Consider the following 56,336-nt stretch of genomic DNA (forward strand, 5'->3'; position numbering starts at 1 on the left):
GTTTGCCTGCTTTGGGGTTGTGCATGTCACCTGAAGGGCTAGCCGTGAGTCAGTCATCGCAGGCAAGCCAGCTCCCACAGTTGGATCTGTGTACATCTGCTGCTAACGAGGCAATTTCCGACAATATTTGGGGTTGTCCCGCGATTTCGTTTTTGGTCTGGAAAGGTCACAACGAGAAGGCGCGCCGGGTATTGCGCAGTTGATTGAGGTCGGACGGTTAAGGGCCGAGCGCGTGCTGGACTGCACTGCTCGCGCCTGCGCTCTTGCGCAGGCGCGAGCAATAAACTGCCTAGAGAACTTCGACCTTTTCGGCCTGTGGCCCTTTCGCGCCCTGAGCGACGTCGAACTTTACTTTTTTACCTTCTTCAAGCGTCTTGAACCCTTCACTGACGATGGCTGAAAAGTGAACGAACACGTCAGACCCGCCCCCATCCTGAGTAATGAAACCAAACCCCTTCTCCGCGTTAAACCACTTCACTGTGCCTGTTGCCATTGCCGCTCTCCTTACATCGGGTTCCATGACCCGCACGGGTCGCTAGATAATCTTGATATGCGACGCGAAGATGCCCTTGGGCCGATGGATCCTCGCGAATTGCACGCGCAGGCCCGCTTTCAACCAAACCCCGCACGAACTTTTGAGATCCACCTGCACAGGCTCATCGCCGCCATCCAGTGCAATCAAGCCTTCCCCGGTTTTCCGGCTATAAGATTTGATCGTGCCCGTTACCGCTTCCATTACCGCTCCCTCTGCATCTCTACGACGACCTGTGTGCAGTGTGCTGCCATGGAACCGCGAGCAGGCGGCGCTGGCTACTGTCAGAGTTGACAGGTAGACAGGGGTTAACGACGAGTGGTAGCGGAAGGCGCGACGAACGTACCGTGGCGAGCAGAAGATTTTGTGGCGAGCGGGCTTGCCCCGCGCTGGGCTGCGAAGCGGCCCTAAAACCGAACGCTGCGGTGTGTCAGAGGGAACGCAGTGGGCCTATTGGGGCTGCTGCGCAGCCCAACGCGGGGCAAGCCCGCTCGCCACGAGAACCAGCTCGCGACCAATTCAGAATCAGGAATCGCGGCGCAAATCCGGCGGGATCGGCAGATCCTTGAGCGGCTCGGGCCGCTTGCCCTTGCCCGCGCGGTATTGGCGGATCTGGTAGACATAGGCCAACACCTGCGCCACGGCCAGGTACAAGCCCGCCGGGATTTCCTGGTCGAGGTCGGTGGAGTAGAAGATCGACCGCGCCAACTCCGGCGACTCCAGCAACAGAATGTCGTTGGCCACGGCGATTTCGCGGATTTTCAGCGCGGTAAAGTCGCTGCCCTTGGCCAACAGCATCGGCGCGCCGCCCTTCTCGGGGTCGTACTTGAGGGCCACGGCGTAGTGAGTCGGGTTGGTGATGACCACGTCGGCATCCGGCACCGCCGCCATCATCTTGCGCTGGGACATTTCGCGCTGCAGCTGGCGAATGCGCTGCTTGACCTCAGGGCGACCTTCCTGGTCCTTGTGCTCGTCGCGCACTTCCTGCTTGGTCATCAGCAGCTTCTTGTGGCTTTCCCACAGCTGGATCGGCGCATCCACGGCGGCGATGATGATCAACCCGCAGGCCATCCACAGCGCGCTCCAGCCCACCACCTGCACGCTGTGGATGATCGCCGACTCCAGCGGCTCATGGGCGATGCGCAGCAAGTCGTCGATGTCGGACGACAACACCGTCAGCGCCACAAACAGGATCAGGATGAACTTCGCCAACGCCTTGAGCAGTTCCACCAGCGCCTTGCTGGAAAACATGCGCTTGAGCCCAGCCGCGGGGTTCATCCGGCTGAACTTGGGCGCCATGCTGCCAGCGGCAAATAGCCAGCCGCCCAGGGACACCGGCCCGATCAACGCGGCCAGCAACAAGGTGATGAGCACCGGCTGCACCGCCAGGATCGCGATTTTGCCCGAGTGCAGCAGGTACTGGCCCATGGCGCCGGGGCTGAGCAGCACTTCGCGCGGCAGCGAGAAGTTGAGTTTCATCAACTCCATCATGTCCAGCGCCAGACCGCCGCCGTAAATCAGCAGGCCACCGGCGCCGGCCAGCATGACGGCGAGGGTATTGAGCTCTTTGGAGCGGGCAATCTCACCCTTTTCCCTGGAGTCCTTTTTGCGTTTGTCCGTGGGGTCTTCTGTTTTGTCCTGACCACTCTCGCTCTCGGCCATGGCTCAACGCGCCCGCGCCAGATCACGTAAGAACTGCAAGGCGTCGGTCGCCAGCGGTTGATACTGATTGAGAATGTCGGCCATGCCGATCCAGAAAATCCCCATGCCCAACACCAGGGTCAGCGGGAAACCAATCGAGAAAATGTTCAGTTGCGGCGCCGCGCGCGTCATCACGCCGAACGCGATGTTGACCACCAGCAGCGCGGTGATCGCCGGCAACACCAGCAACAGCGACGCGCCCAACACCCAGCTCAGGCGCCCCACCAGTTCCCAGAAGTGACTGACCACCAACCCCGAGCCCACCGGCAAGGTGGTGAAGCTTTCGGTCATGACCTCAAACACCACCAGGTGGCCGTTCATGGCCAGAAACAGCAAGGTCACCAGCATGGTCAGGAATTGCCCGATCACCGCCACCGACACGCCGTTGGTGGGGTCGACCATGGACGCAAAGCCCATGCCCATCTGGATCGAGATGATTTGCCCGGCGATCACAAACGCCTGGAAGAACAATGTCAGCGAAAAGCCCAGCAGCGCGCCAATCAATATCTGCTCGGCGATCAGCAGCAAGGCACTCAGGTCCAGCGCGTTCACCGGCGGCATCGGTGGCAGGCCGGGCACGATCACGACGGTAATGGCGAAGGCGAAATACAGGCGGATACGCCGCGGAACCAGGGTGGTGCCGAACACCGGCATGGTCATCAGCACCGCCGTGACGCGGAACATCGGCAAGATGAAAGACGCCACCCAGGTGCTGATCTGGGTGTCGGTCAGTGCCAGCACAGATTGCATGGGGTCAGCCGATCAACTGCGGAATACTGCCGTACAGCTGCAGGATGTATTCCATGAAGGTTTGCACCAGCCACGGGCCGGCGACGATCAAGGTGATCAGCATCACCAGCAACCGCGGGAGGAAGCTCAAGGTCTGTTCGTTGATCTGCGTCGCCGCCTGGAACATCGCCACCAGCAGGCCGACCAACAGGCTCGGCACCACCAGCACGGCAACCATCATGGTGGTCAGCCACAGCGCTTCACGGAACAGGTCGACCGCTACTTCTGGGGTCATGGCGCTACACTCCGCCGAAACTGCTGGCCAGCGTGCCGATAATCAGCGCCCAGCCGTCCACCAGCACAAACAGCATGATCTTGAACGGCAACGAAATAATCAGTGGCGAGAGCATCATCATGCCCATGGCCATCAGCACGCTCGCCACCACCAGGTCGATGATCAGGAACGGGATGAAGATCATGAAGCCGATCTGGAACGCGGTCTTCAGCTCGGAAGTGACAAACGCCGGCACCAGAATGGTCAGCGGCGCCTGATCCGGCGTGGCGATATCGGTGCGCTTGGACAAGCGCATGAACAGCTCAAGGTCGCTGGAGCGGGTTTGCGACAGCATGAAGTCCTTGATCGGGCCCTGGGCCTTGTCGATCGCATCCTGGGCGCTGAGTTTTTCCGCCAGATAGGGTTGCAGGGCTTGCTGGTTCACCTTGTCGAACACCGGCGCCATGATGAACAGCGTCAAAAACAAGGCCATGCCGGTGAGGATCTGGTTCGACGGCGTCTGCTGCAGGCCCAGGGCCTGACGCAAAATCGAAAAGACGATGATGATCCGCGTAAAGCTGGTCATCAGCATGACAAACGCCGGGATAAAACTCAGCGCGGTCATGATCAGCAGGATCTGCAGGCTGACCGAGTATTCCTGGGCGCCGGCGGCGTTGGTGCCCAGCGTGATCGCCGGGATCGACAACGGGTCGGCCGCAAACGCCAGCGGCGCGGCCAGCAACAGCATGAGCGTCAATAAAACGCGCATTACTTCTTATCCTTCTGATCCTTGCCCAGCAACTCCATCAGGCGCTGGGCGAATTCTGGCGTGGCGGCCTCGGTCCTGGCCACTTCCACCGGCGACTTGAGCACATGCAGCGGGGTGATACGGCCGGGCGTGATGCCGAGCAGAATCTGCTCTTCGCCGACTTGCACCAGCACCAGACGATCACGCGGGCCGAGGGCGCGCGAGCCGATCATCTCGATGACCTGGCCATTGCCCGGGCCGATGCGCTGCACGCGGCGCATCAACCAGGCCAGCACGAAAATCAGACCGACCACCAGCAACAGGCCCAGCACCAGTTGGGTCAATTGCCCGCCGATGCCGCTGCTGACCACGGGCGCCGCAGCCGCCGCTTGCGCAACCGGCTCAGCCGCCAGGGCGCTCAATGGCAGCGCCAGAAACAGTCCCGCCATCGAATACTTCATATCAGCGCAACTTCTTGATGCGTTCGCTTGGGCTGATCACGTCCGTCAGGCGGATGCCGAACTTTTCGTTGACCACCACCACCTCGCCATGGGCGATCAGGGTGCCGTTGACCAGCACGTCCAGCGGCTCGCCGGCCAGGCGGTCGAGTTCGATCACCGAACCCTGGTTGAGCTGTAACAGGTTGCGGATGTTGATTTCGGTGCTGCCCACTTCCATGGAAATCGACACCGGGATGTCGAGGATCACATCCAGGTTCGGGCCGTCGAGGGTCACCGGGTCGTTGTTCTTCGGCACGCTGCCGAATTCTTCCATTGGCAGGCGCTTGCCGGCCGGCGCGGTGGCGGCGTCGGCGGCCAGCAGCGCGTCGATGTCGTCCTGGCCGACATCGCCGGTTTCTTCCAGCGCTGCAGCCCACTCGTCAGCCAGGGCCTGGTCTTCGGCGGAAGTGTTTTCGTGTTCGGTAGCCATTACATGTCCTCGGCGAAGCAAAAATAATTGGTGATCAGCGGCGGTTGATCGGTTCGATCACTTGCAACGCCAGGTTGCCTTTGTGCGAACCCAGCTTGACCTTGAACGACGGCACGCCGTTGGCACGCATGATCAGTTCTTCCGGCAATTCCACGGGAATCACGTCCCCCGGCTGCATGTGCAAAATATCGCGCAGACGCAGCTGGCGACGGGCCACGGTGGCGCTCAGCGGTACGTCGACGTCCAGTAGGTCTTCGCGCAGGGCCTTGACCCAGCGCTCGTCCTGGTCGTCCAGGTCGGACTGGAAACCGGCGTCGAGCATTTCGCGCACCGGCTCGATCATCGAGTACGGCATGGTCACGTGCAGGTCGCCGCCACCGCCATCGAGTTCGATGTGGAAGGTGGAGACCACAATGGCTTCGCTGGGGCCGACGATGTTGGCCATGGCCGGGTTCACTTCCGAGTTGATGTACTCGAAGTTGACTTCCATGATCGCCTGCCAGGCTTCCTTCAAGTCGATGAAGGCCTGCTCAAGCACCATGCGCACCACGCGCAGTTCGGTCGGGGTGAATTCACGGCCTTCGATCTTGGCGTGACGGCCGTCGCCGCCGAAGAAGTTGTCCACCAGCTTGAACACCAGCTTGGCGTCGAGGATGAACAGCGCGGTGCCGCGCAATGGCTTGATCTTGACCAGGTTGAGGCTGGTGGGCACGTACAGCGAGTGCACGTACTCGCCGAACTTCATCACCTGCACGCCGCCCACCGCCACGTCCGCCGAACGGCGCAGCATGTTGAACATGCTGATACGGGTGTAGCGGGCGAAACGTTCGTTGATCATTTCCAGCGTCGGCATGCGTCCACGGACGATGCGATCTTGGCTGGTGAGGTCATAACTTTTGACGCTGCCGGGTTCGGCAGCCATTTCGGTCTGTACCAGACCATCGTCGACGCCATGCAACAGCGCGTCGATTTCATCCTGGGACAGCAGGTCTTGCACGGCCATGTCGTGATCCTACTGCAATACGAAGTTAGTGAAGAGCGCCTGCTCGACCACGACTTTGCCAAGCTCTTTCTGGGCCACTTCCTGCACGCTGGCAGTGACCTTCTGGCGCAGCATTTCCTGGCCTACCGGCGTGGCCAGGCTGTCGAAGCTCTGCCCGGAGAACAGCATCACCAGGTTGTTGCGGATCACCGGCATGTGCACTTTGAGCGCATCCAGGTCCGCCTGGTTACGCGCCAGCAAGGTGATGCTCACCTGCAGGTAGCGTTGACGGCCGTTCTGATTGAAGTTGGCCACAAAGGCCGGCAGCATCGGTTCGAAGATTGCCGGTTGCTTGACGTTACTGGCGGTTTCGGCGGCGGGTGCCGGTTTGCTCGCACTGCTGTGCATGATGAACCAGGTGCCGCCAATCGAGGCGCCGATGGCCAGGAGCAGGCCCAGCACGATCAGCAGGATAAGCTTGAGCTTGCCTTTGCCTTTGCCTGCGGGTGGAGTTGCTGCGTCGTCGCTCTTCGCCATGCCAATAATCCGTCACTATTCTGGAATTCATAGATCTACGGAAAGGCAAGAGCAAGTGTTATGCCAGAGTTGTCTGGTAACCCGGTAAGCGCGAACACCACATATCAAATGTGGGAGCTGGCTTGCCTGCGATGGCGGTGGCTCAGCTCACATCTGTGTGACTGATACACCGCCATCGCAGGCAAGCCAGCTCCCACATTGACCGGGTTTCAACAGGTGTCAGGCGTAGTAATCAACGGCGCTGGAGCCGATCACTGTTTGGGTCACGGGCGCGACGGCGGCTGCCACTTCGGCGTGATCACCGGCATCCCCGCCATCACCCCGCCCGCCGCTGCCACTCACGCCGCGCGCCTGGTTCTGCTGCTGTTGATCCTGGCCCTGGCCCTGCCACCCACGCGACTGGTCGGAGACGTTGACGTCGACCTGCCCCATGCCTTGCTGGGCAAACATTTCGCGCAGACGGCCGGACTGGGTTTCCAGTGCTTCACGCACCACGGCGTGACCGCTCATGAACGTGACTTGGGCCTGCTGGTCCGCGGTCATGTTGACCTTGATGTCCAGGCGCCCCAACTCTGCCGGCTGCAATTGAATTTCTGCCGACTTGAGGTTGGCACTGGACAGGTACATCACGCGGTTGACCACTTCCTCGGTCCAGCCGCTCTGGTGCATGGCCAGCGGCGCATTCGCAACCGGTGGCAAGGCATTCGCGGTTTTCGGCGTGGCGGCCTGGGTCAATGCGGCGAGGCGGTTGGCGAAATCATCCACACGGGTGTCGCTGCTGGCGTCTTTCAAATCCTTGAGGCCACCTTCGATCAGCCCGCTGAAGGCTTTGTCGCCGCCCTGGTCGGTGCTGTCCTTGGTGGCTTGCTGATCGACCATAGTCGCCAGGCCCGCAGCAAAGCTTTGCGCAGCGGTCGGCTGATCCTGCGTGGTGGTCGGTGCGGCTTTCTGCGGCGTCTGGCTACTGGCCGAAACGTGACCGCCCTGCTCCATCGCCAGACGCACGGCGGGCATCGAGTCCAGCGGATCCGCCTCCGGGTCGAACGCCGGCTGCTTGGCGTCATCGGTGGCAGCCACAGCGGGCGCGACGACTGGCTGGGCCTTGTCGTCTTTGGCGGCTACAGGTGCCGGCGTTTCTACCGGGACGGGCACGGGGACCGGTGTGACCGCGGCAACCACTGCCGGGTCAACCACGGGATCAACCGGAGGCTGCTGCGCCACCGCCGGGTCGGCGGTTTTGTCGTCGTCATTGCTGGCGCTGTCGTCGGATTTGGCCGGCGGCTTGGCAGGCAAGGGATTGCCGCTATCGGCAACGGCCGGCTTGCTGGCGGCAGGCTTATCGTCGCCTGCAGCCGGCTTGGACGGGGTGTCCGAGGGCTTGTCACGCGTGACTTTGGCCGGGGCGTCGTCGCTCTTGAGCGTCGGTTTCGGGCTTTGGTTTGCAAACACTTGCGCGAAGCCAGGGCCCTTGCCTCGTGGGTCCGCAGCCGCTACCGAGGGGGTGGCGGCCGACGCTTGAGGCTTGGCCGCAGCGGCAGCCTGAAGAAGCGAATTGGGGGCGACTGGCATAGGTAAGGGTCTCCACTGCACTGGGATCGGGGATGCAGTATCCAGAGGTAGAGCAAGAGTTGGGCCAGGTTTACCTCGAGCCCTCAATCACAGCTGAAAACGCTGACGCTCGTGTTCGTACAACGGACGAACCAGCGCGAATTCCTGGTCGATTTCGTCGACCAGTTCATCCAGGTCCACGCGTGTCAGCTGCGCAGAGCCGTCTTCGAGCCGGCGGCAAAGTTCTGCCAACCGCACCGCCCCCAGGTTACCGCTGCTGCCCTTGAAGCTATGCGCGATGCGTCCCAGCGCCTTGGCATCGTCGCGAGCCTTGCGCAACGCTTCGACGCGCTTCTGCGAATCGTCAAGGAAGGTATCCAGCAGTTTCGGGTACTCGCCTTCCATCACTTCCTGCAAACCCGACAACACATCGGGGTCCAGATGAATCTCAGCCACTTGTTCGCTCCTTGATCAAGAATCGGCGGATTATGCCAGAGCCCCCCAGCAAAACTCCACGCACACACTGCGCCCGCCATCGGACCAGCGTACATCGCTGCTCAACTGGCGCACCAGGCTCAGGCCGCGGCCAGACAGACGGTCGACATCCATCGGCCGCGCCAGCACCTGCTCCACGTCAAACCCCGGGCCGCTGTCCTCAATGCGCAGCGTCATTTTGCCGCCCGTGGCGGTCGGCACCACCTGCACATGCACCCGCACGTAACCGCTGTTCAACTGCCCCAGCCGCTCATTGCGCTGGCGGTAATAGTCGGCGAACCCCTGGGCATCACGCTTGAGGCGCGAATCCAACCCCAGCACACCATGCTCCAGCGCGTTGGAATACAACTCGGCCATCACACTGTAAAGCGCCCCGCTCTGCCCCCGCAGACCCTGAATCTCCAGCAGCAACTGCAGCAGATACGGTAACGGGTTGTAGCTTTTGAGGGTCTGCGCACGGAATTCGAAACTCACCGACCAATCCAGAGGGCACGACTGCCCGCTGTCGGCGTAAACGGGCTCGGCCGCGCGCAACGGCTGGCCGGCCTGCAAGGTGATTTCCACCATGCTGACGTCATCGCGCGCCTGGCCACGAAACGCCGCCAGCGCCCGCTCGATGTCTTCGAATAACCGGTCGGGCTCGCGGTTGGCCGCGAACACCTGCTGCAAGCGCTCGGCGCCGAACAGCTGGTCATTGGCGTCAGCCGTGTCGAGCACGCCGTCGGAGAGCAAAAACACCCGGTCGCCCAGCGCCATGGGCCAGACCTCGGTGCCGTCATCGAACGCCTGCGCCGACAACACACCCAGCGGCAGGTGCCGCGACACCAATGGCGTGCGCTTGCCCGTGGCGACTTCATGCACATAGCCTTCGGGCATCCCGCCGTTCCACACCTCCACCACGCGCCGCTGAGCGCTCAGGCACATCAGCGTGGCGCAGCAGAACATGTCCACCGGCAGGATGCGTTTGAGCTTGGCGTTCATCTCGCGCAGGGTCTGCGCCAGGCCGTAGCCCTTGGCGGTCATGCCGTAGAACACTTCCGCCAGGGGCATGGCCCCCACGGCGGCCGGCAGGCCATGGCCGGTGAAGTCGCCGAGCAAAACATGCATGTCGCCGGAGGGTGTGTACGCCGCCAGCAGCAGGTCGCCATTGAACAGGGCGTAGGGCGATTGCAGGTAACGAATGTTCGGCGCCGCATTGATACAGCCCGAATGCGCCACCTTATCGAACACTGCCTTGGCCGCGCGTTGCTCGTGCAGCAGGTAGTCGTGGTGCCTGGCGATCAGGTCACGCTGCTGCAAGACCGTTGCCTGCAGCCGGCGCAGGCGGTCCATGGCGTTGATTTTCGCTGCCAGGATCAACTGGTTGTAGGGCTTGGGCAGGAAGTCATCGCCGCCCGCGTCCAGGCACTGGGCCAGCGCCTCGCTTTCGCGCAGCGAGGTCAGGAAGATGATCGGAACTAGCGCCTCACCGGCGAGCTGCTTGATGCGCCGCGCGGCTTCAAAGCCGTCCATCACCGGCATCAACGCGTCCATCAACACCAGTTGCGGGCGCTCGCGGGTAAACACCTCGACCGCTTGCGCGCCGTTGGTGGCGGTGAGTACTTGATGCCCCTGACGCCGAATGATGGTCGACAGCAACAGCAAATCGGCGGCGCTGTCTTCGGCGATCAGGATCGTCAGCGGTTCAAGGACCGGGGCCAGGCTGCTCAACTGAGATCGAACAGTTTGTCAAAGTTGGAAATGGCGAGGATCTTGCGCACATCGGAGTTGCTGTTGATCACCTGGACTTCGGCATTGTCGCCACCGGCATGGTCACGCAACAGCAGCAACATGCCCAGGGCCGAGCTGTCCATGTAGGTGGTGTCTTTGAGGTCCACCACGTAGACCTCGGGCACCTTGTAGAACCGCTCGTAGGCGTCACGAAAGGCTTGATGGCTACCGAAATCGAATCGCCCTTTGACGGTAATCGTCAATTTTTTCCCATCCAGGGATACTTCTGACACGACTGACATGCGACTGCTTCCTTGTCATTGGCAATGTGCAACAAGGTTTAGCAGGTGATCGAGGTATGGGCAACACAGCAAATCAAATGTGGGGGGCTGGCTTGCCCGCGATAGCATGATCCACCTCGGTGCCTGCATCGCGGGCAAGCCCTGCTCCCACAGTGGGCCGGTGGTGGCCGTTAGTACTGTGATTGGCGGGGAAGTCGCTGTGACAGCTCGTCGAGCAGCTTCTGCTCGCGCTTGTCTTCAATCGCCCGCGCTTCGTCGATGTAGCGCTGCACCAGTTTGCGCAAACCTTCGACCCGAGCGAACGCCGCCTGCCATGCCTCGCGGGCTTTATCGAGGTTGTTCTGGTGCCAGGCCAGGCTCTGGCGCTGCTGGCCTACGGCGGTTTCCAGCTGATTGAGGAAGCCCTGGTAGCCCATCAGCCACTGGCCGGAAACACCCTTGCTGCCGCGCTCGATCCATTGCTGCTGGTATTCGCCGCGAAAGCGCTCCAGGTCGCCGAGCTTGCTTTCTGCCAGGCGCACCTGCCCCTGAAAGTAGCCCAGGCGTTGCGCGGCGGTTTTTTCGGCCTTCTCCGCCATGTCCACCACTGGGGCCAGGCGCGAGGAACGGGTGCTGGCCATGGCTTAACCGCCTGGCGCCGGGGCGAAGATCGAACCCAGATGCGCTTCGCTTTCGCCCATGCTGATCTTGTCGTTGAGGCCCTGGCGCAGGTAGGTCACCAGCTGCGGTTGCAGGGCAATCGCCAGGTCGGTTTCGCGATCACCGCCGGCCACGTAGGCACCCACGCTGATCAAGTCGCGGCTCTGCTGATAGCGCGACCACAGTTGCTTGAAATGCTGGGCGCGGGCCATGTGCTCCGGCGTGACCACCGCCGGCATCACCCGGCTGATCGACGCTTCGATATCGATGGCCGGGTAGTGCCCTTCTTCGGCCAAACGCCGCGACAGCACGATGTGGCCGTCGAGCACGCCACGCGCCGAGTCGGCAATCGGGTCTTGCTGGTCATCGCCTTCGGACAGCACGGTGTAGAACGCCGTGATCGAACCGCCGCCGGCCTCGGCATTACCGGCACGCTCAACCAGCTTGGGCAGCTTGGCGAACACTGAAGGCGGGTAGCCTTTGGTGGCCGGCGGTTCGCCGATGGCCAGGGCGATTTCCCGCTGGGCCTGGGCGAAACGCGTGAGCGAGTCCATCAGCAACAGGACGTTCTTGCCCTTGTCACGAAAATATTCGGCGATGCGCGTGCAGTACATGGCCGCGCGCAAACGCATCAGCGGCGCATCATCGGCCGGGGATGCGACGACGACGGAACGCTTGAGGCCTTCTTCACCGAGGCTGTGCTCGATGAATTCCTTTACTTCACGGCCCCGCTCACCGATCAGCCCGACCACGATGATGTCGGCCTCGGTAAAGCGCGTCATCATGCCAAGCAACACCGACTTACCCACGCCGGTACCGGCAAACAGGCCCAGACGCTGGCCGCGGCCGACCGTCAATAAACCGTTGATGCTGCGAATGCCCACGTCCAGCGGCACGCTGATCGGGTTGCGGTTGAGCGGGTTGATGGTCGGGCCGTCCATCGGCACCCAGTCTTCGGCCTTCATACCGCCTTTGCCGTCCAACGCACGACCGGCGCCGTCCAGCACGCGGCCGAGCATGCTCATGCCCATCGGCAGGCGACCGGTATCGGCCAGCGGCACCACGCGCGCACCGGGGGCGATGCCCGCCAGGCTGCCGACCGGCATCAGGAAAATCTTGCTGCCGGAAAAGCCCATCACTTCGGCTTCGACCTGCACCGGGTGGTAACTGTCGTCGTTGATCACCAGGCAGCGGCTGCCCATGGCGGCACGCAAGCCTTCGGCTTCGAGGGTCAGGCCGACCATGCGCAGCAGGCGCCCTTCGAGGATCGGCTGGCCGGGCAACTCAGTGGCTTCGGCGTAGCCGCTCAGGCGCTTGGCGAAGCTGGTGCGTTCAAGGCGCATCGGCGGCGTCCAGGTCCACGCTCATATCAGGCTCGGCCGGGTGCAGGGACTGTTCATGCAATTGATCGAACATTTTCGCCATGATCTGGCTGATGCGGGTTTCCACCGTGGCATCAATGCGGCTGTGCTCGGTTTCGACGCGGCAGCCACCGGGCAGCAGCGCCGCGTCCTCGACGATGCGCCAGGTTTCTTCATGGCGCTCGCGCAGGGCTTTGACCTGTTCGAAATCCTGCGGGTTGATGTACAGCCGCACATTGCCGACGCCCAATGGCAGCAGCTTGAGGGCTTCGCGCATCACGCTTTCGATGTGGCTGGAATCGAGCACCAGCTCGCGCTGGATCACTTGGCGCGCGATGTGCTCGACCAGCCCGACCATGGATTTTTCCAGCTGCGAATCCTGTTCGGCGATCGGGTCGAACAGGTTGCCCATCAAGCGCTCAAGGCTGGCCAGCTTGACGCTCAGCGCCTCCTCGGCCTCTTGGCGAACTTTGAGGGTGGTGCTGCGAAAACCGTCTTTTTCACCCGCCGCGAAACCCTCGTTGTAGGCCTCCTGGCGGATGGCTTCCAATTCTTCAAGGGTCAGTGGCTGGACTTCATCGAGCGGCACTTCTTCCATTTCGGCCGGCGTTTCAACCACCGGCTCCGGTTCAGGTTCCGGCACATGCGGATCGAAACTGGGCAACGACCAGATATCGAACCCGCCGACATCCCGCGCGCGAATCAGATCGCTGGGCGTCTCATCTTTGTTCGACATGGGCAGCGCCTTAGATCATTTCTTCGCCGCCCTTCCCGCCGAGAACGATTTCTCCGGCTTCGGCCATACGGCGGGCAATGGTGAGGATTTCCTTCTGGGCGGTTTCCACGTCGCTGACACGCACCGGGCCTTTGGCTTCCAGGTCGTCACGCAACAGCTCGGAGGCACGCTTGGACATGTTCTTGAAGATCTTCTCTTTGACGTTTTCGTCCGAGCCCTTGAGGGCCAGCACCAGCACGTCCGAAGACACTTCGCGCAGCAACGCCTGGATGCCACGGTCGTCAACATCGGAGAGGTTGTTGAACACGAACATGAGGTCTTCGATCTGGCCGGACAGGGTGTCGTCGATCTCGCGGATCGAGTCCATCAACTGACCTTCGACCGAGCTGTCGAGGAAGTTCATGATATCGGCCGCGCGCTTGATGCCACCCAAGGTGGTACGCGAGGCGTTGGAGTTGCCCGAGAACTGCTTCTCGAGAATCGTGTTGAGTTCTTTCAATGCCGCTGGCTGCACGGTGTTCAGCGACGACACGCGCAGGATGATGTCCAGGCGCACTTTATGGTCGAAGTGGCCAAGCACTTCACCGGCCTGGTCCGGGTCCAGGTAGGCGACGACGATGGCCTGGATCTGCGGGTGCTCGTAGCGGATCACGTCGGCAACGGCGCGCGGCTCCATCCATTTCAGGCTGTCCAGGCCACTGGTGTTGCCGCCCAGCAGGATGCGGTCGATCAGGCCGTTGGCCTTGTCTTCGCCCAGCGCCGAGGTGAGCATCTTGCGGATGTAGCTGTCGGAGCCGACGCCCAGGCTGGTCTGGTCGCCGACGATCTCGACGAACTCGCTCATCACCTGCTCGACTTGCTCACGGTGCACATTGCGCATTTGCGCCATGGCCACGCCTACGCGCTGAACCTCTTTGGGGCCCATGTGGCGCAGCACTTGTGCGGCGTCGGTTTCACCCAAAGACAGCAGCAACACGGCGGCTTTGTCGACTTTGGTGAGCTTGGCAACAGCGGCTCGATCATTCATCTGCGTTAATCCACTCTTTCACGACCTGAGCCACACGGCCCGGGTCTTCTGCTACCAGACTCTTGATTGCGTTCAACTGAGCGTCATAGCCTTCGCTCGGGCTTGGCAACAGGATGCTTTGCGGGCCACCGAGGCTGACGCGGTCGTTGGCCAGTTCGCCGTCCAGGCCGCCCATGCCACCCAACTCAACGTCACTGCCAGCCAATGCCAGCTGCTTCTTGCCATGGCCGGTGATGTTGTTGAGCACCGGGCGCAGCACGCCGAACACCAGCACCAGGATGAACAACACACCCAGCACTTGCTTGACGATGTCCCAGAACCACGGCTGCGTGTAGAACGCCGGGTCGGCGATCACTTCGCCGCGCTCGGCGGAGAACGGCATGTTGATCACACTGACGCTGTCGCCACGGCTGGCGTCGAAACCGACGGCGTCCTGCACCAGGCGGGTGAAGCGCGCCAATTCGTCGGCGCTCCACGGCGCACGGGTGACGGCGCCGTCAGCGGCATTGACCTTGACCTGATCATCGACCACCACCGACACCGACAGGCGATTGATTTTGCCCTGCTGCTGCTTGGTGTGGCTGATGGAACGGTCGAGCTCGAAGTTCTTGGTGGACTGGTTACGCTTGTCCGCCGGGTACGGTGCGAGCATCGGCTGGCCGGTGGCCGGGTCCATGATCTGCTGGCCGTTGGCGTCCAACAGTGGCTGACCAGGCTGAATCGCACCCGCCGTCGCGGCAGCGCCACCGGTGGTTTGCGGTGCAGTGGCCGGGGCCGGTGGCTGGTTGCTCAGGGCACCCGGCACACCTTGCGGGCCATTGCTGGCGGTGCGTTGTTCGCTGGTCGATTGCTCGCTGCGCAGCGCCGGCTGGTCCGGGTTGAACTGCTCGGAGGTCGATTCGACAGCGCTGAAGTCCACGTCGGCAGACACTTCAGCTTTATAGCGGTCGTTGCCCAGCACCGGCTGCAGAATGTTGTGCACACGCTGAGTGAGCATGCTTTCCATGCGACGGCTGTAGTCGAACTGCTTGCCGGCCTGGGTCAGCGCGGAGTTCTCGGCCTGGTCGGACAGCAGGTTGCCCTTCTGGTCCACCACGGTGATTTGCGACTTGCTCAATTCAGGAACGCTGGTGGCCACCAGGTTGATGATCGCCAGGACCTGGCCAGGCTCCAGGGAGCGGCCGGAAAACAGTTCGACCAATACCGAGGCGCTTGGCTTGCGCTCGTCGCGCACGAACACCGAGCTTTTCGGAATCGCCAGGTGCACGCGGGCGCCCTTGACGTTATTCAGGCTTGAGATGGTGCGTGCCAGTTCGCCTTCCAGGCCACGACGGTAACGCGTGGCCTCCATGAACTGGCTGGTGCCCAGACCCTGGTCCTTGTCGAGAATTTCAAAACCGATATTGCTGTCGGACGGCGTGACGCCGGCGGCCGCCAGCTTCATGCGCGCACGCGCCACGTCATCGGCCTTGACCAGCAAGGCGCCGGAATTGGGCTCCACGGTGTAGGCGATGTCGGCGGCGGCCAGGGTTTCCATGATCTGCTTGGAATCCATCCCGGCCAGGCTGCCGTACAGCGGGCGGTAATCAGGTTGCTGCGACCACAGCACCACGGCAAAACCAATCGCCACGCTGGCAGCCAGGCCGACCATCAGGCCCACCTGACGCAACATGGTCATTTCGGAAAGGTTTTCCAGGAACGACAGGCCAAACAGCGGCGGCTTGCCGTCTGCCTTGGCGGGTACGTTGTCCACGACTGCTTCTGCCATGACTTAAATCTCGTCCTTAAACCGGCATCTGCATGATGTCTTGATAAGCCTGAACCAACTTGTTACGCACTTGGGTCAAGGCCTGAAAGGAAACGCTGGCCTTTTGCGAAGCGACCATCACATCGGTGAGGTCCACGCCGCTTTTGCCGATCTCGAAGGCGGTAGCCAACTGATTAGAGGCTTGCTGGGTATCACTGACTTTGTTGATTGCCTGACCGAGCATGTCGGCAAAACTGCTTTGGCCCAATTCCGGCGCAGGCGCGACGGATTTCGGTTGAGCCATGGCATCCATTTGCATGGAGCGCATATCCAACATCAACCGATTGAACTCAATACCCTGGCTCATGACCTTCTCTCTCCGACGACCCGCAATTTTTTGACACTACGCAGCGGTTACTAGGGGTGGTAGCAACAAGGGTGCCAGCTCCGTGGCTATTCGTAAGAAAAGGCGACAAACCCTGTCAGCCTGAGTATTTCCAAGACGGCGATTTGTCAGGTCGCGAACAGGTAGGCTTCGACATCCATCCCCGCGTCGCGCATCTGCGCCAGCTTGTAGCGCAAGGTGCGCGGGCTGATGCCCAGGCGCTCGGCGGCTTCCTTGCGGCGGCCGCGCTCGGCACGCAGGGTGTCGATGATCATCTGGAATTCGCGGCGACGCAGGTCGTCGCCCAGGGCGCCGCCAGACTCGGCGTCGGCCACGACCACCGGTGCCGGCGCCAGGCTCGGCAACGGCGCCGCGCCACTGCCCATGGCCAGGCAGAAGTCCTGCGGCTGGATCAACCCGCCCTGCTGCAAAATCAGCGCGCGCTGGATGGCATTGTCCAGTTCCCGCACATTGCCGGGCCATGGGTAGCTGATCAGGCAGGCCTGGGCCTCGGCCGACAGCCGCGCCTGGGCATGCTTCATTTTTTTGACGTGGTTGTTCAACAGGCGCTCGGCCAGCGGAATGATGTCCGCCGGGCGCTCACGCAGCGGGCGCCAGGCCAGCGGGAACACCGAGAGCCGGTAGAACAAGTCTTCACGAAAGCGCCCCGCCGCCACTTCGCCCGCCAGGTCGCGGTTGGTGGTGGCGACCACGCGAATGTCCAGCTGGATGGGCTTGCGCGCGCCGACGCGCTCCACCTCCCGCTCCTGCAGCACCCGCAGCAGCTTGGCTTGCAGGCCCAGGGGCATTTCCGAAATTTCGTCGAGCAGGATGGTGCCGCCGTCGGCCTGTTCGAACTTGCCGGCCTGCGCGGCAATGGCGCCGGTGAACGAGCCCTTTTCATGGCCGAACAGCGTGGCTTCGAGCATGTTGTCGGGAATCGCCGCGCAGTTGATCGCAATAAACGGTTGTTTGGCGCGGCCCGACTGCTGGTGAATGTAACGCGCCAACACCTCTTTACCGGTGCCGGACTCGCCGGAAATCAACACGGTTGAATCGCTGCGCGCCACCCGGGCTGCCAGCTCCAGCAACTGAGCGCTGGCCGGCTCGAAGGCAATCGGGCCTTCACCCTCGGCATTCGACACCACGCCCAGCGCATGCCGGGCGACCAGCTCGATCAGCGCCTTGGGCTCGAAGGGTTTGACCAGGTAATCCGCCGCCCCCTGGCGCATGGCGTCCACCGCCCGCTCGACAGCGCCATGGGCTGTCATCAGCAACACCGGCAGTTGCGGCTGGCGCGCGCGCAACAGGCCGAGCAACTGGTGGCCGTCCATGCCGGGCATGTTTACGTCACTGACCACCAGGCTGAAGGACTCTTGCTCAACGGCCTCCAAGGCATCCTCGGCAGAACCGACCGCCCGGTAGTCATGGCCCGCCAACAGCAGCGTGTCAGCCAATGCTTCACGCAGGGCGCGATCGTCTTCGACCAATAAAACCTTGATAGCCATAGTCCTTTTACTCCGCGCTTGCCGCGCTGGAAAACAGCGGCAAGGTCATCAATGCACAGGTGCCACGCCCCAACCGGGAGTGCAGCTGCAATTCTCCCTGATGTGCACGCGCCACTGCCTTGACCACGGTCAGGCCCAGGCCCGTGCCGTTGGTCTTGGTGGTAAAAAACGGTTCGCCCAGGCGCTGCAGCACGACCGGGTCGATGCCGCTGCCGCTGTCGCTGATGCACAGGCGCAGGGTTTGGTCGCGGGTGTAGAGGTGCACTTTGAGCCGCGCACCCGGGCCGCTGGCCTGGGTGGCGTTTTCGATCAGGTTGAGCAACGCGCCGACCAGGGTGTCACGGTTGCACAGCAACTCGCCCAAGTGGCTGTCGCACTGCCAGCGCACGTTGACGTCCTGGATATGCGTGGCGGCTGCCGCTTGCAGCGACTGCATCAGCGCGGATGGCGTGACGCGGTCGGTCAGCGGCAATTCGCCGCGGGCAAACACCAGCATGTCGCGCACCTGGTGCTCCAATTCATGCAGGCGCTCCTTGAGGCGACCGGCAAATCGCTGGTGGGTGGCGGCTGGCAATTGCTCATCAGTCAAATGACTGGCGTAGATCAACGCGGCCGACAACGGCGTGCGGATCTGATGCGCCAACGAAGCGACCATCCGCCCCAGCGACGACAAACGCTCATGGCGCGCCAACTGGTCTTGCAAGTGACGGGTTTCAGTCAGGTCGTTAAGCAGCACCAGCTGGCCGGGCTCGGCGTCCAGGGAACGGGTGGCGATGGACAGACGCCGGCCGTCTTTGAGGGAGATTTCATGGCCGTCGTCTTCGCGCGGCGCAAAGCAGCGTGTAATCACCTGGCGCCACAGCTCGCCTTCCAGCGGCTCGCCCAGCAAGTCACGCGCGGCCGGGTTGGCTTCGCGGACACGGCCCATTTCATCGATGACGATTACGCCGCCGGGCAACAGGTCGAGGAGGTTTTGCAGACGGTTGGCCAGACGCTCTTTTTCGGCCAGCTCTTGCATGCGCTGGGCGCTGACCACTGCCAGTTCGCCTTTAAGCTCGGAAACCCGCGCTTCCAGCAGACTGTAGGAGTCGGTCAGTTGGCTCGACATCTGGTTGAACTGCGAGAACGCCTGTTCAAGACCCTGCCGGGTCAGCGGCTCTGCGCACGGAACCAGCCCAGGAATAGCAGGGGCTGAAGAAAGTTTGGCGGCGTGGGGCATCATGCTCTCTCGCTGGCTGACCGTCAGTTAAACGGAACGTTGCGAGGGCTGTAGCAATACCCGTGCCGAAAAAAATAGACCTATCTATCAGTCAGTTAAAAAACAGGCGTCAATCATCCGCCTGTTCGTCACCTTCGCGACGGCTCATGCCGTACTTGCGCATCTTCTCCACCAAGGTGGTGCGACGGATGCGCAGGCGCTCGGCGGCGCGCGCGACAATGCCATTGGCATCGTCCAGCGCCTGCTGGATCAGGCCTTGTTCGAGGCTACCGAGGTAGTCCTTCAAGTCCAGGCCTTCGGGCGGCAGCATGGCGGTGGAACCGAAGTCCGGCGTATGGCCGTTGATGGCCACGCGCTCTTCCAGGTCACTGCGCAGGCTGTTTACCAGCTGCTCGTCTTCGTCGTCGACGTAGCGGAATTTCTTCGGCAACTCGACCACGCCGATCACACCGTACGGGTGCATGATGGCCATGCGCTCGACCAGGTTGGCCAGCTCGCGGACGTTGCCCGGCCAGCCGTGACGGCACAGCGACATGATCGCGGCGGAGTTGAAGCGAATCGAGCCGCGCTTTTCGTGCTCCATGCGCGAGATCAGTTCGTTCATCAGCAGCGGGATGTCTTCCACGCGCTCACGCAGCGGGGCCATCTCGATAGGGAATACGTTGAGGCGGTAGTACAGGTCTTCGCGGAAGCTGCCGACCTCGATCATGCTTTCGAGGTTTTTGTGCGTGGCCGCGATGATGCGCACGTCGACGCTCTGGGTCTTGTTGCTGCCCACGCGCTCGAAGGTGCGCTCCTGCAACACGCGCAACAGCTTGACCTGCATCGGCAGCGGCATGTCGCCGATTTCGTCAAGAAACAGGGTGCCGCCATTGGCCAATTCGAAACGCCCGGCACGGCTGGTGATCGCCCCGGTAAAGGCGCCCTTCTCGTGGCCGAACAGTTCGCTTTCGAGCAACTCTGCCGGGATCGCCCCGCAGTTGACCGGCACGAACGGCCCGTCGCGGCGCTTGGAGTGATAGTGCAGGTTGCGTGCGACCACTTCCTTGCCGGTACCGGACTCGCCGAGGATCAATACGCTGGCGTCGGTATCGGCCACTTGCTGCATCATCTGGCGCACGTGCTGGATCGCACGGCTGGTGCCGACGAGGCTGCGAAACAGGTTGGGTTCGCGATGACGACCGCGCTCGCGGGCCTGGTCATACATCTCGCGGTAGACCTGGGCACGGTGCAGGGAGTCGAGCAATTTGCTGTAGCTGGGCGGCATTTCCAGGGTGGAAAGCACGCGGCGGCGCTGGTCTTCCGGAAGGTCCACGGAAGAAATATCGCCCATCAGCAACACCGGAAGGAACTCATCCCAGGTAGACAGTGTCTTTAACAAGCCCAGAACTGCGCCAGGAGCGTTGACCGTCCCGATCAACACACAGATGACTTCACGGCTCGATGACAAAGAGCTGACCGCCTGCTGCCAGTCATGGCTACCGCAGGGCAAATTTTCTTCACCAAGAAAATTCAAAATTACCGCTAAATCGCGGCGGCGGACGCTATCGTCATCAATCAGCAGAATTTTGGTTTCACGCCACATGCAATAGCAACTTCCCTAGTAAAACGCTCTGCCCCAGAGTGAGGGCAATCTAGACGTTTGTAAGATTTCTTACCCTACTAGACGTCTGAAATCTGAAAACAGCACTAGTTAAGTCAAAAATGCTGGCACAGTCAAATATATGACGCGCCGTTCGGATTAACTGAGCCCATTCAGCCGAACAGATGGTAAACCTTTGACGCGCTTTCCGCTCGGTTGATCTGCGACATCTCTTCGAAAATCGCCTGGCGTTCGCCAGTCGTCACCTCAAGCAACTGCTGATACACCGCCAGCAAGCTTTGCAGCTTTTCCCGCAGGGCATCCTCGTCCACCGGCGCATTGTTGAGCGCCTCATCGATCACCGCACGACACCCCATATCCAGTTCGCCGATAGCGTCCCAGTTACGGTGGGCCAGTGCGTCAACCAAGGCTTCGCGGGTCTCGTCAATCCGTTGCAGGGCGTGGCTCATGACATCATCCTCAGGCCAACAGGCCTACAGTGTTGCAATACCGTCCCAGCCTTCCTTGAGCGTAATCATCAGGCCGGCTACTTCGTCGATCATGGCGACATCGCTCTTGCTGTTGGCTTCCAGCAGGCGCGTGGTCATGTAGGCATACAGATTGTCCAACTGCTGCAACGCGGCCGGATCATCGGTTTTTTCCGGATTAAGGCCATCACGCAAGCCGATCAGGATGTCGATCGCCTTGCCCAGCAGCAAACCTTTTTGCGCGATATCACCACGAGCCATGGCGCCTTTGGCCTGAGCCATGCGATCCAACGCGCCTTCCATCAGCATCTGGACCAGACGGTGCGGGCTGGCTTCGGAGATCTGGGCATGGGAATTGACCTTCTGGTATTGGCGAAGGGCTCTCATGGGATTCATGTTTCTACCTCGTGACAGGCAACAGCTAAATAGGATGGGCTCTGACTAATATGTCGACTGGGTCGCAAAAAACTTTAACCGCAAGTCGGCTGAAGGCGGCGCCCGATGGCGGTAATCACCAGCGGGCGGCTTCATCGGGATCAACTGTCCGAAGACGTCTTGTTCAGCGCGTTGAGCGTGCTCATGACACTGGAACGCTGACTGGTGAGCTGGGCCACCAGGTTGTTCATCGTCGTGTACTTGGCGGTCAGGCTGGTCTTCAGGGCAGCCATACGCGCGGTCAGGGTGTCCTGCTGGTTCTGCAGGTCCTTGAGATCGTCCGACAGCGTCGACGAACGCGTGGCCAGCACGCCGGTGTTGCTCAGCGCATAGCTGTCGGTCGCGCTTTTCATGCGCGCCAGCAAGCCATTGTCACCGTTGAAAATGCCGCCGATGTCGGTGGGGTTGGTGGCAATCGCTGCACCGAACACCTTGTCGTCGATACTCAACTTGCCGGTGCCGGAGTCCGTGTTCACGCCAAATTGCGCCAGGGACTTCAACGTGCCCGTGCCCGTCATTGCGTTCAGCTCGCTACGCAACGCGGTCTGCAGGGAGCGCATGGTGGCATCGCCTGTCAGCGCAGCGCGCGTGGTGGAACCGTCCGCGTTGGTGGTGACCGCGGTCTCGGTGTTCATGGCCGTCATCAACGCGTTGTAGGTGTCGACAAAACCCTTCACCGAACTTTTGAGGGTGTCGTTGCTGCGGGTGACCGTAATGGTCGATGACACGCGCGTAACGCCGTCAGGGAGCGTCCCTGTAACCCCGGCAGGCAGAGGCGACACCGCCGTCAACTTGATGCTCACACCACTGATCGCCTCGGTCAGGGTATTGCTCTTGGATTCCTGAGCCGTGCCGTCAATGGTGTATTTAGCGTTTTGCGGTGGATCACCCACAACCGACGAACCCGCTTGCAGGCCGGAGTTACCCCCCAGGGTAATGTCCGTGCCGGCGCCGGTATTGGTCGAGGTCATGACCAGGCGAGAACCGGTGGCGTCAGTCAGGATGTTGGCACTCAGGCCAACACTGCTGTATTGCGCGTTGATCGAGTCACGCACTTGTTGCAGCGTCGCGCCTGGCGGAACACTGACCCCGTAACTCTGACCAGACTGGGAAATTTCCAGGGTCGTCGCGGTGGTGCCGGTATTGACGACGGTTTTCGCGCCGGTTGAATAATTCTGAGTAGCAACCTTCGAGGCGGTCGCCAACTGGTTGACGATCAGCTGATAACTGCCCGCAGAGGCACCGGCACCCAAGGTCACGGTGGACACGTTGGCATCCGACGTCGTCGCCGTCAGGCCGCCGATACTGGCGTCCTTGGTCATGTTGTCCATGGCACCACGGAAGGCATCCAGCGCGGCTTGAATCTTGCCGATCGAGGACAGCTGGGCAGTCGACGTTTGCGTCTGCTTGTTGATCTGCGATTGCTTCGGCGCCTGTTCCGCGTTCACCAATGCCGTCACGATCTGCTGGGTATCAATGCCCGTAACGGGGCCGCTAACTGATATATCACCCATGATTCTTCTCCTGATCCGGGGCTGGCGCTTTATTGACGGACGACGCCTAAAGCAGCTACAGCAACAAAATTCATGCCAGCTCAGACTTTGGCGTCAAACAATACGCTGCTGGCGTCATGAAGGCTTTGTGCGAGTTTCAATGCCGTTTCCGATGGGATCTGACGAATGACCTCGCCGCTTTCGGTCGCTATGACCTTGACGACTACCTGATGGGTGGAGTCATCAATTGAAAAGTCCAGGTGGCGCTGGGCAGCCTGGACGAATTTGCGAATATCCGTGACCGCCTGTTCAAGGTCGGACGGCTTCGAGTCCTGCTTGGGTTGGACCGTCGCAGCCAAAGGATCAACCTTGGTTTTCTGCGGGTCGTTGTTCACGGGAGCAGGAGCGCTCTGTGGCGCCACTGCCGGATAAGACAGGTTCAACTTCACGCTCATGTCCATGCCCAATCTCCTCATCACGCAAAAGACAAAAGGGCACGTAAACGCGCCCTTCCGTCATTCATCTACCGATGGCTATTACTGAAGCAGCTTCAGCACAGCGGAAGGCAGTTGGTTGGCCTGGGACAGGATCGCAGTGGAAGCCTGTTGCAGGGTTTGTTGCTTGGTCAGCTGAGCAGTTTCTGCAGCGTAGTCAACGTCCTGAATCTGACCGCGAGCGGCGCTGGAGTTGTCCGAGATGCTCTGCAGGTTGGCAACGGTGTTGTCGAAACGGTTTTGTACAGCACCGAGACCGGCACGCTGGGAGTCGATGTCCGAGATCGCCTGGGTGATCACGTCGATCGAGTTCTGTGCGTTGGCAGCAGTGGTGATGTCAGTGTTGTTGACGGTGGTTTTGGTGGAGTTGGCAGCAGTACCAGTAGCTGCGAACAGACCGGTCACACCGGCGCCGCTCAGCGAGTAGCTGCTGGAGGAGTTCAGCGACACTGCGCCAGTAGCGACGATCGGGCCAGCGTCCAGTGCAACGGCTGTGCCGAATGCACCGCTGCCGTCCTGAGTAGCAACCTTGACACCTGCAACAGCACCGGCATCGCCAGCGTTGAAGGTCAGGTTCTCACCGGTATCGGACTTGACCGACAAAGCGTTGGTGGTCGAATCGTAGTTAACGGTGATGCCCAGTTTGGCAGCGTTGGACTTCAGCTGATCAGCCAGGTCCGAAGTGCTGGTCACGCCAGTGAACTGGACAGCAGTACCGCTGCCGACTTTCAGGGTGAAGTTGGCGCTGGCAGGGCTGGCAGCAGCAATGGCAGTGGAGTCAACGGAGAACTGGGCAACAGTGCTGGCAGTAGCAGCCAGGCCGCCGACAGCGCCGTTCATTTGAGCAGCGATCTGCTTGGCGGAAGCGCCGGCAGCGATGGTCAGGTTGGTCGACTGGCCGCCACCGGTAACGGTGATTGCGCCGCCGGCAACGCCGGTTGCACTTGGCGCTACGCCTTGAGTTTTCAGCTGCTGCGAACCAATGTTGTTGGCTGCAACGTTACCGATGCTCATGTCGATGGTCTGGTTGGCGTTGGCGCCGACCTGGAACGAAGTAGTACCGAAAGAACCGTCCAGCAGGTTCTTGCCACCGAAGGTAGTGGTGGTAGCGATACGGGTCAATTCAGCAGTCAGCGCTGCGTATTGAGCCTGGTTCGACTTACGGTCTTCAGCGCTTGGCGAGCCGTTGGCGGATTGCAGAGCCAGGGTACGCATGCTTTGCAGGATGTTGGTGGACTGCTGCATTGCGCCTTCAGCGGTCTGAGCAATCGAGCTACCGTCGTTGGCGTTTTTGATTGCAACGCCCAGGCCGTTGATCTGGCTGGTCAGACGGTTGGAGATTTGCAGGCCGGCCGCGTCGTCTTTGGCGCTGTTGATACGCAGGCCGGAGGACAGACGCTGCATCGAAGTTTGCAGGGCGCCGGAAGCCTTGTTCAGGTTGTTCTGAACGTTCAACGAAGCAAGGTTAGTGTTTACTGTTAAAGCCATGACGAAATCCTCGTGGGTGGTGTACTGCGGCTTCCGGCCCTGGCAACCGCCGGGTGTGGCCTAGAGAACCTTCGTAATAGTTATCGTCGTGAATGCAGGTTGCTTGAGGACTTTTTTGATTTTTTTTACTAGCAACGGGCCATCCTTTGTAATTCAAGCATTTACGATAGCCCACACGCCCGCAAATACTGGGTTTTCTGGCGCCAAATAAAAAACGCCCAGGCTTTTACAAGCCTGGGCGTTTTCGTGTGCAGCTCTATCAGGGCATCACGGACGATAGAGAATCGCCGAACCCCACGACAAGCCAACCCCAAATCCGCTGATCGCGACACGCTTCCAGTCGCCGTCCATCATGTGCTTTTCAAGCAGCAGCGGAATGCTGGAAGACACTGTATTGCCGGTCTCGACCATGTCCTTGATGAATTTCTCCACCGGGGCATCTTCAAAACGCCGCGCCACGGCGTCGACAATCGCCGCACTGCCCTGGTGAATGCAGAAGGCATCGATTTCGTCAGCCTTGAGCTGCGATTCGTTGAGCAGCTCATGCAGATGCGCCGGCACTTTGAGCAGGGCAAAGTTGAACACCTGGCGGCCATTCATGAAAAACACGCCATCGCTGACCTTCAGGTGCGGCGCACCGGAACCGTCAGTGCCGAACTTCGACTTGCCGAGCAACCACGGCGCATCTTCACCCATCCAGGTGGCAGTGGCGGCATCGCCGAAGAGCATGGTGGTGTTGCGGTCTTCCGGGTCAACGATCTTCGAATACGGGTCGGCGGTGATCAGCAGGCCGTTTTTCAGGCCGGTGGCTTCCATGAAGCCTTTCATCGCGTAGATGCCGTAGACATAGCCCGAGCAACCCAGCGAGATATCAAACGCCGCCACATGGGTTGGCAGGCCCAGTTTGTCCTGGACGATGGCGGCCGTGTGGGGCAAGCCTTCCTCATCGCCGTTTTGGGTCACGACGATCAGCGCGTCGATCGACTCGCGCTTCAAATCAGGGTTGTTGGCAAACAAGGCGTTGACCGCCTCGACGCACAGGTCGGAGGTTTCCTGCGCAGCATCCTTGCGCGGCAGGAACGCCGAACCGATCTTGCCAATGATGAAGTCCTCATCCTTGGCGAATTTGGCGCCCTGGGCGTAGTTATCGACCCCGTCTGCCGGCACGTAACTGGCGATGCTTTTTATGCCAATCATTGTGGCTTCCCAATACTAAATAGCTGGATAACACCCCTCGGGCTACGCCGGGAGCGCTGACAATAAAGGGGATAACCCCGTAAAAATATCGCTGAAAGCCCCCGCGCAAAGACCCTGCGACGACTTATCCTTTTCACACGATACAGTGAAGATGCGCTTTATGACTCACAGGTCACTCAATTTTGTGCGCTTTGTGCAAAACCCTGCAACATTCTCGGCCCCAGAAACGACAACGGCCCACCCTGTTGCCAGGGTGGGCCGCTTGTACGCTCGCCCGTTACATGCGGCTGAACAGGCTCAACTGGGAGATCTTCACAAACGCCAGCTGCGAAGCCTGCAGCATGGTCTGCTGCAATGTCAGGTCAATGGCCGCCTGGCCCATGTCAACGTTCGCCAGCGATGACATGGTGGAGGTGTTGGCCAGCCCCAGGCTGGTGTTTTCCTGGCTCTGGATATCCAGGGCGTTCTGGCGGGCACCAATCGAGCCACGCACCTGGTCGATCTGCGCCGAAGCGTTGGCCAGGTTACCGATGGAGGTATTGATCACGTCCTTGAGATTGTTCATGGCCACCGGGTCGCCATCTGCCGGGGTTTCCAGCGCCTTGCGCAGTTGGCCCAGCGTGTCCAGGGCGTTCATGTTCTTGTTGCTGGTGGCATTCACCGAAAACTGATCACCCGCCCCCGGCGCGCCGCTCACATCGAAGGTCACCCCGGCAGCCGTGATCGACGTCGCGCCGGTGGCCATGGTGCCCGTGGCAATCGATTTACTGTTCGCCGAGTACGGCTGGGCGTACACCTCATAGTCATTGCCGCTGGTGAACTTGATCACCGCGCCCGAGTTCGGAAAGGTGCTGGCGTAGGCTGCCTGGTCGGTGACCCGGCCACCGGTCAACTGCGCCGTCGACGGATTACTGGCTGTACGCGAACTGCTGAACGTGTCCGGCTTGCTCTCCAGCGTAAAGGCCTTGCCCGCCACCAGCGCGTCAGACGGCGCGCCCGAGGCCACATCAGACCCAAGGTTCAGGCTGATGTCGAACTTGACCCCGCGCAGGTTGACGCTGGACGCGCCTTCCTTGGTGGAATCAAATGTGCCGTTACCGGTGATCTCGGACGTAACGTCGTTGCCGTCCTTGTCGGTCACGCTGTATTGGGTACTGCTGGAGAAGGTCAGCTTGTACGGCTGGCCATCGGCAAAATTCTTCGTGTAAGCGGTGCCCGAGGTGACCAGGCCCGCCGAAATCGCGATTTTGCCGTCGTTGACCGCCGGCGGCAAAATCGTCGCCTGAGTGCGACCGGTGTTGCCGGAGCTTTCCAGCAGCGTCTTGCCGGTATCGCCCGCGGCAACCGTCAAGTTGCTCGACACTTGCAGGCTCAGCGGCGTCTCATCACCCTGGTAGGTGTAGGTGCCATCGTTGTTACGGCTGTAGGGCGGCGTGTCGGTCTTGGCCCCGGAAAACATGTAGTTGCCGCTGGAATCCTTGGTGTTGAGCAAACCCAACACCTGGTCTTCGAGCGCGCCGACCTGAGCGGCGATAGCCTTGCGGTCGTCATTGCTGAGCTTGAGGTTACCCGCCTGCAACGCCAGGCCGCTGGCGGTTTGCATGGCCGTGTTGATGCTCGACAACACGCTTTCCTCGTTGGTCAGCGAGTTTTGCAGGCTGGTGATGTTGCCGTTGTACTGGCCCAGCATATCTTTCTGCTGTTGCAGCATCAGCAATTGCGCGGCGGCTACCGGATCATCCGAAGCGGTCTGCACGCGCACACCGGAACTGGCCTGGTCCTGAGCCTTCACCACACCCGAATAGTTATCCTGATATTTGGCGGAGCTGGTGTCGAAATACTGCTGTGTAGAGATACGCATCGTTCCAGACTCCTTTAAAGGGCGTTGATCAGTGTGCTGAAGGTTTCTTGCGCGGCCTTGATGATCTGCGACGACGCGGTGTAGTACTGCTGGAACTTGATCATGTCGCCCGCCTCCTCATCCAGGTTGACCTGGGACACGGAGTCGCTGGCCGCCTTGTTCGCGGCCAGCAATGCGCCGGTGGCGGTGCTGTCGGTGTTGGCCTGGGCAGCCTTGGAACCGACTTGGGACACCAGCCGGCTGTTGGCGCTGACCAAGCTCACGCCCGCATTGCCATCTACCGCGCCGACCGTCGCCTTGGTCTGCAAACCCAGCAATTGCTGAGCGTTACGGCCATCGGAGGTGGCGCCGCTGTTGAACGAAAAGGTCGTGCTGTCGCCGTTGGCGGGCGCTCCCGCCACGGTGGTGTCGAAACTGAAGCTCTTGCCTGGAATCAACGTACCGCTGGCATCACGCATTGGCACACTGATAGAGACCTTGTTGCCCTGGCCCGGAATGATGCTGCCGGTGCCGATCGAGTTACCCTGGGCATCGCTCACTGTGTAGGACTGGGTGCCGTCTGCCGCAGGCTTGCCAAACACCATCTTCACTGGCATCGAGTTTTCGATCCCGGTGCGCAATTGCGCGCTGGCGGCGCCGCCATTGATATCGATCGGCAGCGTCAATGTCGGTGGTGTGAACGTGCCGGTGCCGGTGTTGGTAGTGCTGGAATTACCGGCCAGTGGCGCCGCGAACGCGAGCTTGTTCGGGTCCTTGAGGTCGACACTGATGTTGCTGGCCCCGGTCGCCGTCGGGCTGACCTTGAAGCTGTCACCGGCAGCCATCGGCCCCTTGCCATCCAGTGCCAGGGTGAAGCCGTCGATCACGGGCGGCGGCGTGGTGGTGGTGTCGAACGAGCCCATGGCTTTGCCGTCGGAGCGCACCACGTTGTACTGGTTGCCGCTGGTGAAGGTGACTTTGTAGTCGAAGGTCGAGAGCTTGCTGCTGTCGGCAATCGTCACATTCAGGTTGCCCGAACCTGCGCTGTTGCCCGAGGCTGCCTGGCTACGCTGGGTGATGGCCGCGGCGCTGTTGATGTCGCTGAACAACGAAGAACCGAAATCGCTGTTCAGGTCCAGGCCCTGGCCCAACTGGCTGTTGACGCTGTCAGCGGTGGCAATGGCAATGCGGCCCAGGTCATTGATGGCCGGCATCAGCGCATCACTGCGATAACGCAACAGGCCGCCGATGCTGCCGCCGGACACCACGTTGCCGATGTCCATCGGCGTGTCGCCCATGTTGAGCTGAATGGTGTACTGGCTGTTGTCGGTTTTGCTCGGCACCGCCGAAATCGTGTTGGCCACACCGCCTTCGACCAGCGACTGGCCGGTGCCGGTGGTGATGCTGAACTGGCCGTTCTTCTCGGTGGCCGTTACGCCGATCAGCTCGTTGAGCGAACGCACTGCCTCGTTACGCGCATCCAGCAGGTTGGCCGGCGCACTGGTCGACGAGCCCTGGGCGGTTGAAATTTGCGTGTTCAGCGACGCAATCGACGACGTCAGCTTATTGACCTGATCACTCATGGTGCTCAGCTGACTGTTGATGCTTTCTTTTTGCTGGGTCAGTTGGGTGGAGATCGCGTTGAAGCGGTCGCTCAAGGTCTGGGCGCTGGTCACCAGCAGCTGGCGCGCGGACACGTCGCTGGGGGTCGCTGCCGCGGTCTGCAGGGACGCGAAAAACGCGCTGAGCACCGCAGACATGCCGGTGGACTTGTCAGACAGGGTCTTGTCAATCGCAGCCGCCTGGCCCGCGTAGGCGGTGGCGTCGCTGTTGAGGGCCGTGCTGCTCTGGTAAGCGGCGCCCAAGAAATCGTTATAGATGCGGCGCACATCCGCCAGGGTCGTGCCGCTGCCGATGTACACGCCACCGTACTGATTACTGGCGCTGGCGTTCTGGGTGGTCTGCTGACGCGAGTATCCCGGGGTGTTGACGTTGGCAATGTTGTTACTCAGGACCGACAACGATCCTTGAGCGGCGTTGAGCCCCGACATCCCGATATTGAGCAAACTCATGATTCAGACCTTATAAATGAGTGGAGGCGCCCGCGGCAGCGTAATCCTGGTAACTGTTCATCGTTTTGGCGATCTGCGAAATCTTGCTGGCGTAGTCCGGGTCGGTTGCATATCCGGCTTTTTGCAACTCGCGCACAAACTGTTCCGGGTTGTCGGCTGATTTCACAACTTCTTTATAGCGATCATTGCTTTGCAGCAATGTGACCAGATCGTGGAAGCTGTCCTGATAGGAGTTGTAGGAACGGAATTGCGCCGTTTCCTTGACCATCGACCCATCACGAAACTCGCTGGTAATTGCACGCGCCTGGCCGCCCTGCCAACTCTGCCCGGCCTTGATGCCGAACAGGTTGTGACTGCTGCTGCCGTCCTCGGCGCGCATCACCGATTTGCCCCAACCGGTTTCCAGCGCGGCCTGGGCCACCAGGTACTTGGGATCGACACCGATGCGCGCGGCGGCCGCCTTGGCCATCGGCAGCATGGTGGCGACAAATTCATCCTGCGAGCTGAAGGCTTTCTTCGCCGGCGCCAGCGGTGGCTGGGCGATGGCGCGGCCATACACCTGCATGCGCCCGCTCGGTACGGCAATGCTGCGCGCGCTGCTGTTGACCACGTTGTCGGCGGCGGCGCTGTTACGCAGCGGCGCGCTCTTGGCATCGATGGCGACCGGCGCGTTCGGCACGATACCGGCCAACAGACGGTCAGTCAGCTTGCTCGGCAAGGCGATACGGCGCTGGTTCATCAGCTCCATGTCGTTGGCGTGCGTACTCGCGCCTTCAGGCACGGCCACGCGATAAGCCCACAGCGGACGCTGACCGTTGGAGCGGCCCAACGGCCCTGCGGCCTGGGTGCCTGCGGCGATTTCAGTCGGCACATCGACCTTCTTCGCCGGCGCCTGCGCCGCCTCCGGGCCCTGCAACGTGGCCGCCTGGGCGTCCACCGGCTTGTTCTTCTGCATCTGGCGCATCAGCACGTCGGCCAGGCCAATACCACCGCCTTCGCGGGACATCGAAACCGCCAACTGCTGGTCGTACATTTCCTGGTATTGCTTGGCCGCCGGCGTATTCAGCGGGTTGTCCTTGCCCAGCGCTTCCGTGGCCGAGCGCATGGACTTGAGCATCTCGCTGAGAAACAGCGACTCGAACTCCTGCGCGACTTTGCGCATGTTGCCTTCGCTGTTCTTGTCGGCGCCGACCTTGAGCTGGTTAAGCCGGTTCAGGTCGGAGTAAGACCCCGAATCTGCCGTGCTGCTGATCCCGCTCTGGCGCATATCCATGACCATGGCTCAGATCACTATCAGGTCGGCTTGCAAGGCGCCGGCCTGTTTCAGCGCTTCGAGGATCGCCATCAAGTCGCCTGGGGCTGCGCCCACCTGGTTCACCGCGCGGACAATCTCGTCCAGCGTGGTGCCGGGGCCGAACTTGAACATCGGCTTGGCTTCTTGCTGAGCATTCACCCGCGAACGCGGCACCACCGCCGTCTGGCCATTGGACAAGGGCCCAGGCTGACTGACGATCGGGTCTTCGGTGATGGTCACGGTCAGGCTGCCGTGGGTCACGGCCGCCGGCGATACCTTGACGTTCTGACCGATCACGATCGTGCCGGTACGCGAATTGATGATGACCTTGGCCACCGCCTGGCCTGGATCGACCTCAAGGTTTTCCAGGATCGACAGGTAATCGACGCGCTGGCTTGGGTCCAGTGGCGCGGTGACGCGGATCGAGCCGCCGTCAATGGCCTGAGCGACGCCAGGGCCGAGCATGTCGTTGATCTTGTCGACCACGCGCTTGGCGGTGGTGAAGTCCGAACGGTTGAGGTTCAAGGTCAGGCTGTTGCCTTGGTTGAAGCCGCTCGGCACGGTGCGTTCCACCATGGCGCCGCCCGGGATACGCCCGGCAGATGGCACGTTAACGGTGATCTTCGAACCGTCACGGCCCTCGGCGTCAAAACCACCGACCACCAGGTTGCCCTGGGCGATGGCGTAGACGTTGCCGTCGATACCCTTGAGCGGCGTCATCAGCAACGTGCCGCCGCGCAGGCTTTTGGAGTTACCGATGGACGAGACGGTGATGTCCACCACCTGACCCGGCTTGGCGAACGCCGGCAAGTCGGCACTGATGGACACGGCCGCAACGTTTTTCAGCTGCACGTTGCCCGAGCCCGCCGGCACCTTGATGCCGAACTGCGAGAGCATGTTGTTGAAGGTCTGCAGGGTGAACGGCGTCTGAGTGGTCTGGTCACCCGTGCCGTTAAGCCCCACCACCAGGCCGTAGCCGATCAGTTGGTTGGAGCGCACGCCGGAAATACTGGCGATGTCTTTCAACCGCTCAGCAAAGGCCCCTGTGCTCAAGGCCAGCAACAACGCGGCAGCCATCAGCTGTTTGAGTTTCAAAGTGGCCACCTAGAAAGGGAACAGCGGGCTAAGGAAGAAACGGTCGAACCAGCCCGGCTGACTCGCATCAGCAAACGAACCCGTACCCGAGTAGGTAATGCGTGCATCGGCAATCCGCGTCGACGGCACGGTGTTGTCGGTAGAAATATCATCGGCGCGGACCATGCCCGCAATGCGCACCAGTTCGTCGCCGGTGTTGAGGGTCATCCACTTTTCACCGCGTACGGCGATGATGCCGTTGGGCAGTACATCGGCGACGGTCACGGTGATCGAACCGGTCAGGCTGTTGCCCTGCCCCGCCGCACTTTTGCCGTTGGTGGCGCGGTCGCCGCTGTAGCCGGCGTCCAGGCTCAGGTCACCGCTGCCCAGCGGGTTGTTGGTGTTAGGCACGCCACCGAACAGCGACGTCAGACCAATGCTGGTCTTGCTGGTCTTGCCGATCTGCGAGTTGGCGTTTTTGCTGGCCTGGGTTTTCTCGTTCAGGGTGATGGTGATGATGTCACCCACGCGGAACGCCTTGCGGTCGCTGTACAGGTTCTGTTCGAAACCGGCCTGGTAGATCGAGCCATTGTTGGCCGCCGCCGGCAACGGCGTGCGCGGCAATACCGGCGCGTAGTACGGGTCATTGGGTTTTGGCGTCGGGGCGACACAGCCCGCGAGCACGGCGATCCCACTCAATGCCAGAACAGAAACATAGCGATTCATGACCCTTACCTCACGGTGTTGCAGGCGCCGTCGATGGCGCCCCATAGACTTGATTACAGATTCTGCGTTACGAACGAAAGCATCTGGTCGGCGGTGGAAATCACCTTGGAGTTCATCTCATAGGCGCGCTGAGTGGTGATCATGTTGACCATCTCCTCAACCGTGCTGACGTTGGAAGTTTCCAGGGTGCTTTGCAGCGTGGTGCCAAAACCGTTCAGGCCAGGGGTGCCGATTTGCGGCGCGCCGCTGGAGGCGGTTTCCAGGAACAGGTTGTTACCCATCGCTTGCAGGCCGGCCGGGTTGATGAAGTCGGCGGTTTGCAGGTTGCCGATCACTTGCGACGCCGGGTTGCCGGCCACGGTGATCGACACAGTGCCGTCGTTGCCGACGGTGAAGGTCTTGGCATCCGCTGGAACCACAACAGCCGGCTCCAGGGCGAAACCGTTGGCCGTGACGATCTGGCCATTGGAGTCGAGGTGGAACGTGCCGTCACGGGTGTAGGACGTGGTGCCATCGGGTTGCAGGATCTGGAAGAAGCCGCGCCCGTTGATGGCCATGTCCAATGGCTGACCGGTTTGCTGCAGGTTACCGGCGCTGAAGTTCTTCTGCGTGCCAACGATCTGCACACCGGTACCCAGTTGCAGGCCCGACGGCAATTCGCTGTCCTGGGTCGATTGGGCGCCCGGCTGCTTCTTGATCTGATAAAGCAAATCCTGGAACTCGGCGCGGTCACGTTTAAAGCCCGTGGTCGACACGTTCGCCAGGTTGTTGGAAATGGTGGTCAGGTTGGTGTCCTGGGCGGACAAACCGGTTTTGGCAACCCATAGAGCCGGAAGCATGCTGTTCTCCTTCGTGCGCCTGTTTGTTGGCGCTGCGCTGCAAAATTAGTAGTCGATCAGTAACGCGCCAATCAGCTCATCGCCAGAACGCGGGTCATGGCCTGGTCGTCTTCCTTGGCGCTGTTCATCATCTTGATGTGCAGCTCGAACTGCTTGGAAAGCGACAGCACCGCGGTCATTTCTTCAACGGCGTTGACGTTGCTTGCCTGCAGGAAGCCCGACGTCAGCGTGACGTTGGCGTTCGCCTGGGCCGGCTGGCCATCCTTGGTGTGGATGGTGCCGTCCAGGCCCTTGGTCATGTTCTTGAGGTCCGGCTGGACCAGCTTGATGCGGTCCACTTCAGCCATGACCCGCGGGCCTTCGCCCATGGCGCGGATGCTGATGGTGCCGTCGGCCCCCACTTCGATTTTCTGCTGCGGCGGCACCGCAATCGGGCCACCGTTGCCCATGATCGGCATACCGTTGCCGGCCCGCAGCACGCCCAGCGCATCCACATTCATACTGGCGCTGCGCACGTAGGCTTCACCGCCATCGGGGGTTTGCACAGCCATCCAACCGTCGCCGCTGACCGCTACGTCGAGGTCACGACCGGTTTCGATCATGGCGCCCGGGGAGAAGTCGGTGCCCGGACGCTCGGTCATGGCAAACGCGCGCGCCGGAAAGCTGTCACCAAACACCGGCATCGAACGCGCCTGCTCCAGGTCACGCTGAAAACCGTTGGTGGAGATGTTCGCCAGATTGTTGGCATGGGCCTTCTGCGCCAGTGCATTCTGGCTGGCGCCGGTCATTGCCACATAAAGGTACTTGTCCACGCTCTATCCTCTTTCTGACGGACGCTTGCCGCCCACCGCTGTACTGATGAGGCTTAAGCAATTTGCGAACCAACTTTTAAAAACGAGGAAAAGTCCAGGCGGGACGGGGGTTTGCGGGGAGGCATGGAGATTATGAGGCTGGACGAGAGTCGAAAAAACGGCGGACTACTGCCGCCTGCGGCAAGCACAGGTCTTGAAGATGACAAATAACAAATGTGGGAGCTGGCTTGCCAGCTCCCACAGGGGATGCGTTCACTTGTCGGCCTTAAGGATTTCGTAATCGCGCAGCTTATTGGCGATGGTGGTGTGCGACACGCCCAAGCGTTTGCCCAGTTGCCGGCTGCTGGAATGCTCGGCATATAAGGCTTCCAGCACCGCCTTCTCGAACCGGCCGACGATCTGCTCCAACCCGCCCTCCAGGGAGAAATCGCCAAGCGGCTGACGCACGCCGTAATCCGGCAAGCGAATATGCTCAGCCTTGACCGTCCCGCCCTCGCACAACGACACCGCCTGAAACAGCACGTTTTCCAGCTGGCGCACATTGCCCGGCCAGTGATAGTGGCTGAGCCGATCCATCGCAGCCGGTGCCAGCTTGGGCAGCGGGCAGCCGATCTGCCGGCTGGCTTGATCGAGGAAATGCTCAACCAACGGCGCCAACCCATCCAGGCATTCGCGCAGCGGCGGGATATGCAGCGACAGCACATTGAGGCGGTGATAAAGGTCCTGGCGGAATTCGCCGCGGGCGCAAAGCTCAGACAAGTCCACCTGCGTCGCACAGATCACCCGTACATCCAGGTAGACCTCTTCATCACTGCCCACCCGGCGAAAGCATCCGTCCTGCAGAAAACGCAGCAATTTCACCTGAAGACGCGCGCTCATTTCGCCGACGCCATCGAGAAACAACGTACCGCCTGCCGTCAGCTCCAGCAGACCCAACTTGCCTTCGGCCCGCGCGCCTTCAAACGCACCGGGCCCGTAGCCAAACAGCTCGGTCTCGGCCATTGACTCCGGCAAGCCTGCGCAATTGAGCGCCATCAATGGCGACTGCCCACGCGGGCTGGCCAGGTGACAAGCGCGGGCCAACAGCTCTTTGCCGGTGCCGGTTTCGCCTTCTATTAATAGAGGCGCATCCAAAGGCGCCATGCGCCGCGCCTCACGCACCACGGCCGCCATGACCCTGGAGCTCTGGAAGATGCTGTCGAAACCACGCAGTTCCTGCTTGCGCACGTTGTAGATGCGCTCCCCGACGCGGTCGGCGCGGTGCAGGGTCAGCACGGCACCCGCCATGGCTTCGCTGTCATCGTGTTCGGAGGATTGCAGCGGCGCGATGTCCGCCAGGAATACGTCGCCCTTGACCTTGACCCGCAAGCCATTGATCCGCGACTTGCTCGCCCGCACCAGTTCCGGCAGATCGAAGTCTTCGGCGTAGCGCGACAGTGGAATGCCCGGCACCTCGTCCACGCGCACCCCGAGCAACTGCGCCGCCGCGCGGTTGGCGGCAACGATGGAGCCGCCCATGTCGATCGACAGCACCGGAAATTCCAGGGCGCCAAGCAGCGCATTGAGCTCCATATGCCGACGCTCGCTGGGCATCAGCCCTACCCGCTTGACGCCAAACACCCCGGCAATGGCTTCAAATTGCGGGCGCAGCGCCTGGAATTGCATGTTCACCAGGTTGGGGCAAAACAGGTAAATCGCATTGCCATGTTCGCCGCCGACCTCGCCCTTGGCGACGTTGACGCCGTACTCCACCAACAGGTTGAGGATGTCCCGCAGGATGCCGATGCGGTTCTGGCAGTGCACTTTAATACGCATGAAAAAGCCCGAAAGGTGGGAAGGCGCCGCGTCTTTTTGCCGCTGGGCGCAGATAGTCGTCAAGATTATGTGACAGCCCGTGAGCATTTCACAGCCCAAGACAAGGATGAGACGGACTATCGTAACGAATACTTTACAAAAAACGGTAAAATTTCCTACAGCATTAAGCCGCAGCCCGATGGAATCCGGCGCCTCAAGGGTTATCAATAGGCTCATCGCAGGACATAACAAGAACGAATGCCTAGCAGGAGAGCCGTATGAAGCAAACGCACTACGTGGCCCGCGAGCCCGATGCGCAAGGTTTTATCCACTACCCGCCGGAAGAACACGCGGTGTGGAACACCCTGATCACGCGCCAGTTGAAAGTGATCGAGGGCCGCGCCTGCCAGGAATACCTGGACGGCATCGACAAGCTCGGCCTGCCGCTGGACCGTATTCCGCAACTGGGTGAAATCAACCAGGTGCTGGCCGAGACCACCGGCTGGCAAGTCGCCCGCGTGCCGGCACTGATCCCCTTCCAGACCTTCTTCGAATTACTCGCCAGCAAACAGTTTCCGGTGGCGACCTTTATTCGGACCCGCGAAGAACTGGACTACCTGCAAGAGCCGGATATTTTCCACGAGATCTTCGGCCACTGCCCGCTGCTGACCAACCCCTGGTTCGCCGAATTCACCCACACCTACGGCAAGCTCGGCCTGGCCGCGACCAAGGAACAGCGCGTGTACCTGGCGCGCCTGTACTGGATGACCATCGAGTTCGGCCTGGTGGACACCCCGCAAGGCCGGCGCATCTACGGTGGCGGCATTCTGTCGTCGCCCAAGGAGAGCGTGTACTGCCTGTCGGATGAGCCCGAGCACCAAGCCTTCGATCCGCTCGAAGCGATGCGCACGCCGTATCGGATCGACATCCTGCAACCGCTGTATTTCGTCCTGCCTGAGCTCAAGCGCCTGTTCGACGTGGCGCAGGAAGACATCATGGGCATGGTCGAGCGCGGTATGCAGCTGGGTCTGCACGCGCCGAAATTTCCGCCCAAACCCAAAGCGGCTTGAACCTTATGTTTTCAGGCCAGGTGAGTCTGTTCCCTGGCCGCGCGTTGCTTTAGGGTGACGCCACTGACGACCGTTTTTCAAACACTCGAATTCAGGACACTTCCCATGACCACCTTGAACCAAGCCCACTGCGAAGCCTGCCGTGCCGACGCCCCGCAAGTCAGCGATGAAGAGTTGCCGGTACTGATCAAGCAGATTCCCGACTGGAACATCGAAGTCCGCGACGGCGTGATGCAGCTGGAAAAGGTTTTTCTGTTCAAGAACTTCAAATTTGCCCTGGCCTTTACCAACGCCGTGGGTGAAATCTCTGAAGCCGAAGGCCACCACCCAGGCCTGCTCACCGAGTGGGGCAAAGTCACCGTGACCTGGTGGAGCCACTCGATCAAAGGCTTGCACCGCAACGACTTCATCATGGCCGCGCGCACGGACGAAGTGGCCAAGGACGCCGAGGGCCGCAAGTAATGCATTTCGATGCGATTGGCCGCGTGCCTGGCGACCCGATCCTCGGGCTGATGGACCTGTATGCCCAGGACAGCAACCCGAACAAGTTCGACCTGGGTGTCGGCGTCTATAAAGACGACCAGGGCCTCACGCCGATTCCGCACTCGGTAAAACTCGCCGAACAGCGGCTGGTAGACACCCAGACCACCAAGACCTACATCGGCGGCCACGGCGATGCGGCATTTGGTGCGCTGATCAGCGAACTGGTGCTCGGCGCCGACTCGGCCCTGATCCGCGACCGCCGTGCCGGCGCAACGCAAACCCCAGGCGGCACCGGCGCCCTGCGCCTGAGCGCGGACTTTATCGCCCATAACCTGCCGGGGTGTGGCGTGTGGCTGAGCAACCCGACCTGGCCGATCCACGAAACCATCTTCGCCAAGGCCGGGCTCAAGGTCAGTCACTACCCCTATGTGGGCGCCGACAACCGCCTGGATGTGGCCGCGATGTTGGCAACACTTGCCACGGTGCCCGAGGGCGACGTGGTGTTGCTTCATGCGTGCTGCCACAACCCGACTGGTTTTGACCTGTCCCAGGACGACTGGCGCCAGGTGCTGCAGATCGTGCGCGAGCGCCAATTGCTGCCGCTGATCGACTTCGCCTATCAAGGCTTCGGCGACGGTCTGGAGCAAGACGCCTGGGCCGTGCGATTGTTTGCCGCCGAGCTGCCGGAAGTGCTGATCACCAGCTCCTGCTCGAAAAACTTTGGCCTGTACCGCGACCGTGTCGGCGCGTTGATCGTGTGCGCGGCGGATGCTGAAAAGCTCACGGATGTGCGCAGCCAGCTGGCAAACACCGCGCGTAATCTGTGGTCGACGCCGCCGGATCATGGCGCCGCCGTGGTCGCGACCATCCTTGGGGATGCCGAGCTGAAAAAGCGCTGGAGCGACGAAGTCGAAGCCATGCGTTCACGGATCGCGCAGCTGCGTTCCGGCTTGGTAGAAGCGCTGGCGCCCCACGGGCTGGCCGAACGCTTTGCGCATATCGGTGCGCAGCGCGGGATGTTTTCCTACACCGGCTTGAGTGCTGAACAAGTCAAGCAACTGCGCGAGAAGCACAGCGTGTATATGGTCAGTTCGGGGCGGGCTAACGTGGCCGGGATTGATGCGACGCGCCTGACCCTGCTGGCCGAGGCCATCGCCGACGTTTCCAACTGAAAAAACCGAATCAAACTGTGGGAGCTGGCTTGCCTGCGATGGCGGTGTATCAGTCACTGAACAGGCTGACTGAACGACCGCTATCGCAGGCAAGCCAGCTTCCACATTTGAACGGAGTGAGGCCTTTAGCCCGCAACCATCTCGGCTTTCAGCTGCGCCTCTTTCGCCTGCGCATCCGCCAACCGATACAACTCGATCTGCCCGTCCCAGTGCTCGATCAACGCCGTGCACGACTCCACCCAGTCCCCGCAGTTGAGGTAATCCACCTCGCCCACCTTGCGAATTTCCGCGTGGTGAATATGCCCGCAGACCACGCCATGCAGTTCGCGCCTGGTGACTTCGTGAGCGATCGCCTCCTCAAAGTCGCTGATAAAGCTCACTGCCGTCTTAACCTTGTGCTTGAGGTACGCCGACAGCGACCAGTAGCCGTAGCCATACCGCGCCCGCCAGTGATTGAGCCAGCGGTTCAGCGTGAGCGTGAACTCGTAGGCCGAGTCGCCGAGAAACGCCAGCCAGCGGTGGTAATGGGTGATCACATCAAACTGGTCGCCGTGAATCACCAGCAAGTGCCGGCCATCGGCGGTGACGTGCACCGCTTCGTCCACCAGTTGGATATTGCCCAGGATCAGCTTGGAATAGCGCCGCAGGAACTCGTCATGGTTGCCGGTGACATAGATCACCTCGGTGCCGCGCTTGGCCATGGTCAGCAAGCGGCGGATCACGTTGGTATGGGCCTGGGGCCAATACATGCCGCCGCGCATTTTCCAGCCGTCAATGATGTCGCCCACCAGGTACACCTTGTCGGCGTGGTAGCCCTTGAGAAACCGCGACAAGTGTTCGGCCTGGCAGTCCCGCGTGCCCAGGTGCACGTCGGAAATCCACAAGGTACGAACCCGTTGCTTAGGACCGGGTTTGGCGAATTCGGCACGGGTCATGGGCATCCCTCGACGCTGTTTTAGCGAGCTTGCGCCCTGGTGGTTAACAGCCCATGACAGCGGTGCGTCAGTCTGATGACAGCGCCTGGCGCCCGTGAAGCGTTGTAGACTGGCGCCCTGCACCCTCAGGAGACCGCGATGAGACCGACGCTCACGCTGCGCCACTACCTCGAAGAGCCTCTTGCCCACAGCCATGACCATGCGCAGTTGGTGTTCGGCCTGTCCGGGCACCTGGATCTGGAAGTCGATGGCCGGGGCAGCCAGGTGCGCGAAAGCAGCGTGATGGTGCTGCCCTTTTCCGCTCACCACGCCTGCGGCAGCCGCGATGGCAGCCGGTGCCTGGTGCTGGATGTGCCCACCGAACACTGGGTGCTGCACTCCTTGGGCGAGCATGCCGACGCCAGCCGCCGCCTGCTCGATCAACCGGCGCGCCTGACGCTGGATTCGCGGCAAAGCCAGCTGGTGCAATGGCTGGCGCACAGCCCGGTGGATGACCCGTTGATCGTGCAGCAAGGCGCGGTGCTGTTATTGGCCAGCCTCAATCACCCGCTGGCCCAACCGGTACCGGGGCGGCGCCTGCCGTATGCGGCGTTTGATGCGCATATCGAGCGACACGTTGCGCATCCGTTGCAGGTCGCGGACCTTGCGCGCATTGCCGGCCTGTCGGTCGCGCGCCTGCACGCGCGCTTTATTGCCGAGTGCGGGCAGACGCCGATGGACTACATTCGCGGGCGCCGCCTGCAGATGGCCTTGAACCTGTTGCGCAACACGCCGCTGCCCATCGGCGACATTGCCGAGCGCGTCGGCTACAGCTCGCAAAGTGCGTTTGCCGCCGCGATGTTGCGTGAATTTGGCGCATCACCGGGCGCATTGCGGCGCTCATCATAGTCTTGCGACAAAAAACGCGAGCCGGACGACAGACGCCCACACCTCCAACCTCTAGACTGCGATTCTGTCACCCCGTTGGTTCAAGGATCGCAATGACTCCCCGCTCAGCCCTCGGCGCCCTGCATATCGGCGCACTGATGTTTGGCCTCACCGGCGTATTCGGCAAGCTGGCGGCGGCCTCGCCCGCCATCATCGTCTTCGGCCGGGCGGCCTTCGCCGTGGTGGCGCTCGCCGTGTTTGCGCGATTCGCCAGCAACACCACCTGGAAAACACTCCAGATGCGCGACTGGCGCCGCCTGCTGATCAGCGGCGTGCTGCTCGCGGCGCATTGGGTGACCTTCTTCATCGCGGTCAAAGTCGCCGGCGTGGCCGTCGCCACGCTTGGGTTTACCGCGTTCCCGGCGTTTACCGTGATTCTCGAAGGGCTGATCTTCCGCGAGCGCATTCGTGCCAATGAAGTGCTGCTGGTGGTACTGGTCAGTGTCGGCCTGATCCTGGTGACGCCAGACTTCAACCTCGCCAGCGCAGCCACCGGCGGCCTGCTCTGGGGCATTGCCTCGGGTTTGCTGTTCTCGTTGCTGTCGCTGAACAACCGCGCCAGCTCCGGGCGCATCCCCGCGGTGCAGGCGGCGCTGTGTCAGAACCTGGTAGTCGCGGCATGCCTGCTGCCGGTGGCGGCACCCGGGCTGGCGGATGTGCGGGCAATTGACTGGTTGTGGATCGGACTGCTCGGGGTGTTCTGTACCGGCCTGGCCCACAGCCTGTTTGTCGCCAGCCTGGCGGTGATCAAGGCGCGCACCGCCTCCGTGGTGTTTGCCATGGAGCCGGTCTACGGCATCACAGCGGCCTGGGTGCTGTTTGCCGAAACCCCGACCTTGCGCATGCTGCTGGGCGGCGCGCTGATCATCGTCGCCATCGTGCTTTCCGGGCTGATGGGCAGCACCAGCCAGGCCAAAGCGCCTGCGGCGACGGCCTGATGTTCAGGCTTTGCGGTCGTTGTGGCCCAGATCCCGCTGCGGGTCGATCTGGTCACGCACGCGCTGCTTGAGCACCTTGGCTTCGGGGAAGCCACCGTCGGCCTTGCGCTCCCAGATCTGCGCGCCATCACAGGTGATGCGAAACGCGCCGCCGGTGGCCGGTTCCAGGGCCACACGACCCAGGTCATCGGCAAACGTACTCAACAATTCCTGGGCCAGCCACGCGGCGCGCAACAGCCACTGGCACTGGGTGCAATAGGTGATGACGATCTCGGGCTTGCTCAGCGACATAATTTGAGAGGTTCCTGGCATAACGGGCTGGGTGAATCGGGTGGCTATAATACCGGCCTTTCGCCCAGCCTCGAGATTCATGATGCGCCGCCTGTTGTCTTGCCTGTTTCTGTGTTTGCTTCCACTGCTCGCCGACGCCGTTGAAACACCCCGCCCCAAAATCGGCCTCGTGCTGTCCGGCGGCGCCGCGCGCGGCCTGGCGCATATTGGTGTGCTCAAGGCTCTGGAGGAGCAAGGGATCCAGATCGATGCGATTGCCGGCACCAGCATGGGCGCGGTGATTGGCGGGCTGTACGCCTCGGGCTACAAGATTGATGAGCTGGAAAAGCTCGCGCTGAATATCGACTGGCAACAAGCGCTGTCCGACGCACCGCCACGCGAAGACGTGCCGTTTCGACGCAAACAGGATGACCGCGACTTTTTGGTCAAGCAGAAGCTCAGTTTCCGCGACGACGGCAGCCTCGGCCTGCCACTCGGCGTGATTCAGGGTCAGAACCTGGCACTGCTGCTGGAAAGCATGTTCGCCCACAGCAGCAACACGCGTAACTTCGACAAGCTGCCGATCCCGTTCCGCGCAGTGGCCACCGACATCACCACCGGCGAAAAAGTCGTGTTCAACAAAGGCCACCTGCCCCAGGTAATCCGCGCGAGCATGTCGATCCCGGCGGTGTTCGCCCCGGTGGAAATCGACGGCCGCCTGCTGGTGGACGGCGGCATGACCGACAACATCCCGCTGGACGTGGCACGCGAGATGGGCGTCGACATCGCCATCGTGGTCGACATCGGCACCCCGCTGCGTTCGCGCAAGCAACTTGCCACTGTGGTCGATGTGCTCAACCAGTCGATCACCCTGATGACCCGGCGCAACTCCGAAGAGCAACTCAAGGCGCTGCATCCCAAGGATGTGCTGATCCAACCGCCGCTGGCGGCCTACGGCGTGACGGACTTCGGCCGCGCCAAGGACATGATCGACGCCGGCTACCGCGCCACCCGCGCGCTTGATGTACGCCTGGCGCACCTGCGCCCTGCTGAGCCTGTCGACCCGCAACTGATCGCCGCCCGCACACCCGGCGAGCGCACCCCCGTGATCACCGCCATCAAGGTGGAAAACGACTCGAAGGTCAGCGATGACGTGATCCGCTACTACATCCGCCAAAACCTGGGCGAGCCGCTGAACCTGGGCCGTCTGCAAACCGACATGGGCACCTTGTACGGCCTGGACTACTTCGAGCAGGTGCAATACCGCGTAGTGAAAAAGGGCCAGGACAACACCCTGGTGATCAGTGCACGCGGCAAACGCAGCGGCACCGACTACTTGCGCCTGGGCCTGAACCTGTCGGATGACATGCGCGGCGACAGCGCCTTCAACCTCGGCGCCAGCTACCGCATGAATGGCATCAACCGCCTCGGCGCCGAATGGCTGACGCGGGTGCAGATCGGTGATCGCCAAGAGCTGTACAGCGAGTTCTACCAGCCACTGGATGTCGGCTCACGCTACTTCGTCGCGCCCTATATCAGTGCCCAGGCGCAGAACGTTGAACTGATTCTGGACAACGACCCCATCTCCGAATACCGCCTGGAGCGTTATGGCTTTGGCTTGAACGTCGGCCGCCAGATCGGCAACAGCGGCGAGATCCGCTTCGGCGTCGGCGAAGCCTGGGGCAAGGCGGACGTGCGCATCGGCGACCGCGACCTGCCGAGCGTGAGCTTCAGCGAGGGCTTCTATGAACTGAAGTACTCGTTCGACTCGCTCGATAACGTGTACTTCCCGCACACCGGCGAAGACATCGGCCTGGCGTTCCGCGAATTCGAGCCAGGGTTAGGCTCGGACCAGCGCTATCGTCAGTGGGAGTTCAAACTGGACAAGGCCATGAGCCGCGGCCCGGACACGCTCATACTGGGCGGTCGTTACGGGCGCACGCTGGATAAATCCGACGTGGTGGTATCCAGCTTCCTGCTGGGCGGTGCGCGGCAATTGTCGGGCTTTCGCGAAGATGCAATCTCGGGGCAGAACATCGCCCTGATGCGCGCGGTGTACTACCGCCGCCTGACGCCGCGCTCGTACCTGCCGCTGGACTTCCCGCTGTACCTGGGGGCCTCGGTGGAACGCGGCCGGGCGTGGAACAACGACAATCAATTCGACAGCGGTTACATCAACGCTGCGAGTGTTTTCCTGGGGTTTGATACGCCGCTGGGGCCGCTGAATTTCAGCTATGGGTTCAATGATGACGATCAGCAGGCGGTGTACCTGAACCTCGGCCAGACGTTCTAGGCAGCGCACAAAAAAAGTGGGAGCTGGCAAGCCAGCTCCCACTTTTTAATTTCTGGTGAATCCCGGATCAGGACTTTTCCAGATTCGCCAGGATGTGCCCATGCACACGCATGCACACGCGCAAATCCTCTTCATCCACGCCCACAAACAGCTCATGGCGCAACGCTGTGGCAATGGTTTCAATCTGGTCGATCAATGGGCGGGCGGTGTCGCACAGCAATATGCGTTTGGCACGACGGTCTTCAAGCACCGCCTGGCGTTGCACCAGACCCTGGCCTTCAAGGCTGTCGAGCAGGCGGGCCAGCGTCGGCCCTTCGACGCCAACACTTTGAGCCAGCTCGCGCTGAGTGGGCGCTTCCGCAAAACGGGCCAGGTGCAACAGCACCAGCCAACGCGCCTGGGACAAACCCAGCCCCGCCAAGCGGCGGTCCAGTTCGGCGCGCCAACCTCGGGACATTTGCGCCAACTGCATGCCAAAGCGGTGTTGATCGGTTAAAGGCATAAAAAACTCATGGTTTAGACTGAAAATAAAGTGTGGCTAATTATTAGTCAGCTAAGCATGAGCCATGCCAGGAGGCAAGGGCCGCTATGTACTGATTCGTTACATTGGCGCAATTGGCACACTAAATTTCGAATTCCGACTGCAAAGCAGCCCGCACGCAATACAAAACACCCTCAGGCACACGCCCGGTAAACAGCGGCGCGATCTCCGCAACTGGTGGCAATTCGCCCTCTCCGTCGAGGAATGCATCCTGGATTTCACCGAGCAGATCTTCCGGCAAATCAAGGGCTTGCTCCAACGACAACTGCTGCTTGCCGATGGATTCGGCCAGCAGGGTATAGACGTTTTTTTCCGAACATTGCAGTTGACCGGCAATCTGGATCGGGGTCATGCCGGCACGCGCCAGGCTGATCAGTTCGTGGCGAATATCGGCGACTTCCTTCGGCGCCTCGGCCTGGCCGCCGAGCACTTCGAGGAAGGCTTGCCCATAGCGTTCCAGCTTGCGCGCGCCGACGCCGCTGACCCGGGCCATTTCGGCCATGGTGGTCGGCTGCTCGCGCAGCATCTCCAGCAACGTGGAGTCGGGGAAAATAACGTAAGGCGGCACACTGTGTTCCTGCGCAAGTTTGCGTCGCAGGGTGCGCAAGGCTTCCCATTGCTCGCGCTCTTCGCCACGGACCAACTGGCTGGCCTGGCTGGTGCTGCTCTTGGCCGTGGTCTGCGGTTTGAGGTCGCGACGCAGCTCCAGGCTCACTTCGCCCTTGAGCAATGGCCGGCAACTGTCGTTCAGGCGCAGGCCGCCATAGCCTTCGAGGTCGATGTCCACCAGGCCGCGGGCGACCATCTGGCGGAACAATGAGCGCCACTCGCCTTCAGCGCGGGCTTTGCCGACGCCATAGACCGAGAGTTTTTCGTGGCCGAAGCTGCGCACTTTTTCGTTGTCCTTGCCCAGCAACACATCCACCAGATGGCCCACGCCATAACGCTGGCCGGTGCGATAGATGGCCGACAACGCCTGGCGCGCCGGCTCGGTGGCATCCCAGGTCTGCACGCCGTCCACGCAGTTGTCGCAGTGGCCGCACGGCTCGGGCATGTCTTCGTCGAAGTACGCCAGCAGCGTTTGGCGGCGGCAGCGCGTCTCCTCACACAGCGACAGCATCGCGTCGAGCTTGTGTTGCTCCAAACGCTTGTGACGCTCGTCGCCCTCGGAGTTCTGCAGCATCTGCTTGAGCATCACCACGTCTTGCAGGCCGTAGACCATCCAGGCATCCGCCGGCAGGCCATCACGGCCAGCGCGGCCGGTTTCCTGGTAATACGCCTCGAGGGACTTGGGCAAGTCCATGTGCGCGACAAAGCGCACGTTGGATTTGTCGATGCCCATGCCGAACGCGATGGTCGCCACCATGATCAGGCCTTCCTCGTTGAGAAAGCGCTTCTGGTGGGCAGAGCGCGTTTCATTGGGCAGGCCCGCGTGGTACGGCAGCGCCGGGTAGCCTTGCTCGCAGAGGAACGCGGCCACTTCATCGACCTTCTTGCGCGACAGGCAATAGACGATGCCCGCATCGCTGCGCCGCTCGGACAGGAACGCCAGCAACTGCTTGCGCGGCTGCTCCTTGGGCACGATGCGGTAGAAGATGTTCGGCCGGTCGAAGCTCGACAGGAAGCGCTCGGCGTTCTGCAAATGCAGGCGCTCGACGATTTCTTCACGGGTGCGTTTGTCGGCAGTGGCCGTCAACGCGATGCGCGGGACGTCGGGGAACAATTCCGCCAACTGGCCCAGCTGCAAATATTCGCGACGGAAATCGTGGCCCCATTGCGATACGCAGTGGGCTTCATCGATGGCGAACAGGGCGATTTCCAGGCTCTGCAAAAACGCCAGCATGCGCGGCTGCACCAGACGCTCAGGGGCCAGGTAAAGCATCTTGACTTCACCGCGCTTGATGCGCGCGGCCAAGTCGCGCTGTTGCTCGGCGCTGAGGGTGGAGTTCAAGGACGCGGCGGCGACACCAAGCTCTTCAAGGGTGGCGACCTGGTCGTCCATCAACGCTATCAGCGGCGATACCACCACGGCCAGGCCGTTACGCAACAGCGCCGGCACCTGGAAGCACAACGACTTGCCGCCGCCGGTAGGCATCAGCACCAGGGCATCACCGCCACTGGCCACGCGCTCAATGATCGCACCCTGGCGGCCACGAAAACTGTCGTAGCCGAAGATGTCCTTGAGGACGCGTTGAGCCTGCTCGAGCATGTAAAACTCCAAAATGGTGCCGAAATCCCTCTGTACAGGCTGGCCGAAAAACCCCGGCTTCACGGGAAATAATCCGTAAGCGAAGTTTTCGCGGGTGGGCGCTGGGCCTGCAGGGGCATCACAAAACGCGGCAGTATACCCGAGCGTCGGTCCGCAAAGGGCGCCACTGACGAACAGCGACTGCTATCTAAACCTGGCAAATATGCCTTGCAGCTGGCCTGGGGGCTCAAGAAAGCCTAGAATTGCGCATCGTTTATTCCCAAGGTATGCCGTAATGTCCTTCGCTGAGCAACTAACCCGCCTGCAAGCCTTCCTCGACGCCGATGAGCTGCATGACGAGGCGCTGGACTACGTGGCCGCCCACGGCTACCTGACCGCCCTGTCGATCTCTTCCGACATCGTGCCGGACCGTGAGTGGATCGACGCCTTGTTCGCCGAAGAGCCGCACTACGCCGATGCCGCCCAACGCGAAGAAATCGAATCCACCCTGCTGGCTCTCAAGGCCCACATCGGTCGCCAACTGGCTTCCGACGAGGAATTCGAGCTGCCTTGCGAGCTGGACCTGGGCGAAGACCCGGATGACTCCGACCTGCGCGGCTGGTGCATCGGTTTCATGGAAGGTGTGTTCCTGCGCGAAGCGGCCTGGTTCGAAACCGCCGAGGAAGAAGTCAGCGAAATGCTGCTGCCGATCATGGTCGGTTCGGGTCTGTTCGACGACCAGCCGGAATTCTCCGACATCGCTTCCGACGCCAACCTGATGGACGACATGATCGTACAGATCCCGGAAGCCCTGACCGCCCTGTACCTGTTGTGCAACGCCCCTGACGAAAAACCGGCGATCCTCAAGCCACGTCACCACTGAGTCGTTTGCCCGTGTCCCCCATGGGCAATCGCTCGCTGCTCCTGCGTTACGCACTGCTGGCCATCGGCTGGTTGAGCGTGGCGCTGGGAGTGATCGGCATCTTCCTTCCCGTATTGCCGACCACGCCCTTCCTGCTACTCGCCGCCGCCTGCTTCGCTCGAAGCTCCCCGCGTTTCTACCACTGGCTGGTGGAACACCCGCGCCTGGGCCCGTGGATCAAAGACTACCTGGACGGCAATGGCATTCCGCTCAAGGGCAAGGTCTACGCACTCGGCCTGATGTGGTTGAGCATTGGTTTCTCCTGCTACCTGGTGCCGCTGCCGTGGGCACGCGGTTTCATGCTGACCAGTGCCGTGCTGGTGACAATCTATATCCTGCGCCAAAAAACCCTGCCGCCCCGCGAACGGTAGGCGCGGGCTTGGGTGGGAGCCGGGCTTGCCCGCGATAGCATCGCCACGGTGCAACGTTCACACCGCAGCGCCTGAATCGCAGGCAAGCCAGCTCCCACACCAGCCAGCAGCTACATAAGCCAGATCCTGCACACGACCTTGGTCGACACTGACTAACCCCAAGCATCATGCGAGACTGTCCCACCGGGCCTGGAATGCCTGGGTGTTCTTATGCTCGGAGTTACCATGACGCTGTCCAGCGGGCTGATCGCCGCCGTTGCCCTGGCCTATATGGCCATTATGTTTGCTATCGCCTTTTACGGTGACCGCCGCCATGCGCCGTTGCCGCCGAAGGTGCGCGCCTGGGTGTACAGCCTGTCGCTGGCCGTCTACTGCACCAGTTGGACCTTCTTCGGCGCGGTAGGCCAGGCCGCCGAACAGCTGTGGGCATTTTTACCGATCTATCTAGGACCGGTGCTGCTGTTGGTGTTGGCACCCTGGGTGCTGCAGAAGATGATTCTGATCAGCAAGCAGGAAAACATCACCTCTATCGCCGACTTTATCGCCGCGCGCTACGGCAAATCCCAGTCGCTGGCGGTGGTAGTGGCGCTGATTTGCCTGGTCGGCGTGTTGCCCTACATCGCCTTGCAACTCAAAGGCATCGTGCTGGGCGTGAACCTGTTGATCGGCTCCGGCCCCGACACCACCGGCACACGCGCCCAGGACACGGCCCTTATCGTGTCACTGGTGCTGGCGCTGTTCACCATCGTGTTTGGTACGCGCAACCTCGACGCCACCGAGCACCACCGTGGCATGGTGCTGGCGATTGCCTTTGAATCGTTGGTCAAGCTGTTCGCCTTTCTCGCTGTCGGCGCGTTTGTGACCTACGGCTTGTACGACGGATTCGGCGACCTGTTCAGCCAGGCGATGCTGGCGCCGCGCCTTGAGGAATACTGGAAAGAAACCATCAACTGGCCGTCAATGGTGGTGCAAACCGGCGTGGCGATGATGGCGATTATCTGCCTGCCCCGGCAGTTCCACGTCACCGTCGTGGAAAACATCGACCCGCAGGACTTACGCCTGGCCAAGTGGGTGTTCCCAGCCTACCTGATCCTCGCCGCGCTGTTCGTCATCCCCATCGCCCTTGGCGGCAAAATGCTGCTGCCGGGTTCGGTATTGCCGGACTCCTACGTGATCAGCCTGCCCATGGCCGAGGCGCACCCGGCCCTCGCTGTGCTGGCGTTTATTGGCGGCGCATCGGCAGCGACCGGCATGGTGATCGTAGCCAGCATCGCCCTGTCGACCATGGTGTCCAACGACATGTTGCTGCCATGGCTGCTGCGACGCTCCAGTGCCGAGCGGCCGTTCGAAGTGTTCCGCCACTGGATGCTCTCGGTGCGCCGGGTCAGCATTGTGATCATCCTGCTGCTGGCCTACGTGAGTTACCGGCTGCTCGGCTCCACCGCGAGCCTGGCGACCATCGGCCAGATCGCCTTCGCGGCAGTCACCCAACTGGCCCCGGCGATGCTGGGCGCGCTGTATTGGAAGCAGGCGAACCGGCGCGGCGTGTTCGCTGGGTTGGCGGCGGGCACGTTTTTGTGGTTCTACACCTTGGTCCTACCGGTCACGGCGAAAAGTCTGGGCTGGTCGCTGAGCCTTTTCCCCGGGCTGACGTGGATGCATTCACACCCGTTTGGCTTCTCCGTGACCTCGCTGACCTTGGGTACCGTGTTCTCGCTGGCGGGTAACTTCACGCTGTTTGTGTGGGTCTCGATGCTGTCGCGCACACGGGTCTCGGAGCACTGGCAGGCCGGACGCTTTATCGGCCAGGAAATCAGCCAACGCGCCAGCGCGCGCTCGATGTTGTCGGTGCAGATCAGCGACCTGCTGAGCCTGGCGGCGCGCTTTGTCGGTGAAGAACGTGCCCAGCAGAGTTTTATCCGCTTCGCCTATCGCCAGGGCAAAGGTTTCAACCCCAACCAGAATGCCGACAACGATTGGATTGCCCATACCGAACGCCTGTTGGCGGGCGTGCTCGGCGCCTCTTCGACACGCGCCGTCGTAAAAGCCGCAATTGAAGGGCGGGAAATGCAACTGGAGGACGTCGTACGCATCGCCGACGAAGCCTCCGAAGTGCTGCAGTTTAACCGCGCGCTGCTGCAGGGCGCCATCGAAAACATCACCCAGGGCATCAGCGTGGTCGACCAGTCGCTGAAGTTGGTGGCCTGGAACCGGCGCTATCTGGAGCTGTTCAACTACCCCGACGGTTTGATCAGTGTGGGCCGGCCGATTGCCGACATCATTCGCTACAACGCCGAGCGCGGCCTGTGCGGGCCAGGGGAAGCCGAAGTGCACGTGGCGCGACGCCTGCACTGGATGCGCCAGGGCCGTGCGCACACCTCCGAGCGCTTGTTTCCGAATGGGCGCGTGATCGAGCTGATCGGCAACCCGATGCCCGGCGGCGGGTTCGTCATGAGCTTCACCGACATCACCGCGTTCCGTGAAGCCGAACAAGCCCTGACCGAGGCCAACGAGGGCCTGGAACAACGGGTGACCGAACGCACCCATGAACTGTCGCAACTGAATGTGGCGCTCACCGACGCCAAAGGCGTGGCCGAATCCGCCAGCCAATCGAAGACGCGCTTTCTGGCGGCAGTGAGCCACGACCTGATGCAGCCGTTGAACGCGGCACGATTGTTCTCCGCCGCCCTCTCCCACCAGAACGACGGCCTGTCTGCCGAAGCCCGCCAGTTGGTGCAGCACCTGGACAGCTCGCTGCGCTCTGCCGAAGACCTGATCAGCGACCTGCTGGATATCTCGCGTCTGGAAAACGGCAAGATCAATCCCCAGCGACAGCCCTTCGTCCTCAACGAGTTGTTCGACACCCTGGGAGCAGAATTCAAGGCACTGGCCCACGAGCAAGGCCTGCGTTTTCGCCTGCGCGGCAGCCGTTTGCGGGTGGACAGCGACATCAAGTTACTGCGGCGAATCCTGCAGAACTTTCTTACTAACGCATTCCGCTACGCCGACGGCCCGGTGCTACTTGGCGTACGCCGACGCAAGGGCGAACTGTGCCTGGAAGTGTGGGATCGCGGCCCTGGCATCCCGCTGGATAAACAACAGGTGATCTTCGAAGAGTTCAAGCGCCTGGACAGCCACCAGACCCGCGCCGAAAAGGGCCTGGGCCTGGGCCTGGCAATCGCCGACGGCCTGTGCCGAGTGCTCGGCCATCGTTTGAGCGTGCGTTCGTGGCCGGGCAAAGGCAGCGTGTTCAGCGTGCGTGTGCCGTTGGCGCGTAACCAGGCCAGCCCCAAGGTCAAGACCACGCAGGATAACGGGCTGCCGTTGAGCGGTGCCCAGGTGCTGTGTGTGGACAATGAAGAGAGCATCCTGATCGGCATGCGCAGCCTGCTCACGCGCTGGGGTTGCGAGGTGTGGACCGCTACCGATCAGGCGCAATGTGCGGCGTTGCTGGCCGAGGGCGTGCGCCCGCAACTGGCGCTGGTGGACTACCACCTGGACCACGGCGAGACAGGCACGGAGTTGATGGGCTGGCTGCGTGCGCAATTGGCGGAGCCGATTCCCGGGGTGGTGATCAGCGCCGATGGGCGCCCGGAAATGGTGGCCGAGGTGCATGCCGCAGGGTTGGATTATTTGGCCAAGCCGGTGAAGCCTGCGGCGTTGCGCGCGTTGTTGAGTCGGCATTTGCCATTGTAGGAATGACTGAACTCAATCCCCTTGTGGGAGCTGGCTTGCCTGCGATAGCAGTGGAGCAGTCACCACCGCTATCGCAGGCGAGCCAGCTCCCACATTGACCGTGTGCTACTCCGGTAAGTGTGCGACGCCATCGGAGTCGGTCATCGCCCGTTCGAGCAAATCCGCCGGCAGGCTCTTGCTCGCACGCGCACCCAGCAACCTTAGCTGCTCGGTTCGGCTGACCAGATTTCCACGGCCATCTGTCAGCTTGTTTCGCGCCGCGCTGTAGGCCTTATCCAGCTGCTGCAGGCGGTTGCCGACTTCATCCAGATCCTGAATAAACAGTACGAACTTGTCATACAGCCAGCCGGCGCGCTCGGCAATTTCCCGCGCGTTCTGGCTCTGGCGTTCCTGCTTCCACAGGCTGTCGATCACCCGCAGGGTGGCCAGCAAGGTGGTGGGGCTGACAATCACGATATGGCGGTCGAACGCTTCCTGGAACAGGTTCGGCTCAGCCTGCAACGCGGCGGAAAACGCGGCTTCTATCGGCACGAACAACAGCACGAAATCCAGGCTGTGCAGACCTTCGAGGCGCTTGTAATCCTTGCCGGCCAAGCCTTTGACGTGATTGCGCAGGGACAGCACGTGCTGTTTCAGCGCCGCCTGGCCGATCACATCGTCATCCGCTGCAACGTACTGCTGATAGGCGGTGAGGCTGACCTTGGAATCGACCACCACCTGCTTGTCGCCGGGCAGCATGATCAACACGTCCGGCTGGAAGCGCTCGCCGTCCGGGCCTTTGAGGCTGACCTGGGTCTGATACTCGCGGCCCTTCTCCAGCCCGGCATGTTCAAGCACGCGCTCAAGAATCAGCTCGCCCCAGTTGCCCTGGGTTTTCTGGCCCTTGAGCGCGCGCGTGAGGTTGGTGGCCTCGTCCGACAGTCGCAGGTTCAGTTGTTGCAGGCGTTCAAGCTCCTTGGCCAGGGAAAAGCGCTCGCGCGCCTCATTCTGGTAGCTTTCTTCCACGCGCTTTTCAAACGACTGGATGCGTTCCTTGAGCGGGTCGAGCAACTGGCCCAGGCGTTCCTGGCTGGTTTCGGCAAACCGTTGCTCACGTTCGTCGAAGATCTTGCCGGCAAGCTCGGCGAACTGCGCACGCAGCTCGTCCCGCGAGCCTTGCAGGTCAGCAAGGCGTTGTTGATGGCTTTCCTGTTGTTCGCGCAGTTCGGCGCGCAACGCCGAGGACAGCGCATCGAGGCGGCGCAGCTCGGTTTCCTTGGCGCTGCGGTCGAGGTTCCAGGCGTGGGCGGCGTCGCGGGCGTTATCGCGGTCGATCTGGAGCAATTCGACTTCACGGCGAACGGCCGCCAGGTCAGCTTGTTTGGCGGCGTTGGCCTGGCTCAGGTCACTGATCTCGTCGCGGCTGGCGTCGAGTTGCGCGGCCAGCCCTTCCTGGGCCAGTTGCGCGGTGGCCAGGCGCTCTTCGAGCAGTTCCCAGCCGGTCATGCGCGCGCTCAGCCGCCGTTGGAGCTGCCAGCACAGGGCCAATAAAGGCACTGCAGCGCCAGCCAGGCCCAAGGCAATACTGGTCCAGTCAAAAGCCATCGCCATTTCTGCCATCACCGAAAAAGAGCAAGGTTAACCAAGCGTGGGGCTTGAGGACAGCTCAGTCTTCGACCTGCCCCAGTTCGCGCTGGGCGCGGCGGTCGCCGGCACGGGCAGCCAGGCGCAACAGGTCATGGCCGATGCGGCGGTCGCGGGCGTTGCCGCACTCACGGCACATCAGCTGGCCCAGGCGGCTCTGCGCGGCAACCACACCTTCACGGGCCGGCTGCTTGAGCAAGCGCCCGGCGAAGTGCTTGACGTTGGTGCTGTGCCCCAGGCGCGGGCTGTCGAGCAGCCACAAGGCGACTTTCAAGGAGAAACGCTTGGGTGCGGTAACAGTCTGAGGGGTGTCGGTAACAGATGGTGATACTGAGCGAAACTTCATAAAGCACTGCGGGACAGAACGGAAGGCGCGCCACTCTACTCTTTTTTTCCTACAGGTAAAGCTGAAAAATCCCTGCACGCCCGTTCTAGAGCAAGCGCTTGGGACAATCCACAGAAGCTGTGGATAACTCAGTGGACAACCCACCTTTAACGCGCGCAAAGGCCCATGGAACGGGGGCCGCAGTCAAACTGACGATTTTTTCACCAATAAAAAAAAGCGATATTTTTCATTGACTTAAATTTTCATTGCAGGCAAATGGCGGCGCTTCCAGGCCGTTGACAGACGGGTTACATACCTCGCAACTAATGTGCACAAGTACCCACCCACTGGCTATATGGCGCCGGTTTTTTGCTTCGACACGTCCTAAAAATGTTACCGACAGGCCAAACCAGGCACTTTTCAAATCCTCGCCGGCTCGCCACACTGGCCCACTCCCACACGCAACCTACCAAGGCTCGATGAAAGGAATCCTCTTATTCGCCGTGTTGCTGCTGGCCATCTGTGTAACCTCATTGGCGGTCAATGCCGCGCTGCCCTCCCCCGACGGCGCGCTGTTTGCCATCGCCATCCTGGTATCAGCGGCGTTTACTGCCGTAATGCTGTGCATAGAGTTGAGTGAAGGCCGAATCAACGACATGCGCGAGGTGATGAATGTGATCGAGACCGGCCGGTCCTGGCGCTTGACCCTGGCGGCCTACGGACTCGGCTGCTCATTGGCCGCGGCGGCCACCGTGCTGGTCTATCGCGGGTTGTTGGGCGGCTGAATTAAGCTTTTTTGGCTAGCACACTTCCCTTCCGTGTTTCAATCCGTTACTATCCGCGGCGTTAGTACCAAGCTGAAAGTCAATTCTGGTCGAACAACTCCCCTGAACAACACGGGATCGACCACCTCGATGGTTTCCAGGTATTCCTTGCGACGACACTGCCTTTGAACAAGCAAAGGGTGCCGCGAAGTTTCAATACTCTGAACGAACCAGCCTGCAAATTGATCAGGATCTTCACCCCGGGCCCAGAACCTTTGCCCCTGTTGTGTTGCCTGCCCTCCTAAGTACCTACCTGCCAGCCCAAGCGCGCCTAACTTATTAGCGCTTCAAACTGGCTGCTTTGTTCCAGTCGGGTTCTTCGTTTGATCAATGGTGATCAACGTTACTGGAACGTTTTAACGTTGCACGGTTCTTAACCGTGTCATTTGTAGGAACACCAATAATATGTCCGCTCAAATCCACACTCAGGATGCCATTCGCACCCTCACCAACGCTTTTGCACCAATGAACTGCCTGATCATGGCCGCTCGCAAAGGCTGCTTCAGCTTCACCCTGGTCAACGAACACGGCATCGCTCGTCACAGCGAACGCCTGTACCCCGATCAATACTCCAGCGCAGAGCCGCTGCAGGCCGTGATCGAGCGTACCCGTCAGGCATTGATTGCCTGATCGACCCGAGTCGCTGAAACCCAAAAGACCCTGCTTGAAACGCAGGGTTTTTTATTGCCCGAAATTCGGCTTTTGAGTACTTGCACTAAGTTCGAATAGATATAAACCTTATAACTAAATGAAGAAGATGTTTTAAAAACAGTCCTTTACATCACAAATATGACACTACACTTCAACTCAAGCGGCATGATCCGCTTGCGACGAGCCTGAGGTCCGATTCACTGCTGCCAAGCTCCCCTCTCAGGCTTCGTCGACCACTTCCATGGATTGAGGCTCGTATGGGTATCGCCGCCAGCGAATTGTGTCGTTATGTGATCAGGCCGACGTTGATTTATCTCGGCCGCCATAACCCGACAGCTGAATCCCTGCTGCTGGGCATTGCCGCCAGCC

General features: G+C 61.2%; 56 protein-coding genes (1 of these 56 running past the window's edge). 13 read left to right on the forward strand and 43 right to left on the reverse strand.

Annotated features, from left to right (window positions below):
- The coding region (locus NTD89_RS13860) for a hypothetical protein (protein WP_262208255.1) at positions 1-203 on the forward strand (203 nt) is incomplete at its 5' end.
- 86 nt (positions 204-289) lie between these two features.
- Here the strand turns inward: NTD89_RS13860 and NTD89_RS13865 are convergent.
- The 37 genes from NTD89_RS13865 to NTD89_RS14045 form a co-directional block, all read right to left on the reverse strand.
- Positions 290-493 carry a cold-shock protein gene (locus tag NTD89_RS13865; protein ID WP_145158863.1) on the reverse strand — a complete coding sequence of 68 codons (204 nt, stop codon included), beginning with the start codon at positions 491-493 and terminating at the stop codon, positions 290-292.
- A 42-nt stretch (positions 494-535) separates the two neighbouring features.
- Positions 536-736: a cold shock domain-containing protein gene (locus NTD89_RS13870; RefSeq protein ID WP_262208256.1), complete on the reverse strand. Its 201-nt coding sequence runs from the start codon at positions 734-736 to the stop codon at positions 536-538.
- A 321-nt stretch (positions 737-1,057) separates the two neighbouring features.
- Positions 1,058-2,194, reverse strand: a complete 1,137-nt coding sequence (flhB, locus tag NTD89_RS13875; RefSeq protein WP_145158867.1) for a flagellar biosynthesis protein FlhB — start codon at positions 2,192-2,194, stop codon at positions 1,058-1,060.
- Positions 2,195-2,197: 3 nt separating this feature from the next.
- Complete coding sequence (gene fliR, locus NTD89_RS13880) at positions 2,198-2,983, reverse strand: flagellar biosynthetic protein FliR (RefSeq protein ID WP_064453451.1); 786 nt, start codon at positions 2,981-2,983, stop codon at positions 2,198-2,200.
- Between the two features lie 4 nt (positions 2,984-2,987).
- On the reverse strand, positions 2,988-3,257 hold the full coding sequence (gene fliQ, locus NTD89_RS13885) for a flagellar biosynthesis protein FliQ (protein WP_003214552.1): 270 nt from the start codon (positions 3,255-3,257) through the stop codon (positions 2,988-2,990).
- Positions 3,258-3,261: 4 nt separating this feature from the next.
- The gene (gene fliP, locus NTD89_RS13890; protein WP_106576465.1) at positions 3,262-4,005 is read right to left on the reverse strand and encodes a flagellar type III secretion system pore protein FliP; all 744 of its coding nucleotides are present in this window, start codon (positions 4,003-4,005) and stop codon (positions 3,262-3,264) included.
- Positions 4,005-4,445 (reverse strand): flagellar biosynthetic protein FliO, encoded by a 441-nt coding sequence (gene fliO / locus NTD89_RS13895; RefSeq protein ID WP_064453452.1) that lies wholly within the window; start codon positions 4,443-4,445, stop codon positions 4,005-4,007. Before fliO ends, fliP begins: the two co-directional genes overlap by 1 nt.
- A gap of 1 nt (position 4,446) precedes the next feature.
- A complete protein-coding gene (gene fliN, locus NTD89_RS13900) occupies positions 4,447-4,914 on the reverse strand; it encodes a flagellar motor switch protein FliN (protein ID WP_057700902.1) in 468 nt (155 codons plus the stop codon).
- 34 nt (positions 4,915-4,948) lie between these two features.
- Entirely contained in the window at positions 4,949-5,917 is a 969-nt protein-coding gene (gene fliM, locus NTD89_RS13905; protein WP_010166091.1) for a flagellar motor switch protein FliM, read from the reverse strand.
- A gap of 9 nt (positions 5,918-5,926) precedes the next feature.
- Entirely contained in the window at positions 5,927-6,433 is a 507-nt protein-coding gene (gene fliL, locus NTD89_RS13910) for a flagellar basal body-associated protein FliL (RefSeq protein WP_145158871.1), read from the reverse strand.
- Positions 6,434-6,652: 219 nt separating this feature from the next.
- Complete coding sequence (locus NTD89_RS13915; protein WP_262208264.1) at positions 6,653-8,002, reverse strand: flagellar hook-length control protein FliK; 1,350 nt, start codon at positions 8,000-8,002, stop codon at positions 6,653-6,655.
- Between the two features lie 87 nt (positions 8,003-8,089).
- Positions 8,090-8,437 (reverse strand): Hpt domain-containing protein, encoded by a 348-nt coding sequence (locus tag NTD89_RS13920; protein WP_106576461.1) that lies wholly within the window; start codon positions 8,435-8,437, stop codon positions 8,090-8,092.
- Between the two features lie 30 nt (positions 8,438-8,467).
- Positions 8,468-10,186, reverse strand: coding sequence for a fused response regulator/phosphatase (locus tag NTD89_RS13925; RefSeq protein WP_262208266.1), 1,719 nt, complete (start codon positions 10,184-10,186; stop codon positions 8,468-8,470).
- Positions 10,183-10,488: an STAS domain-containing protein gene (locus NTD89_RS13930; RefSeq protein ID WP_106576459.1), complete on the reverse strand. Its 306-nt coding sequence runs from the start codon at positions 10,486-10,488 to the stop codon at positions 10,183-10,185. Before NTD89_RS13930 ends, NTD89_RS13925 begins: the two co-directional genes overlap by 4 nt.
- Before the next feature lie 170 nt (positions 10,489-10,658).
- The gene (fliJ, locus tag NTD89_RS13935) at positions 10,659-11,108 is read right to left on the reverse strand and encodes a flagellar export protein FliJ (protein ID WP_106576458.1); all 450 of its coding nucleotides are present in this window, start codon (positions 11,106-11,108) and stop codon (positions 10,659-10,661) included.
- Positions 11,109-11,111: 3 nt separating this feature from the next.
- Positions 11,112-12,470, reverse strand: a complete 1,359-nt coding sequence (fliI, locus tag NTD89_RS13940) for a flagellar protein export ATPase FliI (protein WP_145158879.1) — start codon at positions 12,468-12,470, stop codon at positions 11,112-11,114.
- Positions 12,460-13,224, reverse strand: a complete 765-nt coding sequence (gene fliH, locus NTD89_RS13945; RefSeq protein ID WP_145158881.1) for a flagellar assembly protein FliH — start codon at positions 13,222-13,224, stop codon at positions 12,460-12,462. The genes fliI and fliH overlap by 11 nt, the downstream gene beginning before the upstream one ends.
- Positions 13,225-13,234: 10 nt before the next feature.
- A complete protein-coding gene (gene fliG / locus NTD89_RS13950; RefSeq protein ID WP_106576455.1) occupies positions 13,235-14,251 on the reverse strand; it encodes a flagellar motor switch protein FliG in 1,017 nt (338 codons plus the stop codon).
- On the reverse strand, positions 14,244-16,019 hold the full coding sequence (gene fliF, locus NTD89_RS13955) for a flagellar basal-body MS-ring/collar protein FliF (RefSeq protein WP_145158883.1): 1,776 nt from the start codon (positions 16,017-16,019) through the stop codon (positions 14,244-14,246). Before fliF ends, fliG begins: the two co-directional genes overlap by 8 nt.
- A gap of 16 nt (positions 16,020-16,035) precedes the next feature.
- Entirely contained in the window at positions 16,036-16,365 is a 330-nt protein-coding gene (fliE, locus tag NTD89_RS13960) for a flagellar hook-basal body complex protein FliE (protein WP_016972029.1), read from the reverse strand.
- A gap of 146 nt (positions 16,366-16,511) precedes the next feature.
- On the reverse strand, positions 16,512-17,891 hold the full coding sequence (locus NTD89_RS13965; RefSeq protein ID WP_242195626.1) for a sigma-54-dependent transcriptional regulator: 1,380 nt from the start codon (positions 17,889-17,891) through the stop codon (positions 16,512-16,514).
- Positions 17,892-17,898: 7 nt separating this feature from the next.
- Entirely contained in the window at positions 17,899-19,110 is a 1,212-nt protein-coding gene (locus NTD89_RS13970) for a sensor histidine kinase (protein ID WP_145159573.1), read from the reverse strand.
- Positions 19,111-19,219: 109 nt separating this feature from the next.
- The gene (locus NTD89_RS13975; RefSeq protein WP_262208271.1) at positions 19,220-20,695 is read right to left on the reverse strand and encodes a sigma-54 dependent transcriptional regulator; all 1,476 of its coding nucleotides are present in this window, start codon (positions 20,693-20,695) and stop codon (positions 19,220-19,222) included.
- A gap of 170 nt (positions 20,696-20,865) precedes the next feature.
- Positions 20,866-21,162, reverse strand: a complete 297-nt coding sequence (locus NTD89_RS13980) for a flagellar protein FliT (protein ID WP_145158887.1) — start codon at positions 21,160-21,162, stop codon at positions 20,866-20,868.
- A 24-nt stretch (positions 21,163-21,186) separates the two neighbouring features.
- Positions 21,187-21,576: a flagellar export chaperone FliS gene (fliS, locus tag NTD89_RS13985; protein WP_106576450.1), complete on the reverse strand. Its 390-nt coding sequence runs from the start codon at positions 21,574-21,576 to the stop codon at positions 21,187-21,189.
- 140 nt (positions 21,577-21,716) lie between these two features.
- Positions 21,717-23,129 carry a flagellar filament capping protein FliD gene (gene fliD / locus NTD89_RS13990; RefSeq protein ID WP_262208273.1) on the reverse strand — a complete coding sequence of 471 codons (1,413 nt, stop codon included), beginning with the start codon at positions 23,127-23,129 and terminating at the stop codon, positions 21,717-21,719.
- Between the two features lie 80 nt (positions 23,130-23,209).
- On the reverse strand, positions 23,210-23,569 hold the full coding sequence (locus NTD89_RS13995) for a flagellar protein FlaG (RefSeq protein WP_262208275.1): 360 nt from the start codon (positions 23,567-23,569) through the stop codon (positions 23,210-23,212).
- 75 nt (positions 23,570-23,644) lie between these two features.
- Positions 23,645-25,090 (reverse strand): flagellin, encoded by a 1,446-nt coding sequence (locus NTD89_RS14000; protein ID WP_145158893.1) that lies wholly within the window; start codon positions 25,088-25,090, stop codon positions 23,645-23,647.
- Positions 25,091-25,357: 267 nt separating this feature from the next.
- Positions 25,358-26,287, reverse strand: a complete 930-nt coding sequence (locus NTD89_RS14005; RefSeq protein ID WP_145158895.1) for a ketoacyl-ACP synthase III — start codon at positions 26,285-26,287, stop codon at positions 25,358-25,360.
- A 277-nt stretch (positions 26,288-26,564) separates the two neighbouring features.
- Positions 26,565-28,148, reverse strand: a complete 1,584-nt coding sequence (locus NTD89_RS14010) for a flagellar hook-associated protein 3 (protein ID WP_262208277.1) — start codon at positions 28,146-28,148, stop codon at positions 26,565-26,567.
- Positions 28,149-28,162: 14 nt separating this feature from the next.
- Positions 28,163-30,199 (reverse strand): flagellar hook-associated protein FlgK, encoded by a 2,037-nt coding sequence (gene flgK, locus NTD89_RS14015; RefSeq protein WP_242195637.1) that lies wholly within the window; start codon positions 30,197-30,199, stop codon positions 28,163-28,165.
- A 10-nt stretch (positions 30,200-30,209) separates the two neighbouring features.
- The gene (gene flgJ, locus NTD89_RS14020; RefSeq protein WP_242195639.1) at positions 30,210-31,478 is read right to left on the reverse strand and encodes a flagellar assembly peptidoglycan hydrolase FlgJ; all 1,269 of its coding nucleotides are present in this window, start codon (positions 31,476-31,478) and stop codon (positions 30,210-30,212) included.
- Between the two features lie 3 nt (positions 31,479-31,481).
- The gene (locus tag NTD89_RS14025) at positions 31,482-32,570 is read right to left on the reverse strand and encodes a flagellar basal body P-ring protein FlgI (RefSeq protein WP_145159575.1); all 1,089 of its coding nucleotides are present in this window, start codon (positions 32,568-32,570) and stop codon (positions 31,482-31,484) included.
- Positions 32,571-32,597: 27 nt separating this feature from the next.
- Entirely contained in the window at positions 32,598-33,293 is a 696-nt protein-coding gene (flgH, locus tag NTD89_RS14030; protein WP_003214607.1) for a flagellar basal body L-ring protein FlgH, read from the reverse strand.
- Between the two features lie 53 nt (positions 33,294-33,346).
- A complete protein-coding gene (gene flgG, locus NTD89_RS14035; protein WP_005790105.1) occupies positions 33,347-34,132 on the reverse strand; it encodes a flagellar basal-body rod protein FlgG in 786 nt (261 codons plus the stop codon).
- A gap of 71 nt (positions 34,133-34,203) precedes the next feature.
- Positions 34,204-34,944 carry a flagellar basal body rod protein FlgF gene (locus NTD89_RS14040; protein ID WP_145158904.1) on the reverse strand — a complete coding sequence of 247 codons (741 nt, stop codon included), beginning with the start codon at positions 34,942-34,944 and terminating at the stop codon, positions 34,204-34,206.
- Between the two features lie 252 nt (positions 34,945-35,196).
- A complete protein-coding gene (locus NTD89_RS14045; protein ID WP_106576441.1) occupies positions 35,197-36,759 on the reverse strand; it encodes a sigma-54-dependent transcriptional regulator in 1,563 nt (520 codons plus the stop codon).
- Positions 36,760-37,016: 257 nt separating this feature from the next.
- Here NTD89_RS14045 and phhA point away from each other — a divergent pair, with 257 nt between their 5' ends.
- From phhA to NTD89_RS14060, 3 genes are all read left to right on the forward strand, one after another.
- A complete protein-coding gene (gene phhA / locus NTD89_RS14050; RefSeq protein ID WP_145158906.1) occupies positions 37,017-37,808 on the forward strand; it encodes a phenylalanine 4-monooxygenase in 792 nt (263 codons plus the stop codon).
- 105 nt (positions 37,809-37,913) lie between these two features.
- The gene (locus tag NTD89_RS14055) at positions 37,914-38,270 is read left to right on the forward strand and encodes a 4a-hydroxytetrahydrobiopterin dehydratase (RefSeq protein ID WP_106576439.1); all 357 of its coding nucleotides are present in this window, start codon (positions 37,914-37,916) and stop codon (positions 38,268-38,270) included.
- The gene (locus NTD89_RS14060) at positions 38,270-39,463 is read left to right on the forward strand and encodes an amino acid aminotransferase (RefSeq protein WP_262208279.1); all 1,194 of its coding nucleotides are present in this window, start codon (positions 38,270-38,272) and stop codon (positions 39,461-39,463) included. Before NTD89_RS14055 ends, NTD89_RS14060 begins: the two co-directional genes overlap by 1 nt.
- Before the next feature lie 125 nt (positions 39,464-39,588).
- Here NTD89_RS14060 and NTD89_RS14065 read toward each other — a convergent pair whose 3' ends face one another.
- Positions 39,589-40,398, reverse strand: coding sequence for a UDP-2,3-diacylglucosamine diphosphatase (locus NTD89_RS14065; RefSeq protein ID WP_262208280.1), 810 nt, complete (start codon positions 40,396-40,398; stop codon positions 39,589-39,591).
- A 138-nt stretch (positions 40,399-40,536) separates the two neighbouring features.
- Here NTD89_RS14065 and NTD89_RS14070 point away from each other — a divergent pair, with 138 nt between their 5' ends.
- Entirely contained in the window at positions 40,537-41,286 is a 750-nt protein-coding gene (locus NTD89_RS14070; RefSeq protein ID WP_242195648.1) for a helix-turn-helix transcriptional regulator, read from the forward strand.
- Between the two features lie 92 nt (positions 41,287-41,378).
- Positions 41,379-42,263, forward strand: a complete 885-nt coding sequence (locus NTD89_RS14075) for a DMT family transporter (protein ID WP_145158915.1) — start codon at positions 41,379-41,381, stop codon at positions 42,261-42,263.
- Between the two features lie 3 nt (positions 42,264-42,266).
- Here the strand turns inward: NTD89_RS14075 and NTD89_RS14080 are convergent, their stop codons facing one another.
- A complete protein-coding gene (locus NTD89_RS14080) occupies positions 42,267-42,554 on the reverse strand; it encodes a SelT/SelW/SelH family protein (protein WP_262208283.1) in 288 nt (95 codons plus the stop codon).
- Positions 42,555-42,636: 82 nt separating this feature from the next.
- Here NTD89_RS14080 and NTD89_RS14085 point away from each other — a divergent pair, with 82 nt between their 5' ends.
- On the forward strand, positions 42,637-44,826 hold the full coding sequence (locus NTD89_RS14085) for a patatin-like phospholipase family protein (protein ID WP_262208284.1): 2,190 nt from the start codon (positions 42,637-42,639) through the stop codon (positions 44,824-44,826).
- A 67-nt stretch (positions 44,827-44,893) separates the two neighbouring features.
- Here the strand turns inward: NTD89_RS14085 and NTD89_RS14090 are convergent, their stop codons facing one another.
- Both NTD89_RS14090 and recQ read right to left on the reverse strand, forming a co-directional pair.
- Positions 44,894-45,328: a MarR family transcriptional regulator gene (locus NTD89_RS14090; RefSeq protein WP_106576432.1), complete on the reverse strand. Its 435-nt coding sequence runs from the start codon at positions 45,326-45,328 to the stop codon at positions 44,894-44,896.
- Between the two features lie 121 nt (positions 45,329-45,449).
- The gene (gene recQ / locus NTD89_RS14095) at positions 45,450-47,576 is read right to left on the reverse strand and encodes a DNA helicase RecQ (RefSeq protein ID WP_053258024.1); all 2,127 of its coding nucleotides are present in this window, start codon (positions 47,574-47,576) and stop codon (positions 45,450-45,452) included.
- A gap of 274 nt (positions 47,577-47,850) precedes the next feature.
- Here recQ and NTD89_RS14100 point away from each other — a divergent pair, with 274 nt between their 5' ends.
- The 3 genes from NTD89_RS14100 (at position 47,851) to NTD89_RS14110 (ending at position 52,544) form a co-directional block, all read left to right on the forward strand.
- On the forward strand, positions 47,851-48,438 hold the full coding sequence (locus tag NTD89_RS14100; RefSeq protein WP_106576431.1) for a YecA family protein: 588 nt from the start codon (positions 47,851-47,853) through the stop codon (positions 48,436-48,438).
- A 20-nt stretch (positions 48,439-48,458) separates the two neighbouring features.
- Positions 48,459-48,848, forward strand: coding sequence for a YbaN family protein (locus tag NTD89_RS14105; RefSeq protein WP_145158921.1), 390 nt, complete (start codon positions 48,459-48,461; stop codon positions 48,846-48,848).
- A 225-nt stretch (positions 48,849-49,073) separates the two neighbouring features.
- Positions 49,074-52,544, forward strand: a complete 3,471-nt coding sequence (locus NTD89_RS14110) for a PAS domain-containing hybrid sensor histidine kinase/response regulator (RefSeq protein ID WP_145158923.1) — start codon at positions 49,074-49,076, stop codon at positions 52,542-52,544.
- 105 nt (positions 52,545-52,649) lie between these two features.
- Here NTD89_RS14110 and rmuC read toward each other — a convergent pair whose 3' ends face one another.
- Both rmuC and NTD89_RS14120 read right to left on the reverse strand, forming a co-directional pair.
- Positions 52,650-54,014, reverse strand: coding sequence for a DNA recombination protein RmuC (rmuC, locus tag NTD89_RS14115; protein WP_178119661.1), 1,365 nt, complete (start codon positions 54,012-54,014; stop codon positions 52,650-52,652).
- Positions 54,015-54,189: 175 nt separating this feature from the next.
- Positions 54,190-54,513 (reverse strand): hypothetical protein, encoded by a 324-nt coding sequence (locus NTD89_RS14120; protein WP_043293316.1) that lies wholly within the window; start codon positions 54,511-54,513, stop codon positions 54,190-54,192.
- A gap of 458 nt (positions 54,514-54,971) precedes the next feature.
- Here NTD89_RS14120 and NTD89_RS14125 point away from each other — a divergent pair, with 458 nt between their 5' ends.
- From NTD89_RS14125 to NTD89_RS14135, 3 genes are all read left to right on the forward strand, one after another.
- The gene (locus NTD89_RS14125) at positions 54,972-55,277 is read left to right on the forward strand and encodes a hypothetical protein (RefSeq protein WP_242195657.1); all 306 of its coding nucleotides are present in this window, start codon (positions 54,972-54,974) and stop codon (positions 55,275-55,277) included.
- Positions 55,278-55,721: 444 nt separating this feature from the next.
- Positions 55,722-55,946: a hypothetical protein gene (locus NTD89_RS14130; RefSeq protein ID WP_106576426.1), complete on the forward strand. Its 225-nt coding sequence runs from the start codon at positions 55,722-55,724 to the stop codon at positions 55,944-55,946.
- Positions 55,947-56,224: 278 nt separating this feature from the next.
- On the forward strand, positions 56,225-56,336 hold the 5' end (the start) of the coding sequence (locus NTD89_RS14135; protein WP_262208289.1) for a hypothetical protein. It continues 371 nt past the right edge of the window; only the first 112 of its 483 coding nucleotides appear in the window; the start codon lies at positions 56,225-56,227; its stop codon lies beyond the right edge, outside the window.

This window comes from Pseudomonas sp. 14P_5.3_Bac1 (assembly GCF_025466135.1).
GTDB lineage: Bacteria > Pseudomonadota > Gammaproteobacteria > Pseudomonadales > Pseudomonadaceae > Aquipseudomonas.

Excerpts from the sequence above, each read along its gene's own strand:
- NTD89_RS13865 (WP_145158863.1), bottom strand. The coding sequence starts at position 493 with ATGGCAACAGGCACAGTGAAGTGGTTTAACGCGGAGAAGGGGTTTGGT.
- NTD89_RS13870 (WP_262208256.1), bottom strand. The coding sequence starts at position 736 with ATGGAAGCGGTAACGGGCACGATCAAATCTTATAGCCGGAAAACCGGG.
- flhB (WP_145158867.1), bottom strand. The coding sequence starts at position 2,194 with ATGGCCGAGAGCGAGAGTGGTCAGGACAAAACAGAAGACCCCACGGAC.
- fliR (WP_064453451.1), bottom strand. The coding sequence starts at position 2,983 with ATGCAATCTGTGCTGGCACTGACCGACACCCAGATCAGCACCTGGGTG.
- fliQ (WP_003214552.1), bottom strand. The coding sequence starts at position 3,257 with ATGACCCCAGAAGTAGCGGTCGACCTGTTCCGTGAAGCGCTGTGGCTG.
- fliP (WP_106576465.1), bottom strand. The coding sequence starts at position 4,005 with ATGCGCGTTTTATTGACGCTCATGCTGTTGCTGGCCGCGCCGCTGGCG.
- fliO (WP_064453452.1), bottom strand. The coding sequence starts at position 4,445 with ATGAAGTATTCGATGGCGGGACTGTTTCTGGCGCTGCCATTGAGCGCC.
- fliN (WP_057700902.1), bottom strand. The coding sequence starts at position 4,914 with ATGGCTACCGAACACGAAAACACTTCCGCCGAAGACCAGGCCCTGGCT.
- fliM (WP_010166091.1), bottom strand. The coding sequence starts at position 5,917 with ATGGCCGTGCAAGACCTGCTGTCCCAGGATGAAATCGACGCGCTGTTG.
- fliL (WP_145158871.1), bottom strand. The coding sequence starts at position 6,433 with ATGGCGAAGAGCGACGACGCAGCAACTCCACCCGCAGGCAAAGGCAAA.
- NTD89_RS13915 (WP_262208264.1), bottom strand. The coding sequence starts at position 8,002 with ATGCCAGTCGCCCCCAATTCGCTTCTTCAGGCTGCCGCTGCGGCCAAG.
- NTD89_RS13930 (WP_106576459.1), bottom strand. The coding sequence starts at position 10,488 with ATGTCAGTCGTGTCAGAAGTATCCCTGGATGGGAAAAAATTGACGATT.
- fliJ (WP_106576458.1), bottom strand. The coding sequence starts at position 11,108 with ATGGCCAGCACCCGTTCCTCGCGCCTGGCCCCAGTGGTGGACATGGCG.
- fliI (WP_145158879.1), bottom strand. The coding sequence starts at position 12,470 with ATGCGCCTTGAACGCACCAGCTTCGCCAAGCGCCTGAGCGGCTACGCC.
- fliH (WP_145158881.1), bottom strand. The coding sequence starts at position 13,224 with ATGTCGAACAAAGATGAGACGCCCAGCGATCTGATTCGCGCGCGGGAT.
- fliG (WP_106576455.1), bottom strand. The coding sequence starts at position 14,251 with ATGAATGATCGAGCCGCTGTTGCCAAGCTCACCAAAGTCGACAAAGCC.
- fliF (WP_145158883.1), bottom strand. The coding sequence starts at position 16,019 with ATGGCAGAAGCAGTCGTGGACAACGTACCCGCCAAGGCAGACGGCAAG.
- fliE (WP_016972029.1), bottom strand. The coding sequence starts at position 16,365 with ATGAGCCAGGGTATTGAGTTCAATCGGTTGATGTTGGATATGCGCTCC.
- NTD89_RS13965 (WP_242195626.1), bottom strand. The coding sequence starts at position 17,891 with ATGGCTATCAAGGTTTTATTGGTCGAAGACGATCGCGCCCTGCGTGAA.
- NTD89_RS13970 (WP_145159573.1), bottom strand. The coding sequence starts at position 19,110 with ATGCCCCACGCCGCCAAACTTTCTTCAGCCCCTGCTATTCCTGGGCTG.
- NTD89_RS13975 (WP_262208271.1), bottom strand. The coding sequence starts at position 20,695 with ATGTGGCGTGAAACCAAAATTCTGCTGATTGATGACGATAGCGTCCGC.
- NTD89_RS13980 (WP_145158887.1), bottom strand. The coding sequence starts at position 21,162 with ATGAGCCACGCCCTGCAACGGATTGACGAGACCCGCGAAGCCTTGGTT.
- fliS (WP_106576450.1), bottom strand. The coding sequence starts at position 21,576 with ATGAATCCCATGAGAGCCCTTCGCCAATACCAGAAGGTCAATTCCCAT.
- fliD (WP_262208273.1), bottom strand. The coding sequence starts at position 23,129 with ATGGGTGATATATCAGTTAGCGGCCCCGTTACGGGCATTGATACCCAG.
- NTD89_RS13995 (WP_262208275.1), bottom strand. The coding sequence starts at position 23,569 with ATGGACATGAGCGTGAAGTTGAACCTGTCTTATCCGGCAGTGGCGCCA.
- NTD89_RS14000 (WP_145158893.1), bottom strand. The coding sequence starts at position 25,090 with ATGGCTTTAACAGTAAACACTAACCTTGCTTCGTTGAACGTTCAGAAC.
- NTD89_RS14005 (WP_145158895.1), bottom strand. The coding sequence starts at position 26,287 with ATGATTGGCATAAAAAGCATCGCCAGTTACGTGCCGGCAGACGGGGTC.
- NTD89_RS14010 (WP_262208277.1), bottom strand. The coding sequence starts at position 28,148 with ATGCGTATCTCTACACAGCAGTATTTCGACACCAGCTCCGCCAAATAT.
- flgK (WP_242195637.1), bottom strand. The coding sequence starts at position 30,199 with ATGAGTTTGCTCAATATCGGGATGTCGGGGCTCAACGCCGCTCAAGGA.
- flgJ (WP_242195639.1), bottom strand. The coding sequence starts at position 31,478 with ATGGTCATGGATATGCGCCAGAGCGGGATCAGCAGCACGGCAGATTCG.
- NTD89_RS14025 (WP_145159575.1), bottom strand. The coding sequence starts at position 32,570 with ATGGCTGCCGCGTTGTTGCTGGCCTTGAGCACAGGGGCCTTTGCTGAG.
- flgH (WP_003214607.1), bottom strand. The coding sequence starts at position 33,293 with ATGAATCGCTATGTTTCTGTTCTGGCATTGAGTGGGATCGCCGTGCTC.
- flgG (WP_005790105.1), bottom strand. The coding sequence starts at position 34,132 with ATGCTTCCGGCTCTATGGGTTGCCAAAACCGGTTTGTCCGCCCAGGAC.
- NTD89_RS14045 (WP_106576441.1), bottom strand. The coding sequence starts at position 36,759 with ATGCGTATTAAAGTGCACTGCCAGAACCGCATCGGCATCCTGCGGGAC.
- phhA (WP_145158906.1), top strand. The coding sequence starts at position 37,017 with ATGAAGCAAACGCACTACGTGGCCCGCGAGCCCGATGCGCAAGGTTTT.
- NTD89_RS14055 (WP_106576439.1), top strand. The coding sequence starts at position 37,914 with ATGACCACCTTGAACCAAGCCCACTGCGAAGCCTGCCGTGCCGACGCC.
- NTD89_RS14060 (WP_262208279.1), top strand. The coding sequence starts at position 38,270 with ATGCATTTCGATGCGATTGGCCGCGTGCCTGGCGACCCGATCCTCGGG.
- NTD89_RS14065 (WP_262208280.1), bottom strand. The coding sequence starts at position 40,398 with ATGACCCGTGCCGAATTCGCCAAACCCGGTCCTAAGCAACGGGTTCGT.
- NTD89_RS14070 (WP_242195648.1), top strand. The coding sequence starts at position 40,537 with ATGAGACCGACGCTCACGCTGCGCCACTACCTCGAAGAGCCTCTTGCC.
- NTD89_RS14075 (WP_145158915.1), top strand. The coding sequence starts at position 41,379 with ATGACTCCCCGCTCAGCCCTCGGCGCCCTGCATATCGGCGCACTGATG.
- NTD89_RS14080 (WP_262208283.1), bottom strand. The coding sequence starts at position 42,554 with ATGTCGCTGAGCAAGCCCGAGATCGTCATCACCTATTGCACCCAGTGC.
- NTD89_RS14085 (WP_262208284.1), top strand. The coding sequence starts at position 42,637 with ATGCGCCGCCTGTTGTCTTGCCTGTTTCTGTGTTTGCTTCCACTGCTC.
- NTD89_RS14090 (WP_106576432.1), bottom strand. The coding sequence starts at position 45,328 with ATGCCTTTAACCGATCAACACCGCTTTGGCATGCAGTTGGCGCAAATG.
- recQ (WP_053258024.1), bottom strand. The coding sequence starts at position 47,576 with ATGCTCGAGCAGGCTCAACGCGTCCTCAAGGACATCTTCGGCTACGAC.
- NTD89_RS14100 (WP_106576431.1), top strand. The coding sequence starts at position 47,851 with ATGTCCTTCGCTGAGCAACTAACCCGCCTGCAAGCCTTCCTCGACGCC.
- NTD89_RS14105 (WP_145158921.1), top strand. The coding sequence starts at position 48,459 with ATGGGCAATCGCTCGCTGCTCCTGCGTTACGCACTGCTGGCCATCGGC.
- NTD89_RS14110 (WP_145158923.1), top strand. The coding sequence starts at position 49,074 with ATGACGCTGTCCAGCGGGCTGATCGCCGCCGTTGCCCTGGCCTATATG.
- NTD89_RS14120 (WP_043293316.1), bottom strand. The coding sequence starts at position 54,513 with ATGAAGTTTCGCTCAGTATCACCATCTGTTACCGACACCCCTCAGACT.
- NTD89_RS14125 (WP_242195657.1), top strand. The coding sequence starts at position 54,972 with ATGAAAGGAATCCTCTTATTCGCCGTGTTGCTGCTGGCCATCTGTGTA.
- NTD89_RS14130 (WP_106576426.1), top strand. The coding sequence starts at position 55,722 with ATGTCCGCTCAAATCCACACTCAGGATGCCATTCGCACCCTCACCAAC.